Source organism: Streptomyces sp. NPDC017520 (genome assembly GCF_044329855.1).
GTDB lineage: Bacteria > Actinomycetota > Actinomycetes > Streptomycetales > Streptomycetaceae > Streptomyces.
Map to the genome: position 1 here is coordinate 1 of NZ_JBIRKB010000012.1, position 55,404 is coordinate 55,404.

A 55,404-nucleotide genomic window follows, 5' to 3' on the forward strand; every position below is an offset into this window, starting at 1 on the left:
GCCACGAACTGGAGGAGGTCGGCCGGGAGTACGCCGCCGACGCCATCGTCGTGGGGGGGGGGGGGCGGCCCCGGGCCCGGCGCGGGGGGGGGGGGGGGGGGGCGGCCCCCCCCCCCCCCCCCCCCCCCCCCCCCGCCCGCATTCCGGCTTCCTGCCCCGCTTCACGCCGTGGTGTCTACACCCACGTGTCCAGCCACATCCGGTCCCGCCACAGGTCCTCCGGGATCTGCGTCCCGGTGAACAGCGGCCAGAAGTAGATGAAGTTCCAGACGATCAGGAGCACCAGCACGCCCACCGTGATCGCCCCCAGCGTGCGGCGGCGTTCGCCGGTGGGGTCCTGGGTGGTGAGGCCGAGTTCGGCCCGGGTGCCCGTGCCCGCCGCCGGGCCCGCGATCGCGCCCAGCATCATCGTCACGGCCAGACACAGGAACGGGACGAAGACCACCGCGTAGAAGAGGAAGATCGTCCGCTCCTGGTAGAAGAACCAGGGCAGCCAGCCCGCCACCACACCGCAGGCGATCGCGCCCGCCCGCCAGTCGCGGCGGAAGAACCAGCGCCAGAGCACGTACGCGAGGGCGAAGCAGGCCAGCCACCACAGCAGCGGGGTGCCGATGGCGAGCACCTCGCCGGCGCACTTGCCGGTCGCCGATTCCTTGCAGCCCGCCTGCTCCTCGTAGTAGTACGACACGGGCCGGCCCAGCACGAGCCAGCTCCACGGGTTGGACTCGTAGGTGTGGCCCGAGGTCAGGCCGACGTGGAAGTCGTACACCTGGTTCTCGTAGTGCCACAGGCTGCGCAGCCAGTCCGGGAACAGCCAGCCCCAGGAGGAGTCCTTGCCCTCGGTGGCCGCCCAGTTCCGGTAGTAGCCCTTGTCCGTGACGATCCAGCCGGTCCACGACACGACGTACGTGACGATCGCCACCGGCACCGTGGAGAGGAACGCGGGAACCAGGTCGCGGCGCAGCACCGCCTGGTACGGGTGCACGGCCCCTGCCGTGCGGCGCGCCCCGACATCCCACAGGACCGTCATCAGGCCGAACGCGGCCAGGACGTACAGGCCGTTCCACTTCGTGGCGAAGGCCAGGCCCAGCATCACGCCCGCCGCCAGCCGCCACGGCCGCCATCCCAGGCGCAGGGTCTCCGCGATCCGGGCGTCCGGGCGCAGCACCCCCTCCTCGTCGACCGGCAGCGCGCCGGCCAGTCGGCGGCGGGCATGGTCGCGGTCGGCCACCAGGCAGCCGAACGCGGCCAGCACGAAGAACATGACGATCAGGTCGAGCAGCGCGGTCCGGCTCATCACGAAGTGCAGCCCGTCCACCGCGAGCAGCAGCCCCGCCAGGCAGCCCAGGAACGTGGAGCGGAACAGCCGCCGGCCGATCCGGCAGAGGAGGAGCACGGAGATCGTGCCGAGCACCGCCACCATGAAGCGCCAGCCGAACGGCGTGAAGCCGAACAGCTGCTCGCCCAGCCCGATGATCCACTTGCCGACCGGCGGATGCACCACATAGCCCGGGTCGGTCGGGATCGGGACGGAGGAGGGGTCCTTCAGGATCAGTTTGTCGACGTCCTTGGGCCAGGACCCCTCGTACCCCTGGTTGACCAGCGCCCACGCGTCCTTCGCGTAATACGTCTCGTCGAATATCACCGCGTGCGGCTGGTCCAGCCGCCAGAAGCGCAGCAGCCCGGCGACCAGCGTCACCAGCAGCGGGCCGCCCCAGCCGGCGCACCGCACCAGCCGGTCGGCCACGTGCGGCGGGATCGCGAGCACCGACCACACCTGCCGCCCGGGCCGGGTGTACGGCGGGTCCAGCCGGTCGCGGAGAGAGGTCTCCCGGCGGGGAACATGGCCGAAGCGGCGCAGCCGCCGTTGCCAGGAGGTCGGCTGTTCGCCGAGCGGCTCCCCGGCGTCTTGGCCCCGCCGGGTCTCGGGTGCGGTACTCGTCACCGCGCCATCGTAGGGAACGCATCTGTGCTCAGGGCGCTGCCCGTGCTGCGAGGATGGCTGTTGTGACTGGAACGACTGGAACGCTCGTGCTCGCAGGGACCCCCATCGGTGACGTGTCGGACGCCCCGCCACGCCTCGCCGCCGAACTGGAGCGGGCCGACGTCGTCGCCGCCGAGGACACCCGGCGGCTGCGCCGGCTCACCCAGGCGCTCGGCATCCACACCTCGGGGCGTGTCGTCTCCTACTTCGAGGGGAACGAGTCGGCCCGTACGCCGGAACTCGTCGAAGCCCTGACCGGCGGAGCGCGTGTCCTGCTCGTCACGGACGCGGGCATGCCGTCCGTCTCCGACCCCGGCTACCGGCTCGTCGCCGCCGCCGTGGAGAAGGACATCCGCGTCACCGCCGTCCCGGGGCCCAGCGCCGTACTCACCGCGCTCGCGCTCTCCGGGCTGCCCGTGGACCGGTTCTGCTTCGAGGGGTTTCTGCCCCGCAAGGCCGGTGAACGGCTCTCCAAGCTCCGGGAGGTCGGGGACGAGCGGCGCACCATGGTCTTCTTCGAGGCCCCGCACCGGCTCGACGACACGCTCGCCGCGATGGCGGAGGTCTTCGGCGACGGGCGCCGCGCCGCCGTGTGCCGGGAGCTGACCAAGACGTACGAGGAGGTCAAGCGCGGTCCGCTCGGCGAGCTGGCCGTGTGGGCCGCCGACGGCGTACGCGGGGAGATCACCGTCGTCGTGGAGGGCGCCACCGACTCGGGCGACGAGGGGCTGGACGCCGAGGAGCTGGTGCGGCGCGTGCGCGTGCGCGAGGAGGCGGGGGAGCGGCGCAAGGAGGCGATCGCCGCCGTCGCCGCCGCCGCGGGGCTGCCCAAGCGGGACGTCTTCGACGCGGTGGTGGCCGCCAAGAACGCCGAGAAGAGCGAGGGGAAGAGCGCCGAGAAGGGCGCTCCGCCGAAGCCGTAGCGCCTAGGGCGTCTCGGTCAGCAGGCCGTACGCCGTCGCGACGAACGTGTCCGCCCGGTGCACCCGCCGCGTCGCCGTCGCCGCCACCGCGAGACCCGTGTCCGGGCGGAAGCCCAGGAACGCCTGCTGGCCGAGGGTCGCTCCCGCGTGGAAGAGGACCGGGCCGTACGGGGACGGGTGGTGGAACCACGTGAGCGTGTGGGTGTGCGCGTGCCGCAGGCCCCGCCGCAGCAGGGGGCGGGACACGTCGGCGAGCGCGGCGCCCAGCGTCGGGTCCCGGAGGCCGGGCCCGCCCGGACGGTCCTCCAGGTGCGCCTCCAGGAACGTCAGCAGGTCCAGCGGGGTCGCCCGGACCGCGCCTGCCGCCGTGAAGCCCCCGGTGTCCAGCGCGGGCACCGGCGTCCCGTCGCGGCGGTGGCCGACCGCCTCCGCGCCCTCCGGCCCCGGGCGCAGCCGGGTCGCGTCCAGGCGCAGCGGGGCCAGCACCTGCTGGTGCAGCAGGACCTCCCACGGGGTGCCGGTGGCCGCCGCCAGGGTGTGGCCGAGGACCGAGACGGCGAAGTTCGAGTAGTGCCAGCGGGTCCCGGGCCGGCGGCGGGGGCGGGCCCGCAGGAAGGCCCGGACCACCCGGTCGGCCGGGTAGCCGCCGTACGGGTCGGTGGACCAGCGGGGCACCGCCTGCGGGTAGAAGTCGGCGGGCAGGCCCGGCAGCCCCGAGGTGTGGGTGAGCAGATGGCGCAGGGTGATCCGGCGCACCGCCGGGTGCACCGGGAGGCCCGGGGCCAGCAGGTCCGCCGCCCGGTCCGCGTACCGCACCCGGCCCTGCGCCACCAGCCGCGCCAGCAGCAGCCCCGCGTACGGCTTCGACGCCGAGCCCAGCTCGTAGCCCAGCAGCTCACGGGGGACCGGGCCGGGCTCCCCGCTGCCCCCGGTGTGGACGGTGCGCACCCCGTTCCGGCTGACCGCGAGCACCAGGTCGGGCGCGTCGATCGCACCGGCGGCCTCGGACAGGAGGCGTGCGGTGGCCGGGGAGCCGGGGGTGTCCACACGGACCGCCGTCGTGTCGGTCATGCCGGGGCCGGGGCGGCGGAGAGGTCGGACAGGGCCCGGGACATCGCGAGCGCCGAGGCGAACGCGGCGACCAGCGTCGGGTGGTAGACGAGGTCGAACACCGACTCCTCGTCGCCCTCCGGCATCCCGCCGACCACCGGCATCGCCCCGTCCGGCTGCTGGGCCTGCGCGAGCCCCTGCCAGGCCGCCGGGTCCAGCGTCGGTTCGGGGAGGCACGCGTCGACGACCAGCAGCTCGCCCAGCAGGTCCCAGCGCTTCAGGTCCAGCCAGTCGTCCAGCCAGACCGGCAGCCACAGCGCCAGGTACTCCGCGATGTCGGCGGGCAGCCCGGCCGGCTTCTCGCCCCAGTCGGTGAGGTGGAAGACCGTGTGCGTGATGTCGTAGCCGATGTGGCCCTCGACCGTCCACGGCTCCGCCCGCCGCGCCAGCCAGGTGTGGGCCAGCGCCGCCGTCTCCGGAATGCTCGGCTCCACCCCGAAGCGACGCTCGATCGCGCTCAGGCCGAGCCGCCGCACCGGCAGCACCTCCAGCGCCGCCCAGCTGGCCAGCCGGTGGTTGAGCCGGATCGCGGACTCCAGATCCGGCTGCCGGTAGCCCAGCTCCCGGAACGGTACGTAGACCTCCAGCGGCACCGGCGACAGCGGTTCGCGCCGCTGGCCCTCCAGCAGCCGCGCACCGGAGTCCAGCAGCTCGTGCCAGGCGTGGTCCAGGAGCTTGTGGGCCAGGGAGGACTGCTGCGCGCCGGCCACACCCTCGCGGAAGATGACCTTGCCGATCAGCGCCAGCTCGCCCAGCGGCTTGAAGCGGTCCAGCATCCCCGCCTCCGGCGGCGGGTCGGTCTCCAGCCGAAACCCCTCCCGGTGTTCGTACAGCCAGCCCAGGGCCTTCGCCCCGACGTCGTGGATCTGCTGGACGCCGCTGCTCATGCGGTCCGCCTTTCCCGGCCGGGCGCGGACCCGTCCGTCTGCCCCGGTGACCGCAGCGACCTCAGGGACAGGGCCGCGGCGAAGGCCGTGACGAGCGTGGAGTGGTAGCAGTCGATGAAGGGGTAGGGGTCCGGGGCCGTCGTGTCCCGTACCGGTGGGCCGGTCTCCGGGACGCAGCCGCTCCCGTGCTGTACGTCGGCGAGCACCGGCCACACCGCGTCCAGCAGCGGCCCCGGCGCCGGGCCCGGCAACGAGGCGGCCACCGCCAGCAGTTCGCCCGTCAGGTCCCACTGGCCGCTCTCCAGGCAGCCGTCGGCCCACGCGGGCAGCCAGGTCCGCAGATAGTCGTCGATCCCCGCGGGGACCCGGTCGGGCATCAGGCCCCAGTCCGTGAGGTGGAAGACGGTGTGGGTCAGCGCGTAGCCGGAGGGGCCCTCGAACATCCAGGGCTCGGACAGGCCGCCCAGCCAGGTCCGGGACAGGACCGCGCCCGCGTCGGTGTGGGTCACCACGCCGACCCGCCGCTCGGAGTTGACCAGGCCCAGCTGCCGGTTGGCGTGCTGCTCGGTGTGGGCCCAGGCGCGGGTCGCGGTGAGCGGGCGGGCCAGGGCCTCGAAGCCCTCGTGGCGCAGCCCGTACCCGGCGAAGGCGGCGTAGATCTCGTACGGGTACGCGGCGAACGGCTCGGCGCGCAGCAGCTCCAGCAGCAGCTCACCCGCCTCCACCTGCTCCCAGGCGTACGCGACGAGCTCCCCGGACAGCTCGTGCTCCGGGGAGCCGGGGGCGGTGGCGCGGCGGATCGTGGAGCCGAGCTGGGCCAGCTCGCCCAGGGGCTTCAGCGAGGCGTTGACCTGGGTGTGGGGTTCCAGGACGTCGTCGGGGAGCGCGAAGCGCGCCCGGTGCGCGTCGGTCCAGGCGAGGGCTCCGCGCAGGACGCCGGGGAGGACCGCGAGCGCGCCGCCGGGGACCGGGTGCTCCCGGTGGGCCCCGGGCCCCGGACCCGGCCCCGGGCGCCCCCGCGGGCCCTCGGCCGGACGGTCCTGGGAGGGGCCCTCGGTCGCGGTCGTGGTCACCGTGGCCTCGCTTCGGCCATCAGCCGGGCGGCCCGCACATGGAGGGCGACCCTGGGGTCGTGGCCGCCCATCAGCTCGACGAAGTCCAGGCCGCGCTCCAGGCCCAGCGTCGCCGGTTCGCCGCCGATCGCCGCGAGCCAGCGCCCCGCGCCCGCCGCCTGGAGCCAGTCGCGCCGCCGGACCGCGCGGACGAAGCCGCGCGACAGGTCGACGGCCCGGTCCGTCGCGGCCTGTCGCACGGCCGAGGGGGCGGCCGGGACGGCCAGCGGTGCGAGGACCGAGAGCTGGTGGGTGAACGCCTGCCAGGGCGCCCCCTCCAGCCAGGCGGCGTCGGGCTCCGCGTACGCCGCGGGGGCGGCCGCACCCGGGGGAGGCGGCGTCATCCGCTGGAGCGTGGAGATCATGTGCCAGTGGCTCCAGGCCGTCGCGGCCGGAGCGTCGGGCTTCGGCGGGAACTCCCGCACCGCCCGGTCGAGCACGGCGACGTCACCCGGATGCGGATGACGTCCGTAGAGAACACTGGGCAGCAGCAGGTCGGCCCCGATGACCCGTGCCGCCGCGATTCCGGTCCGATTCTCCTCGTCGATTCCCGCCGCGCCGCACACCGTGGCGAGGTGGTCCCCGCTCCGAAGAGCGAGGACCACCTCTGTTGCCAGGTCATGCACGGCGCCCGCGAGGGGCGACGAAGCATGTGTCTGGTCCATGTGCCGTCGACTAGCCCTTCTTCGGGCGCGGGGTCGGGGGCGAGAGCAGCAGCGCGCCGCCGCCCGCGAGAAGCGCGAGATAGGCGCATTCACGGGAGTCGCGGTACAGGCCTTCGACCTCGCCCGGGTTGAGGGCGGCGTCGAGGTCGAGCTCGACGTCGGTAGCAGTGGTGTCCGTGGTGAACATGGGTTGTTCCCCGTCCTGTGGGAAATGGGGTGGACGTAACGAGTGAAAAGGAGGAATGGGTGCGCCGCAAATCGGCGTCCGACATCCGGGGAAATCGCGCTTTCAATTGAATGGTGAATTCATGGGGCGCGGGCAGGGAAAAAGCCTGGGAATTCAGGGAAGCGAGGCGGGTGGACGGGGGTGGTGCGCCGGGCGCATTCAGGACGGGCGCACGGCGCGCTCGGGGGCGCTCGGTGGTCCGGCGGTCACGCGCCGCCCTCTCTTGGTCCACTCCACTGCCATGCGTCGGCAAAGGGCCTCCAAAGGAGGCCAAGAACGCACCAACATCGGCTCCGAGCTGGTGCGTCCGTACGGGTGCAGGTGTCCACTGGAAGGGAGACGGGCCACCCGCTCGAAACCTCGGGCGGGCCGCCCGTCCCCGGAGCGCGTGACCCGCGGCCAAGAGGAGCAGGCATGAGCGAGATCGCAGCCACCACTGTCCATGAGGCGTATGCCTTCGCCTGCATGAAGTGCGGGTACGGCTGGGAGCAGTCCTACGAGATAGAGCACCACGTCGACGTCCACGGTCACGCCTTCGTCGTCTACACGGCGGACGGCGAGCGCGTGCCCTCCCCGCTCTCCACGCCCACCTGCACGAACTGCGGCGGACACGTGGTGCGCATCATGCGGGCGGGGCGGGTCGCCGGCGTCCAGGAGCTGCTGCGGAGGCAGCGGATACCGCGCGCGGCATCCGAGGCCGCCGCGAAGGACCGGACGGTGTCGACCGCCGCCGCCCCGGCCCGCCACTGGCGCCTGGCCGACCTGCTCCACCCCTTCCACCGCAAGTGAGTCACCCCGCAGGTGAGGCACCGGGGGTGACAGCGGCCTGGCGCCCCGGGCGACACCGGCCGGCCACCGCAGCTGACATGACACGGACCAACCACTGCGGGTGACGTGATCCTTCCAGCGCGGACGGGGTGGGCCTTCCGTCGCGGATGACGTACCCGGGTGGCTTCCGCAGCCGACGGTCGTACGAGGGTGGGGCCCTCGTACGATCGTCGGCATGAGCCGTACCGAAGCCCCGCCGCTGCCCGAGCCCCTGCGGGTTCCGGTCGCCGACTCCCACACCCACCTGGACATGCAGGACGCCACCGTGGAGGAGGCCCTCGCCCGGGCCGCCGCGGTGAACGTGACGGCCGTCGTCCAGGTCGGCTGCGACGTGACCGGCTCCCGCTGGGCCGCCGACACCGCGGCCGCGCACCCCGCCGTACACGCCTCGGTCGCCCTGCACCCCAACGAGGCCCCGCGCATCGTCCACGGGCACGCCGAGGGCACCGCGCGGCAGGGTGCGAGGGAGCCCGGCGGCAGGGCAGCGCTGGAGGAGGCGCTGGCGGAGATCGACGCGCTGGCCGCACTCGACCACGTACGCGGGGTCGGCGAGACGGGCCTGGACTTCTTCCGCACCGGACCCGAGGGGGTCGCCGCCCAGGAGGAGTCCTTCCGGGCCCACATCGAGATCGCCAAGCGGCACGGCAAGGCCCTGGTCATCCACGACCGCGACGCGCACGAGGACGTCCTGCGGGTCCTGCTCGACGCGGGCGCGCCCGAGCGGACCGTGTTCCACTGCTACTCCGGCGACGCCGACATGGCCCGGATCTGCGCGCGGGCCGGGTACTTCATGTCCTTCGCGGGCAACGTGACCTTCAAGAACGCCCAGCCGCTGCGGGACGCCCTGGCCGTCGCCCCGACCGAGCTGGTCCTCGTCGAGACGGACGCCCCCTTCCTCACGCCCGCCCCGTACCGCGGGCGGCCCAACGCGCCCTACCTCATCCCGGTCACGCTCCGCGCCATGGCCGAGGTGAAGGGCCTGGACGAGGACGTGCTGGCCGCCGCGATCTACGACAACACAGCGCGCGCGTTCGATTTCTGACCGCCGGGCGGGCCCGGCTTCCGACCGTCGGGCGGGCCCGGTTTCCGACCGCCGGGGCCCCCGCGGGCACGCTTTGCGGCCGGGCCGCGCCGCGGCCGTAGGCTTACCGGGTGAGCAGCACAGAGCCCGACGCCCTCCTGGGCCCCGCAGACATCCGCGACCTGGCCGCGAAGCTGGGCGTACGCCCCACCAAGCAGCGCGGTCAGAACTTCGTCATCGACGCCAACACCGTCCGCCGCATCGTGCGCACGGCCGAGGTCCGCCCGGACGACACCGTCGTCGAGGTCGGCCCCGGGCTCGGCTCGCTGACCCTGGCGCTGCTGGAGGCGGCGGACCGCGTCGTCGCGGTGGAGATCGACGACGTGCTCGCCGCCGCGCTGCCCGCCACGGTCCGGGCCCGGATGCCGGAGCACGCCGACCGCTTCGCCCTGGTCCACTCCGACGCGATGCTGGTCACCGAACTGCCGGGCCCGGCCCCGACCGCGCTCGTGGCGAACCTCCCGTACAACGTGGCCGTGCCCGTCCTGCTGACCATGCTGGAGCGCTTCCCCAGCATCGAGCGGACCCTCGTCATGGTCCAGGCCGAGGTCGCCGACCGGCTGGCCGCCCGCCCCGGCAACAAGGTCTACGGCGTGCCGTCGGTGAAGGCCAACTGGTACGCCGAGGTGAAGCGCGCCGGGTCCATCGGCCGCACCGTCTTCTGGCCCGCCCCGAACGTCGACTCCGGGCTCGTCTCCCTGGTCCGGCGCACCGAGCCCATCGCCACGACCGCGAGCCGCGCCGAGGTCTTCGCCGTCGTGGACGCCGCCTTCGCCCAGCGCCGCAAGACCCTGCGCGCCGCGCTCTCCGGCTGGGCAGGCTCCGCGCCCGCCGCCGAGGCGGCGCTCGTCGCCGCCGGGATCTCCCCGCAGGCGCGCGGGGAGGCGCTGACGGTGGAGGAGTTCGCGGCGATCGCCGAGAACAAGCCGGAGCCGGCCGCATGAGTCGCTCGCACACCGGAGGCGGCCCGGTGAATCCCGTGGGTACGGCCGTCACCGTCCGCGTCCCCGCCAAGGTCAACGTCCAGCTGGCCGTGGGCGCCGCCCGCCCCGACGGCTTCCACGACCTGGCCAACGTCTTCCTCGCCGTCGGCCTGTACGACGAGGTCACCGCGGCCCCCGCCGACGGACTGCGCATCACCTGCTCGGGCCCGGACGCCGCCCAGGTCCCGCTGGACACCACCAACCTCGCCGCCCGCGCCGCCCTCGCGCTGGCCGAGCGGTACGGCGTCGAGCCCGCCGTCCACCTGCACATCGCCAAGGACATCCCGGTCGCCGGCGGCATGGCGGGCGGCAGCGCCGACGGGGCCGCCGCGCTCGTCGCCTGCGACGCCCTGTGGGGGACCGGCGCGAGCCGCGACGAGCTGCTGGCCATCTGCGCGGAGCTGGGCAGCGACGTGCCGTTCAGCCTGGTCGGCGGGGCGGCGCTCGGCACCGGACGCGGCGAGAAGCTGACCCCGATCGAGGTCGGCGGAACGTTCCACTGGGTGTTCGCGGTGGCGGACGGCGGCCTCTCCACGCCCGCCGTGTACGGGGAGTTCGACCGCCTCACGGCCGGTACCGAGGTCCCGGAGCCGACCGCTTCCCCCACCCTCCTCGCCGCCCTGCGCTCCGGCGACTCCGGCGCACTCGCGAAGGCCCTGGGCAACGACCTCCAGCCCGCCGCGCTCTCCCTGCGCCCCTCCCTCGCCGAGACCCTGGCCGCGGGCACCGAGGCGGGGGCCCTGGCCGCCCTGGTCTCCGGGTCCGGGCCGACGACGGCGTTCCTGGTCGAGGACGAGTCGGCGGCCCGCGAGGTGGCCGACGCGCTCATGGCCTCCGGGACGTGCCGCGAGGCGCGCACGGCGGTGTCGCCCGCACCGGGCGCCAAGGCGATCTGACCCCCACGCGTCTCCTTCCCCGGCCCTCCGCCCCTCCGCCCCTCCGCCCCTCCGCCCCTCGTACTCACCCGGGATCTGAGTACGGCCGCGCTGCCGCTTCCCGCCCGGCCCGCGCGACCGTACTCCCATGGGATCAAGTGTTCGTGAACTGGCCGGGGCGACGCCCGCCACCCGGGACCGCTACGTCGACCTCCTGCGGGTCGCCTCGCTCGGCGCGGTCGTGCTCGGCCACTGGCTGATGGCCGCCGTCACCCCGGACGGGGTGGGCAACCTGCTCGCCGTCGTCCCCGGGCTCCAGCCGCTGACCTGGCTGCTCCAGGTCATGCCGGTGTTCTTCTTCGTCGGCGGCTTCTCCCACGCGCTGTCCTACCGCTCCCTGCTCCGCAAGCGGTCCGAGGCCGCCTCCGGAGTCTCGACGGACTCCGTCTACTCCGCGTTCCTGCGCGCCCGCCTCCAGCGGCTGCTGCGCCCGACCATGATCTTCGTCCTGGTGTGGGGCGCGGCGGCGCTGCTGGTCCAACTCCTCGGCGGGGGCGGCGGACTGACCGGCGTCACCCTGCGCATGGTGACCCAGCCGCTCTGGTTCATCGGAATCTACCTGGCGATGGTCGCGTTCACCCCGCCGCTGCTGAAGCTGCACGAGCGGTACGGCTGGGGGGCCTTCGCCGGACTGGCCGGGGCGGCGCTCGCGGTGGACGTGCTGCGCTTCGCGGCCGGAGCCCCGTACGTCGAGTTCCTCAACTTCGCGTTCGTCTGGCTGGCCGTCCACCAGCTCGGCTTCCTGCGCGCCGACGGCCGCATCCGCCGCCCCGCACTCCTCGCCGGGGCGGGCCTGGTCACCGCCGGCGCGCTGGTGGCGTTCGGGCCGTACCCGCTGTCCATGGTCGGGATGCCCGGCGAGAAGGTCAGCAACATGGCCCCGCCCACCCTCGCCCTGCTCTGCCACGGCCTCTGGCTCGTCGGCGCGGTCGAACTCCTCCGCGCCCCGGCCGCCCGTCTGCTGGAGCGCCCCCGGGTCTGGCGCACGGTGGTGGCGGCCAACGGGGTGGCGATGACCGCGTTCCTCTGGCACCTCACGGCGATGTTCGGGGTGTACGGGGCGCTGCTCGCCCTCGGCGTCGAGCTGCCCGAGCCGGCGTCGGCCGCCTGGTGGGCCCAGGTCCCGCTGCGGCTCGCCCTCGCGGCGGCCCTCACCGCCGGGCTCGTCGCCGCCTTCCGCACCTTCGAACGCCCGGTCTCCGGGGCCTCCGGGGCCTCCACGACCCCCGGAGGGGCCGGGGGCGGCCCCCTCGCCGCCCTCGGCGCGACGCTCTGCCTGCTCGGCGTACTGGGCCTGTCGATGGTCGGCTTCGGCGGCCTGCTGGAGGGCCGTACCGCCCTGCTGATCGCGATCCCCGTCAGCGCCCCGGCCGCCGTCGCGATGACCCTGGGCGGCTGGCTGCTGGTGGAGCGGGCGGGGCGGGGGGCCGGTGTACGGGCCGGGAATCAGCGGCCGTAGTGGTACCGGCAGGCGGCGATACGGACCTCGTCGTCGACCACCTTGTAAATGAGCCGGTGCTCGTCGGTGATGCGGCGTGACCAGTACCCCTGGAAGCCGTGCTTCAGGGGCTCCGGCTTGCCCATTCCCTCGTTGCCGTTGCGGGCGATGTCCTGGAGCAGCGCGTTGATCCTCTTGAGGATCTTCCGATCCTGGTTCTGCCGCCAGACGTAGTCGTCCCAGGACGACTGGTCCCACACGAACTTCACTCCGCGAGCTCCCGCACCGTGCCGCCGCCGTTCTCCAGACGGTCGATCGAGGTGAGCAGCCGACGGGCGTTCTCCGGGCTCCGGAGCTGGTACGCGGTCTCCTTGAGGGACTCGTACTCATCGAGCGCCACTATCACCACGGGCTCATGCCCGGCGCGCGTGACCACGACTTCCTCGCGGTCGTCCACGACGGCGCTCAGGGTCTCGGCGTACTTCGCGCGGGACTCGGTGTAGGTCATCGTGCGCATGATCGCCTCCCGTGCTGTCTGTACAGCATCCTGTACGTACGGGAAAGTGTACGGCTCCCCGAGAGGCGGCGGCAAGGGAGGCCGGGCCACCACGGCCCTTCCCGCCCCTACGCCGCCCGGGGCGTCTCGCAGCCGTGGTTCTCCGCCGAGCGCTCGGCGAAGCGGCGGAGGGCGGCCCGCAGCCCCCGGTGGTCCACGACCGGCGCCGCGAGCTTCCGGTCGTCCGCGTCGCCGAGGGTGTCCACCTGGAACAGGGCGGTCCCGCCCGCGCCGGGGCACCGGGCGGCCAGCGCGTAGGTGCCGGTCGGCGCGTCCGGGCCCGTGCGGGCGGCGGCGTCGCCGTCCTGCCATTCGTCCAGCCGGACGCGGGCGTACCGGGCGGACGGCCCGTAGGACGCGGTGAATCCGTACAGGAACGCGCCGCGCAGACCGCCCAGGACGCAGTTCTCCAAAGGCGCCGGGGCCGCCGTGATCTCCTGCACCGTGCGTACGCCCCACCGGGCGGCCGTCTCCCCGTCCAGCAGGCCCGCACAGCTTCCCGTCGCCGCGGTGACGGGTTTGTAGTCCCTGCGGGTCGTCGTGACGCCGACCCGCTTCACCCGCCCGCCGACCGGAGCCGCGCAGCTGGTCCGCCGGGCGTACGCCGAGGCCGTCTCCGTGAGGACGGCGACGAGCCGCTCCCGGGCCACCGGGTCGTCGAAACCGCCCCGGCCGAGATCGGCCTCCGCCGTCATCAGCTGCCCGTAACCCGACTCCTTGCCGCAGCTCAGCATCAGGACGGCCCCCGCCTCGTCCGTGTCCTCGTCGTCCGGGTCGAACCGGAAGGACCCGGTCCAGCCATGCCCCAGGGGGGCGTCGAACCCGTCGGAGCCCTCCAGGTTCGTCATGCGTTCGGTCCTTCCGGCCCACAGCACCAGGCCGGCGTCCGTGTCGTCGTCGGACGCGCTGACCGTGCAGTGCCGCCGGTCGCCCCAGCGGGCCGACGAGGTCAGGGATATGCCGTCGAACAGCTCCCGCACCGCCCCGGCCGCGAGATCGCCCTCGCAGGCCGAGTCCAGCGCCCGGTCGTCGCGCCAGGAGTCGTAGCCGCCGGAGACCCAGAAGACTCCTCCCGCCAGCACCGCCGCGGTCGCTGTCCAGACCGCCGTACGGCGTACCCACCGTCTGCGCCGGAAACGGACGTCGCTCACTTCCACACCTTTCCGAGGACCTTCGCCGCACGGCAGCCGGACGAGGTCAGATACGCGTCGAGGATGCGGTCGGCCCGGTCGGCCGCGAGCGCGGCCGCGGCCGTTGTCACCGTCACCCGGCTCAGCGTCCGGGCCCCCGAGCACGAGGACTCGGCCCAGACGGCCAGCACGTAGGACTTCTCGCCGCTCCCCGGCTCCGGGTCCCGGGACAGGGCGGCCAGCTCGGCCCCGTACACCGTGCGCGCCTCGGACAGCAGCGGCCCCCGCCAGCTCGACGAACTCACCTCGGCGAAGTGGTCCAGCCGATTCGCCGGCTTCGCACGCGGCACCCTCAGGAAGCAGGCGTCCGCGTCGTCGGCCGTGACGCCGTCAGGTCCCCGGTCGTCGCGCCCCCAGGCCTTGCCGTCGAGCATCCCGGGCCGGAACCAACGGCAGGCGGGCGGGACCTCGTCGGACTCCCCGGCCCCGTCTCCCGCGGGCCTCGGCAGCGGCCTTACGTCCGAGGGCTCCACCGCCGCACCTCCGCAGCGGCCCCGGTCACGCACGTGGTTGGCTACCGCCGCCACCGCGCTGCCCAGCTCCTTCGCCGAACCCTCCGACCCGTCCGCGTCCAGCGAGGCGTGGACACGGAACCGGGTCACCGGCCGGGGATAACCGGGCAGACCGGCCGGGCAGGCGGCGGTGACCTGGGTGGTGGCGCGGAGGTACGCGGTGGCCCAGCGGGGCTCCTTCGCGGTGTGCGCGGAGATGATGTCCGCGGGCCGCACGCCGGACAGCGGAACGTCCAGCACCGGCACCGCCGCGAGATCCAGCGTCCCGTCCTCGCCCCAGTTCAGCGAGCACCGCAGCAGGGTGCGCGGCCCCCGCCCGGACGGCCCGGTCAGGTCCAGGTCGTCGCGCAGCTCCCAGGTCTCGTCCCCGGGCAGCAGACCGCGCACCGTCTCGCGCGGCAGAACACCACCGCAGGCCGTTTCCAGGACCTCGGCGTTGTGGGCGTCGCGCCGCTCGGACCGGACGAGGAGGAAGCCGGCCGACAGCACCGCGGCGAGCACCACCGCGGTCGCTTTCGGCAGCACCCGGTGACCGATGAACCGTTCCCACGCCGTTGCCGCCACGTCGCCCCCCCGGCCCGCCCTTGATCAGTGGGCGCACGGTATCGCACGCCGCCGGTCCTGCGGCGGGCACGGACACGGAGCGGGCGGTCAGCCCAGCTTCAGGGTCCTCTTCGCCAGTTCGAACGCCGGCAGCATCGCCGTGTGCTCCTCGGAGTCCATCCCGCCCAGGTGCACCACGACCGGACCCTCGGGCGTCGCGACGGCGAAGGCGCGCTCCTTCTTCTGCTCGTCCAGCAGTTCGCTGTGGCCGGTGTATCCGACCTCGGCGCCCGCGAGCGCACCGGCCTTCACCTGCGTGTAGACGGCATCGCTCGTGGTCTCGCCCGCGTTCGGGGAATCCGCCACGAACGCCTCCAGAACCGCGCGCGGGTCGTCCTCGGACGGCTCGCCCTGCCACACCCGGAGGAAGCCGATGTTGCCCGCCGGCTTGGCGTCGATCTCGCAGACCACCTTCACCGTGCCCTGCTCGGTGAGGTCGGCCAGTGCCTCGGCCAGCTCGGGGTCCAGCTCGGAGCCCGGATCCGTCGAGGTCCCCCGCGGTTTCCAGTGCGCGGCGATGTCGAAGGTCACCGGCAGGTCGCACGCCGAACCCGCGCCTCCGACCCGGCCGCCCTTCTCCGCCACCTTCGTGGCGTCGGCCCCGTTCTTGTCGGTTCCGGCCTTGTCGGTTCCGGTCCTGTCGGCCCCGGCCGTGCCCGCCCCGGTCTTCTCCGCCCCCGCCTCGGCCGCCGCCCTCGCGGGTGCGCTGCTCGCCGCCGGCCCGCCCGGGCTCCCGTCGCCCGCCCCGGTCGACGACGAACAGCCGACCAGCGTCACCGTCAGGACCGCCGGTATCAGGCCCCGTACCGTTCCACGCGCCATCGTCATGAAGTCCCCACCCCGCATCGTCTTCCGCACCACCCCGACCCGGGGCTGCTCCCCATGATCGATCGCGGCACGTTATCGCGCTCCGCGTGGCGACTACTCTGGTACGTCGAGCGGTCCTCACCCCAGGGACCCCCGGGACAGGAGTGAAATGGCCGTCAATCTGGTCAATGTCGAGCAGGTCAGCAAGGTGTACGGCACCCGTGCCCTGCTCGACGGTGTATCCCTCGGGGTCTCCGAGGGCGACCGGATCGGTGTCGTGGGCCGCAACGGCGACGGCAAGACCACCCTCATCCGGATGCTCGCCAAGCTGGAGGACGCGGACACCGGCCGCGTCACCCACAACGGCGGGCTGCGACTCGGCGTCCTCACCCAGCACGACTCCCTGGACCCGGAGAAGACCATCCGCCAGGAGGTCATCGGCGATCTCGCCGACCACGAGTGGGCGGGCAGCGCCAAGATCCGCGACGTGCTCACCGGGCTCTTCGGCGGCCTCGCCCTCCCCGGCTTCGAGCACGGGCTCGACACCGTCATCGCCCCGCTCTCCGGAGGCGAGCGCCGCCGCATCGCGCTGGCCAAGCTCCTCATCGACGAGCAGGACCTGATCGTCCTCGACGAGCCCACCAACCACCTCGACGTCGAGGGCATCTCCTGGCTGGCCGGCCACCTGCGGACCCGGCGCTCCGCCCTCGTCTGCGTCACCCACGACCGGTGGTTCCTCGACCAGGTCTGCACCCGCATGTGGGACGTCCAGCGCGGCACCGTCCACGAGTACGAGGGCGGCTACAGCGACTACGTCTTCGCCCGCGCCGAGCGGGAGCGCATCGCCGCCACCGAGGAGTCCAAGCGGCAGAACCTCATGCGCAAGGAGCTGGCCTGGCTGCGCCGCGGCGCCCCCGCCCGTACCTCCAAGCCGCGCTACCGCATCGAGGCCGCCAACGAACTCATCGCCGACGTGCCCCCGCCGCGCGACACCAGCGAGCTGATGAAGTTCGCCAACGCCCGCCTCGGCAAGACCGTCTTCGACCTGGAGGACGTGACCGTCCAGGCCGGCCCCAAGACCCTCCTCACCCACCTCACCTGGCAGCTCGGCCCCGGCGACCGCATCGGTCTGGTCGGCGTCAACGGCGCGGGCAAGACCTCGCTGCTGCGCGCGCTCGCCCAGGCCGCCCGCACCCAGGGCGACGAGCAGCCCGCCGCCGGGAAGGTCGTCGTCGGCAAGACCGTCAAGCTCGCCTACCTCTCCCAGGAGGTCACCGAGCTCAACCCGAACCTCCGGGTCCTGGAGGCCGTCCAGCAGGTGCGTGACCGGGTCGACCTCGGCAAGGGCCGCGAGATGACCGCCGGCCAGCTCTGCGAGCAGTTCGGCTTCACCAAGGAGAAGCAGTGGACGCCCGTCGGCGACCTCTCCGGCGGTGAGCGCCGCCGGCTCCAGATCCTGCGGCTGCTGATGGACGAGCCCAACGTCCTCTTCCTCGACGAGCCCACCAACGACCTCGACATCGAGACCCTGACGCAGTTGGAGGACCTCCTCGACAGCTGGCCCGGGTCGATGATCGTGATCTCCCACGACCGGTTCTTCATCGAGCGGACCACCGACCGGGTCATGGCGCTCCTCGGCGACCGCGCCCTGCGCATGCTGCCGCGCGGGATCGACGAGTACCTGGAGCGCCGGCAGCGGATGGAGGAGGAGTCCACCCCCTCCGCAGCCGCGCCCCGTACGTCCACCGCACCCGCCGCGGCCCCGGCCGTCTCGGCTCAGGAGGCACGCGCCGCGAAGAAGGAGCTCCAGAAGGTCGAGCGGCAGCTCGACAAGCTCTCCACCCGGGAGACCGCGCTGCACAAGCAGATCGCGGACAACGCGACCGACTTCGAGAAGGTCGCGGGCCTCGACGCCGAACTGCGCGAACTCGTCACCGAGCGGGACGAGTTGGAGATGCGCTGGCTGGAGCTGGCCGAGGACGCCTGACGGACGGCGGTGCGGCAGGTGGTAGAACGGGGCGGTAGGGGCCGTACGTTCGAGGGGGACCACGCCGATGTCGCAGCCGCCGCCGCAAGGCGGGCCGGGGGAGCAGGAGGGCTTCGGCGCTCCGTACGAACCGCGGCCCGGCGCGTACGGGAACCCCGTGCCGCCCCCTCACCAGCCGCAGTCCCGGCCCGGCCCGTACGGTCAGCCGCCCGCCGCGCCGTACGGCTACCCGCAGCCGCCCGCCGCGCCGTACGGTCACCCGGGGCCCCGGCCCTCGCCCCCGGGCGGGCGCTCGCGGGGCCGGGTCGCGGGTCTCGTCGCCGCCGTGCTCGCCGGCGTCCTCGTCATCGGGACCGGCGTCTGGTTCGCGGTGGGCGGCGATGACGGCGCCGACGACGGGAAGCCCGTCGCGAAGGAGAGCACCGCCCCGAAGCGGCCCGGCGCCGGGCCGGGCCCGAGGGCGACGCCCGCCCCGGGAGCCGCGGAGATCAACAAGGGACGCAAGAAGGGCGAGGCGAAGGCCCGCTGGGTCCAGCGCAACGGCGTGGACCTGCCGGGGGGTGGCGCCTCCGCCCTCGGCCCCTGGGTCGTCGGCGATGTCGTGGCCAAGGCCATGTACCGCACGGCGTCCGGCTATTCGCTCGACGACGGCGCGCGGAAGTGGAGCCTGCGGCTGCCCTCCGACGTCTGCGCGGCACCCACCCGGCCGACCGCGGACGGGAAGACCGTCATCGGGCTCCTGACCGACACCTCCACGGAGAACGCGGTCTGCGACAAGCTCCAGATGATCGATCTGGCCACCGGCGAGGCGGGCTGGTCCGCGACCTTCGAACGCGCGCCGACGCAGGACGGGCTCGCCAACATCGTCATGGCGATCAGCGGCGACGTCCTGACGATCGGGCGCGTCGGCCGAACCGATGCCTACCGGGTCAGTGACGGCAAGCACCTGTGGGACAGGCTGCCCGGCCCCTGCCAGTCGTACGGTCTCGCCGGCGGAGCCGTCCTGCTCGCCGCTGTCAGCTGCCGCGACCAGCCGGCAGGCGAGTCCGGGGCCGAGCCCGACGACGTCGTCGAGGAACTGCGGCGCATCGACCCGTCCACCGGCCGGACCCTGTGGACGTACGAGGCCGAGAAGGGCTGGCTGATCGATCAAGTCCACTCCGTCGACCCACCGGTGATCTCACTCCGCAAGGGCGGGGCGGTGGAGGGCGAGTGGGCGATCACCGTCCTCGACGCCGACGGAACCTTCCGCTCCCGGCCCATCGCCGGCGACGACGTCCCCGAGGCCCGGTGCACCGGCATGCGCCGGACCGTGGGCGCGAACCTCGACACCTGCGTCGGCGTGACCGCCGACGCCGACACGCTCTACACCGCCACGAAGCACCGGTTCGCGGACGGGGTGCTGACCAACGACGTCATCGCCTTCGACATGAGCACCGGCAAGAAGAAGTGGAAGGTCCCCGCACCCGTCGGCCAGACCCTGATGCCGCTGCGCGTCGAAGGCGGCAGGGCGCTGATCTACCTCAGCCCGCCCGGCGCGAAGAGCAAGGCCAAGGGCGTCGGCGGCGGCATCGTGGAGCTCGGGCCGGACGGCGGCGCACCGCGGCAGGTCCTGCGCCACCCGGCGTCGGCCGCGGTGACCGAGCGCACCTTCACCGATCCGCTCGTCCTCTACACCGGCGGCCGCTCGCTGCTCATGCTCACGTATGTCTCCGCGGCCACCGACGAGGAGGAGATGGAGCTGCCGGCGATGATCGCCTTCGGTGACTGACCATCACCTCCCGCCGGGGCGTAACGGAGGCATCACAAGGCGGTTCTCCCTTGGGAACAGGGGTTGGCCCGAACCGGTGCCCGGCGGCGGGCGGGTGGTAGAAAGAAGCCCCGCCCGACTGTCGTAACACCGCGGAAGCCATGCCCGATTCGCTCCTTTCCGAGGGGAATTGATCCTCTTGGGAATGCGGGGGAGACCGATTCGCGCACCGGGCCGCACGAAGGGGGACGTGCTGATATGAGCCAGCCGCCCAGCCAGCAACCGCCGCAGGGAGGCTTCGGGGCTCCGCAGGAGCCGCCGAACGGAGCTCCTCAGCAGCCCCAGGACCAGCCGAACCTGGCGAACCCGCAGCAGACGCCGCCCGGTCAGCCGCCCCAGGGGCCGCCCCCCGCGCAGCCGCCCGGACCCCCGGCCGGCCCGCCGCAGACGCCCCCGCCGGGCACCCCGGCGTACGGCTATCCGCAGCAGCAGCCCCCGGCCGGGCCCGGCTACGGCTACCCGCAGCAGCCCGGCCAGGCATCCGGTCCGTACGGCCAGCAGGCCCCCGGACCGTACGGCCAGCAGCCCCCCGGACCGTACGGCCAGCAGCCCGGCCCCTACGGTCAGCAGGCCCCCGGCCCGTACGGTCAGCAGGCCCCGGGCCCGTACGGTCAGCAGGCCCCGGGCCCGTACGGTCAGCAGCCCCAGCCCGGCTACGGCTACCCGACGCAGCAGCACCCCGGCGCCCCCGCCCCCGGCGGCCCGGGCTCCGGCCCCGGCGGGTTCCTCAAGAACAAGACCGGCATCGTGGTCGCGGCGGCGCTCGCCGTGGTCCTGGTCGCCGGGGCGGGCACCTGGTTCCTCGTGAGCGACGGCGGGGACGACCCCAAGAAGCCCGTCGCCGGCACGAGCACCGACCCCAAGCCCCCCAGCGAGTCGCCGACGGTCGACGAGGGCGACGGCACCGGTGACGGCCGCGAGGGCAACGACGACCTCAACGCCGGGCGCAAGCCGGGCGAGGCCAAGGTCGCCTGGCTCCAGAAGAACGACGTCGACCTGCCGCGCGGCGGCGCGTCCGTCGAAGGCCCCTGGTTCACCGGCGACCTGGTCGCCAAGGCCATGTACCGCGGCGTCTCCGGCTACTCCGTCGCCGACGGCAAGCAGAAGTGGACGCTGAAGCTCCCCGCCGATGTGTGCGCCACGCCGAACACCGCGACCGCCGACGGCAAGCTCGTCATCGGCGTGAAGGACGGCACCACCGACCGGGCCAAGTGTTCCGTCCTCCAGATGATCGACCTCAACACCGGCAAGGCCGGCTGGAAGAAGACGATCAAGAAGAACGGCACCTGGGACTTCCTGTCGGACATCGGTCTGGCGATCAGCGGAGACACCGTCACGGTGGGGCGCACCGGCAACTCCAACGCCTACCGCGTCAGCGACGGCAAGGAGCTGTTCGGCAACCCCGAGGGCAACTGCAAGCCCTTCGCCTTCGCCGGCGGCGCGAAGCTGATCGCCGCCGCCAGCTGCCGCACCGACGACGCCAAGAACCCGCAGCACCAGGTCCAGGAGCTGGACCCGGTCACCGGCAAGGCCAAGTGGACGTACCAGCCCGCGCGCGGCTGGGAGGTCAGCAAGGTCTACTCGGTCAGCCCGCTCGTCGTCAGGTTCGACAACGAGGCGAAGAAGCAGTACGGCATCGCGGCGCTCACCGAGAGCGGCAAGCTCCGTTCGCAGCTCGCACCCGCGCAGGGCGACAAGCTCACCGTCGACTGCGGGGGCAGCTTCGCGGTCTTCGGCGAGAAGCTCGAAGGGTGCAGCGGCGTCGCCGCCGACGCCAACACCTTCTACATCGCGACCGAGGACGACAGCAGCGGGACCTCGCGGACCAACAAGGTCATCGCGTTCAACCTGAACACCGGGAAGCCCAAGTGGGAGGCGCCCGCCCCGGCCGAGCGCGTTCTGAAGCCGCTGGGCATGGAGGGCGGCGACGTGCTGCTCTACATGCGGCCGAAGTACGACACCGCCGGCGCACTCGTGACCCTGCCGCCGACCGGCGGCACTCCCAAGACGCTGCTCCAGCACCCGGCGTCGGCCGGCCGGATCGAGAACGGCTTCTTCTCGTCCAAGGTCCTCTACCAGGACGGCCGCTCCTACATCTTCAGCAAGCGTGTGAGCGCGAGCAACGACAAGGAAGAGCTGGAGCAGTCGACGATGCTGGTGTTCACCAAGTGACGGTCCGCCACGGCATCCGACCGCGGTCGGCCCCTCCCGGCCCCACGCGCCCCCACACCCACTCGTCTCCCGAGGTACGCACGCCATGACCCAGCCGCCCCAGCCGCCGAACACGCCCCCGCCCGCCGGTCCGCCCTCCGGTGGGTTCGGCGCGCCGCAGGACCCACCGCCGGGAGGGTTCGGGCAGCCGGCCCCGCCGCCCGCGGACCCCTTCGGCAAGCAGCCGGAGCAGCCGCCGCAGCAGCCCGCCGCCCCGCAGGACGCGCCCGCCGGGGGCTACGGCACCCCGCCGCCGGCCGGCGGCTACCCCACCCCGCCCGCGCCGCAGCCCAACGGGTACGGCTACCCCCAGGCCCCGCAGCAGGGCTACGGCTACCCGCAGGGGCCCGCCGGGCATCCCGGACAGCCCGGGATGCCCCAGCAGGGCTACGGCTACCCGACCCAGCCGATGCAGCCGCAGTACGGGGCCCCGCAGCCGGCCGGCGACGGCGGCAAGAAGTTCTCCACCCAGATGCAGATCATCGTCGCCGCGGCCGTCGCCGTGGTGCTGATCATCGGCGGCGGGATCATCTACGCCTCCACCGGCGACGACAAGGGCGGCACGGACGAGGCCTCCTCGTCCGGCGCCACCGGCGGCGAGGCCAAGGGCGGCGAGGGCGGCCTGGCCGGCGGCGAGGAGAAGGCGCCCGCCAACACCAAGTCCACGGTCGCCTTCCAGTTCCCGGAGCCGGTGGTCACCGACATCACCACGGTCGCGGGCTCCTGGGTCACCGACAAGGCGTATGTCAAGTCCGGCATCGCCGAGGTCACCGGCTACGACCGCGACAAGGGCACCAAGCTCTGGTCCTTCCCGCTCGCCGGCGAGATCTGCACCGTGTCCCGGCACATGAGCAAGGACTACAAGGCGGCCATCGTCTTCCAGGAGACGAAGCCGACCAAGGAGAACAAGTACCCGTCGTGCAACCAGGTCGGCGTGATCGACCTGAGCGCCGGCAAGCTCCTGTGGAGCAAGAGCGTGACCTCCGCCACCGGCGGTGACCGGCCGATCCGCTTCGACGAGGTCACGCTCAGCGGGACCACCGTCGCCGCGGGCGGAACCTCCGGCGGGGCGGCCTTCAAGCTGGCCGACGGCGCCTCACTCTGGAAGCCGAAGGTCGGCGCGGACGGCTGCTACGACCGCGGCTACGCGGGGGGCGAAGCCCTCGCCGTGGTCCGCAGGTGCGGCACGTCCGACAGCCCGCAGCTCACCGTGCAGGCGCTGAACCCGACGACCGGCGCGCCGCTGTCCTCGTTCCAGATGCCCGCGGGCGTCGAGTACGCGAGCATCGTCTCCACCAAGCCGCTCGTGGTCGCGGCCGACGTCGGCGACACCGCCGGCGACGGCAGCAGCATCTCCGACTTCTTCTCGATCGACGCGGCCACCGGCAAGCTGATCGTCCGCATTCCCGCCGACGCGGACAAGTACGCGGCGGAGTGCGGCTCCACCGATGTCGAGCAGTGCCAGCACATGGCCGTCGGCAACAACCGGCTCTACCTGCCGACCGAGAGGCACGACGGCACCAGCGAGTACGGCGACACGAACGAGATCGTCGCCTTCGACCTGACCACCGGAAAGCTCCTCGGCGGCCGGGCGGACGCGGGCGACCGCCACACCCTGACACCGCTCCGGATGGACGGCACCAGCATCATCGCCTACAAGGAGGGCCCGTACGACAAGGGCGGCCAGGTCGTCTCCATCGACGGCGAAACCTTCAAGCAGACCCTGCTGATGGAGAACCCGAGCGACGAGACCGTCCGGGAGGCCGAGAAGCGGTTCAACATCGGCTCGGCCGAACTCCACTACACCGACGGCCGGTTCTACATGGCGAGCAAGTCGGTCCACAAGCCCAGCACCGTCAACCCCGACGAGAAGCGCTACCTCGTCGTCGCCTACCGCACCGACTGATCACCGCGCTCCCCCGGGGAGCGTCCCGCAGTGCCAGGCCCCGCCGGTCGATCACCTCACCGGCGGGGCCGGTCGTTTCACCGGCGGGGCCGGTCGTTCTCCGTCCGTGAAGTGATCGCGAAGTCCCGGTCAACGAGCCGTGAACGCAGGCCGACGAGGCCCGGATGGCGCAGGATTCGGCATTCCGGGGGGCTTCTCCCACGTAAGGGCCGCATGGCGTCGAACAAGCGTGTAGCTTGCCGGGGCAGGAGTCCGGGGGCCGGGCGTACAGGGGCTTTGAGGGGTGAGGACCGTGGGTGTGCGGCTCATGGTGGTCGACGATCACCGGCTGCTCGCCGAGGCACTCGCCTCGGCGCTGAAACTGCGCGGGCACCGGGTGCTCGCGGCGGCGGCACCGACGTCCGGGGCGGCGGAACTGGTCGTCAGCAGGGCCCCGGAGGTCTGTCTGTTCGGTACGGCCTCGCCTGCGGCCCCCGGCGTCTTCGACCCGATCACGCGCATCGGCCAGGAGCGCCCGCAGGTGGCGGTGGTGGTCCTCGGACCGGTGCCCAGCCCGCGCGGGATCGCCGCGGCGTTCGCCGCCGGGGCCGCGGGATACGTCCGGCACGACGAGCGCATCGAGGGCGTCGAGCGGGCCATGCTCAAGGCGCGGGCGGGGGAGAGCGCCGTCGCCCCGCAGCTGCTGCGGGGGGCCTTCGCCGAACTCCTCAACCCGACGGCCCAGCCCGACGACGAGGGGCGGCGGCTGCTGCGGATGCTGACCCCGCGCGAGGCGGAGGTGCTGGTGCGGGTCGCCGAGGGCGAGGGCACCCGGCTGATCGCGGCCGGCATGGACATCGCCCCGAGCACCGCACGCACCCACGTCCAGCGGGTCCTGATGAAGCTCGGCGTCGGCTCCCGCCTGGAGGCGGCCGCCCTCGCGGCCCGTACGGGACTGCTGGAGAGGGCCGCGGACGACGGCGGCACGCCGCGGGGGCCGTACCTCCCCGGACAGCGCGGGTGACGTACGGCCCCTGCGGGCACGGCGGACGAGCGGTGGGGCGGGTCAGCCCGCGTCGGACTCCGGCTTCGGGCCCGGGGCCGGGTCCGCTTCCGGGGCCGCCGGGGCCTCGGCAGGGCGCAGCTTCATCCAGACGAGGAAGAACAGGCCGAGCGCCAGCATGGCGAGACCCGTCCACAGGTTGATGTGGACGCCCTCGGCCTTCTTCAGGTCGGCCTCGGACGGGCTGACGCCGGCGATGGTGACGATCACTCCGTAGACCACGAACAGGCCGCCGATGATCCGCCGGATGTCGAAGAGACGGGCGGCGGTGGCGGACTTGCGCTCCAGCTCGGAGACTTCCTTGTGCAGGTCGGACATGGTGAGTTCCTCCGATCAGAACGAGTAGGGGATGTAGCAGGCGGCGGCGAGGACGATCGCGCCCCAGCCGAGCAGCGCGGGCTTGCGGTACCAGGCGCTGTCGGCCTCGTCGAGCGCCTCGTCGGGGTCCGGCGATTCGGTCCCGTACACCAGACCGGCCAGCTCCGCGTCGGGCTTCGGCGCGGTGAAGAGGGTGACGGCGACCATGACGACGGCTCCGGCGACGAATCCGACGATCGCGGAGACGAAGTTGGCGCCCTGGTCGGACGGGATGTCGATGACCCCGCCCTTGTAGATCCAGAAGTAGTTGACCATCGCGGCCCCGGTGCCCGCGACCAGCCCCCAGACACCGGACTTCATCGAGGCCCGCTTCCAGAACATGCCGATGATGAAGACGACGAACATCGGGACGTTGAAGAACGAGAACAGCGTCTGGAGGTAGCTCATGATGTTCGAGAAGCTGGCGGCGATGAACGCCGTGCCGATCGAGGCCAGGACACCGATCGCCGTGATCAGCCGCCCGAAGCGCAGGTAGTAGGCGTCCGGCTTGTCCTTCACCACGTACCGCTGCCAGATGTCGGTGGTGAACACCGTGTTGAACGAGGACACGTTGGCCGCCATGCCCGCCATGAACGCGGCGAGCAGACCGGTCACCGCGATGCCGAGCACGCCGTTGGGCAGCAGCTCCTGCATCAGCAGGGGTATCGCGTCGTTGTAGGTGAGGTCGGAGTCCGGGGTGCCGATCTTGGGCACGATCACGGCGGCGACCAGGCCCGGGATCATCACCGCGAAGACGATGAAGATCTTCGGGAAGGCGGCGATCAGCGGGGTGCGCTTGGCGGCGGAGAGGTTCTTCGCGGACAGGGCGCGCTGCACCTCGGCGAAGTTCGTCGTCCAGTAGCCGAAGGACAGCACGAAGCCGAGGCCGAGGATGATCGTCAGCCAGTTGGCGCCCAGCGGGTTGGCGTCACCGATGCCGGTGCCGCCCCAGGCGGTCATGAAGTCCCCGCCGTGCTGCTTCGTCAGCGAGTCGCTCATCGCGTCCCAGCCACCGACCCGCTTCAGGCCGAGGACGGTGAGGGGGATCAGCGCGGCGAGGATGACGAAGAACTGGAGCACCTCGTTGTAGATCGCCGAGGAGAGTCCGCCGATCGTGATGTAGACCAGCACGAACAGGCCCGCGACGACGATCGCGACCCACTGGGGCCAGCCGAGGAGCGCCTCCACGACGATGGACAGGGCGTAGAGGTTGACGCCCGCGATGAGGATGGCCGCGAAGGCGAAGAGCACGGAGCTGAGCAGGTGCGCGGACCTGTCGAACCGCTGGAGCAGGAACTCCGGCACGGAGCGCACCTTGGAGCGGTAGTAGAACGGCATCATCACCAGGCCGAGGAAGACCATGGCCGGGATCGCGCCGATCCAGTACCAGTGCACCACGGCGACGCCGTACTGCGCGCCGGTGGCCGCCATGCCGAGGATCTCGGTGGCGCCGAGGTTCGCCGCGACGAAGGCGAGCCCGGTCACCCAGGCGGGCAGCGACCGTCCGGAGAGGAAGAAGTCGAGGCTCGTCCTCACACTGGCACGGGCCGCGAAGCCGATGCCGAGCACGACGACGAAGTAGATCGCCAGGATGGCGTAGTCGAGCCCGTTCGTGGGGAGCCGGAGCCCTTCGGCAAGTGTGTGCATGGGGGTACTCGCTTCGTTGCGCGAACTGAACCCGTCGGAACCTACGCCTCTGTGTTCGAGAAATGAACAGTCTCCTTGGGGTTCTTTGTTCGATCGTGATCGAGTGCGGGTGAATGTCCGGGTATGCCGTAGAGAAAGTCCGGTGGGCCGTACGGAATCGAGAGTCGGAATCGAGAGTCACGCGCGGCCATTGACGCGTGTGTTTGCTTGTGATTTATTATGTGCGTTTATGTTGGGAGGATCTGGTGGAGGACCCTGGTGAAGAAGACGGTTACGACCCTCGCCGACGGCCGTGAGCTGATCTACTACGACTCCGCCGACGACACCGTCCGCGACGCCGTCGACCACCGCCCGCTGGATCCCGTATCGACCTCGTCCGAGATCCGCCGCGACCCGCTGCTCGGTGACGCGGTCGCCGTCGCCTCGCACCGCCAGGCGCGCACCTATCACCCGCCGGCCGACGCCTGTCCGCTCTGCCCCACGCGCGACGGACGGGCCGGCGAGATCCCCGACAGCGACTACGACGTCGCCGTCTTCGAGAACCGTTTCCCCTCCCTCGCCGGCGACTCCGGCCGCTGCGAGGTCGTCTGCTTCACCGCCGACCACGACGCGTCCTTCGCCGACCTCACCGAGGAACAGGCCGCCCTCGTCCTCGCCGCCTGGACCGACCGCACCGCCGAACTCGCCGCACTCGACCAGGTCACCCAGGTCTTCTGCTTCGAGAACCGGGGCGCCGAGATCGGCGTCACCCTCGGCCACCCGCACGGCCAGATCTACGGCTACCCCTTCGTCACCCCGCGCACCGAGCTGATGCTCCGCTCGGCCGCCCGCCACCGCGAGGAGACCGGCCGCAACCTCTTCGACGACGTGGTCGCCCGCGAGGAGAAGGACGGCTCGCGCGTCGTCCTCGCCACCGACCACTGGACCGCCTTCGTCCCGTACGCGGCCCACTGGCCCTACGAGGTCCACCTCCACCCCCGCCGCCGCGTCCCCGACCTGCGGCAGCTGGACGAGCGGGCGCGGACAGAGTTCCCACAGGTCTATCTGGAACTCTTGAGGCGCTTCGACCGGATCTTCGGACCCGGCGAGCCGCCGACCCCGTACATCTCCGCCTGGCACCAGGCGCCGTTCGGGGTCCCCGGACGGGACGACTTCGCCCTGCACCTGGAGCTTTTCACCATTCGCCGGACCTCCGGCAAGCTGAAGTTCCTCGCGGGGTCCGAGTCCGGCATGAGCGTGTTCATCAACGACGTGCCGCCGGAGGCCGCGGCCGAGCGACTGCGAGAGGTAGCGAGCAAGTGAGCGATTCCCCGAAGGCCGGCAAGCTCCCGAAGAAGTACCTGGTCACCGGCGGCGCCGGCTACGTCGGAAGCGTCGTCGCCCAGCACCTGCTGGAGGCCGGGCACACGGTGACCGTCCTGGACGACCTCTCCACCGGCTTCCGCGCGGGCGTCCCGGCCGGAGCCGCGTTCATCGAGGGCCGTATCCAGGACGCCGCCCGCCACCTCGACCCCTCCTACGACGGCGTCCTGCACTTCGCCGCCTTCTCCCAGGTCGGCGAATCCGTCGTCGACCCGGAGAAGTACTGGGTCAACAACGTCGGCGGCACCACCGCCCTGCTCGCCGCGATGCGCGAGCACGGCGTGCGCACCCTCGTCTTCTCCTCCACCGCCGCCACCTACGGCGAACCGGTCTCCAGCCCCATCACCGAGACCGACCCCACCGCCCCCACCAGCCCCTACGGCGCGTCCAAACTCGCCGTCGACCACATGATCAGCGGCGAGGCCACCGCCCACGGCCTGGCCGCCGTCTCGCTGCGCTACTTCAACGTGGCCGGGGCCTACGGCAGCTGCGGCGAACGCCACACGCCCGAGTCCCACCTCATCCCGCTGGTCCTCCAAGTGGCCCTGGGGCAGCGCGAGTCGATCTCCGTGTACGGCGACGACTACCCCACCCCCGACGGCACCTGCGTCCGCGACTACATCCACGTCGCCGACCTCGCCGACGCCCACCTGCTGGCCCTTCGGGCCGCAGCCCCCGGCGAGCACCTCATCTGCAACCTGGGCAACGGCAACGGCTTCTCCGTCCGCGAGGTCATCGAGACCGTCCGCAAGGTCACCGGCCACCCCGTCCCCGAGACCGCCGCCCCCCGCCGCGGCGGCGACCCGGCCGTCCTCGTCGCCTCCGCCGCCACCGCCGTCGAGCGCCTCGGCTGGCAGCCCTCCCGCGCCGACCTGGCCGGAATCATCGCCGACGCCTGGCAGTTCGCCCGCCGAGAGGACACGACCACCCCATGACCGAGACCACCGCCCCGTCCACGCCCCTCGCGGAGCCGGACGGGACCGACCCCGCCGTCACCTTCGCGGAGCCGGACGGGACCGACCCCGCCGTCACCTTCTCCGAGCTGTACGGGGGCGAGCCCGACGGCGTCTGGGCGGCACCCGGACGAGTGAACCTGATCGGCGAGTACACCGACTTCAACGACGGCTTCGTCATGCCGCTCGCCCTCCCGCACACCGCCGTCGCGGCCGTCTCCCGCCGCGACGACGGCGTCCTGCGCCTGTACTCGTCCGACGTCCCCGGCGGCGTCGTCTCCCTGCGCGTCGACGAACTCGCCCCGCACTCCGGCCACGGCTGGGCCGCCTACCCCGCCGGGGTGCTCTGGGCGCTGCGCGAGGCGGGGCACCCGGTCACCGGGGCGGACATCGCCCTGACCTCCACGGTGCCCACGGGCGCCGGGCTCTCCTCCTCCGCCGCCCTCGAAGTCGTCACCGCGCTGGCCCTGAACGACCTCTTCCACCTCGGCCTCACCGGACCCGAACTCGCCGTCGTCGGCCGTCGCGCCGAGAACGACTTCGTCGGCGTGCCCTGCGGGATCATGGATCAGATGGCCTCGGCCTGCTGCGTCGAGGGCCACGCCCTCCACCTGGACACCCGCGACCTCTCCCTGCGCCAGGTCCCCTTCGACCTGGCCGCCCAGGGCCTGACGCTGCTGGTCGTCGACACCCGGGTCAAGCACGCGCTCGGCGACGGGGCGTACGCGGAGCGCCGGGCCGGCTGCGAGGAGGGCGCCCGGCTGCTCGGCATACCGACGCTGCGCGACCTGCCGTACGCCGGTCTCGACGCGGCGCTCGCCGCCCTCGCCGACGCCGGGGCGGACGAGTCCGTCGTCCGCTACGTGCGCCATGTCGTCGGTGACAACCGCCGGGTCGAGCAGGTCATCGCGCTGCTCGACGCGGGCGACGTCCGCGCCGCGGGCCCCGTCCTGAACGAGGGCCACCGCTCGCTCCGCGACGATCTGCGGGTCTCCTGCCCCGAACTGGATCTGGTGGTCGAGGCGGCGAACGAGGCCGGGGCGCTCGGCGCCCGGATGACCGGCGGCGGCTTCGGCGGCTCGGCGGTCGTCCTGGTGGAGGAGACAGCGGCCCACGCCGTGGCCAAGGCCGTCAGCGGGGCGTTCGCGGCGGCCGGACACACGGCCCCGGGGATCTTCGACGCCATCCCGTCGGCCGGGGCGCGCCGACTGCGCTGACCCGGCCGACTGGGCTGAGCCCCTCGCGGAGCGCCGCGTTCACAGGTCCTTGACCAGGATGAACTCGGTGACGCCCGGCGGGTAGTCCGCGACCCGGCCGATCTCCTCGTACCCCTGTCCGCGGTAGAAGCCGGGGGCCTGGAAGTCCCAGGTCTCCAACCGCGACCGGGTGCAGGCGCGTTCGGTGCGGGCGGTCCGTTCGGCCTCGGCGAGCAGACGCGCGCCGAGGCCGGAGCCCCGGTGCGGGGCGTCGACCCAGAGCAGATCGACATGCAGCCAGTACGCCCAGGTCCGCCCGGTCAGCCCACCGGCCAGGTCCCCGTGCTCGTCCAACGCCCAGACCTCCAGCGGAACCTCGTTCTCGGCGGGGGTGGAGAGCAGTGCACGCAGGCCGGCCGCGGCCGCGATGTTGTCCTCGTGCAGACGCCCGCTCAGCAGAGTACGACGTTCTTTGTCTACTTCTGTCTCAAGACGGAACATGAATCACACCCTAAACACCCTGGGCGACCAGTTCGGCGAATCGCCTTCCCCCCGTGGCCCTCACCCGTACGCTGATGCTCAGCACCGGTGGGGGCCGGTGCTCATTCAGGGGAGCGAGAGAGCCGGGTACGGCGCCCGGGGGCGGGGCGGCAGGCGGTGCGAAGGCGGCGGCCGGAGCACAGCGGGCCGCGCCGATGCCTCCGGGCGCCGTACCCGCAGCTGTCCGCCCCCACCGATGGGGGTTCTGTGGCGCGTATCCGGGTTCTGGTGGTCGACGACCACCGCATCTTCGCCGAGTCGCTCGCGGCGGCTCTCGCGGCCGAGCCCGACGTGGACGTGTCCGCGGCGGGCAGCGGCCCGGCCGCGCTGCGCGCCCTGGAGCGCGCCGCCGCCGAGGGGCGCGGTTACGACGTGCTGCTGGTGGACGCCGAGTTGGGCGCCGAGACGGCCGGCAACGCACCCGCCGTCCCCGCGCCCCGGCAGGAGGAGACGGGTGTCGTCGACGGCATCTCCCTGGTCGCCGGGGTCAGTTCGGGCCGGCCCGCCGTCCGGTCCGTGGTGCTCGCCGAGAAGGACGATCCACGGGCCGCCGCACGGGCGCTCCAGGCGGGCGCCTCGGGCTGGGTGGCCAAGGACTGCTCGTTGCAGCGGCTGCTGGCGGTGATACGGGGCGTGCTGCGCGACGAGACGCATCTGCCGCCCGCGCTGCTCACCGGCGTACTGCGGGAGCTGACCGCCGCCCGCAAGCACCGCACCGAGAGCGAGCGGCTGGTGGAATCGCTGACGCCCCGGGAGCGGGAGGTGCTGCGCTGCATGGTGGCGGGGCTCGGCCGCAAGGCGGTCGCCGAGCGCCTGTTCCTCTCCCCGCACACGGTGCGCACCCATATGCAGAACGTGCTGGGCAAGCTCGGGGTGCACTCGACGCTGGCCGCGGTGGCGCTGGCCCGCCGGGCGGGGGTCGGCCCCGCCGAACCGCCCCCGGGGGGTCTCCGGCTAAGTGGGAATGTTGTCGAACGGGGCAGTCAACTGGCGCAGTAGCCCGGCCAGTTCGCCGCGCTGATGGCGGGAGAGCTCGCCGAGGATGGCGCGTTCCTGGTCGAGCAGTCCGGCCAGCGACTGGTCGGCCTTGTCGCGCCCCTCGGCCGTGAGCCGGACGAGGACGCCGCGCCGGTCGCTCGGGTCGGGCAGCCGCTCGACGAGGTTCTTCTTGGTCAGCCGGTCGATGCGGTTGGTCATGGTGCCGGAGGTGACCAGGGTCTGGGTGAGCAGTTGCCCGGGGGAGAGCTGGTACGGGGCGCCGGCCCGGCGCAACGACGTCAGCACGTCGAACTCCCACGGCTCCAGGTTGTGCTCGGAGAAGGCGATGCGGCGGGCCCGGTCGAGGTGGCGTGCCAGGCGGGAGACGCGGCTGAGCACCTCGAGTGGTTCCACGTCGAGGTCGGGGCGCTCGCGGCGCCATGCAGCGACCAGTCGGTCGACCTCGTCCTCCATAGCGATCAGTGTAGAGGGTCCCTCGACATGAAGTCTCTTGAATTCAAGTGTCTTGACATCAAGAGATTTTCGGCGTGATCCTGTTCCCCATGACCGCACCCGCCCAGCCCTCCTGGGACCCACAGCAGTACCTGCGCCACGCCGGCCACCGCACCCGCCCCTTCCACGACCTCCTGTCCCGCATCGGCGACCTCCCCGGCCACCCCGCACCCCGCATCGCCGACCTCGGCTGCGGCGCGGGCAACGTCACCGCCCTCCTCGCGGACCGCTGGCCGCACGCTCGGATCACCGGCTACGACACCTCGCACGAGATGCTCGCCGAAGCCGCCGCCCACGCCCGGCCGCCCCTGCTCGACTTCGCCGAGGCCGACGCCGCGACCTGGACGCCCACCGAGACGTACGGCCTGATCGTCTCCACCTCCGCACTCCAGTGGATCCCCGGCCACGCCGACCACTTCCCCCGCTGGCTCGACGCCCTCGCCCCCGGCGGAACCCTCGCCTTCCAGCTCCCCGGCAACTTCGCCGCCCCCAGCCACACCCTCCTGGCCGCCCTCCGCGCATCCGACCGCTGGCGCCCCCTGCTCCACGGCATCGGCGACCGCACCGCCTCCGCCCTGGACCCCGTCGACTACCTCACCCGCCTCCGCGACCTGGGCTGCACGGCCGACGTCTGGGAGACCACCTACCTCCAGACCCTCCACGGCGACGACGCCGTCCTCGACTGGGTCAAGGGCACCGCACTGCGCCCCGTCCTCACCGCCCTCGCCGACGACCCGACGGCCCGCGACGCCTTCCTCACCGAATACCGCGACCTGCTCCGCGAGGCCTACCCGCCCGGCCCGTACGGCACGGTCTTCCCGTTCCGCCGCATCTTCGCGGTCGCCCGGAAGGAGCCGGACGCGTAACCGGCGCTCTACAGCTCCTTGAGCGCGTCCGCCGAGACGTCGATGTCCACCGGGAACGGCACACCCGTCTTCAGCCGGTCGTGATGGATCCCGGTCAGCGCGTACGCCTTCGTCACCGGGTCCAGCTCGTAGACCCGCACGACGGGGTGCTGGTCGGTGCCGGTCATCTCGACGAGCCAGAAGTGCGGGATGCCCGCCGTGGCGTACTTGTGCGGCTTGGCCTCGCGGTCGCGGGCCTCGGAGTCGGGGGAGACGACCTCCACGGCGAGGAGGACGTCGGCGGCTTTGAAATGCGTCTGCTCAAGGCCTGTAGTGGCGGAAGTCTTCACGATGGACACATCGGGTTCTGGACCGTTGCGTTGGTCCAGCACCACCGTCATCTCACGTTCCACCTTCACATCGGCCGGAGCGATACTGCGCAGGCCATTCACCAGCAGGTCGATCGTCTTTTGGTGAAAGCGTCGCTGCGGACTCACGAAAACCAGGCTCCCGTCGATCAGCTCTGTGTGCGGCGGGAGATCGGGCAGCGTGAACAGATCGTCCACGGTGTATCCGTCCTGCGGGGGCACCGGCCAGCGGGAGCTGTGCGCGGTGGTCGGCTCGGCGGTCATGGTTCCTCCCATGGACGAATCCTCTGCCCTCCCGACCACACTACGGCGGGAAATCCGCACCCGTCATCACAACGGGTGACGACGTACGGAAGGGTCGCGCGGTCAGCTCTTCCGGTGCCCTATCAGCCGCGGCTTCGCCTCCAGGTTCTCCAGCCCGTGCCAGCACAGATTCACCAGATGGGCGGCCACCTCGGCCTTCTTCGGCTTGCGCACGTCCAGCCACCACTGGCCCGTCAGCGCCACCATCCCCACCAGCGCCTGCGCGTACAGCGGGGCCAGCTTCGGATCGAAGCCCCGGGCCTTGAACTCCAGGCCCAGGATGTCCTCCACCTGCGTGGCGATATCACTGATCAGCGACGCGAACGTGCCCGTCGACTGCGCCACCGGCGAATCCCGCACCAGGATCCGGAAACCGTCCGTGTACGACTCGATGTAGTCCAGCAGCGCGAACGCCGCCTGCTCCAGCAGCTCACGCGGATGGCCCGCCGTCAGCGCCCCGTTGACCATGTCCAGCAGCCGACGCATCTCGCGGTCGACCACCACCGCGTACAGGCCCTCCTTGCCGCCGAAGTGCTCGTACACCACCGGCTTGGACACCCCGGCACGCGCCGCGATCTCCTCCACCGACGTTCCCTCGAAACCCTTGTCGGCGAAGAGGGCGCGCCCGATGTCCAGCAGCTGCTCGCGGCGCTCCTTGCCCGTCATCCGGACCCGCCGGGCCCGGCGGGAGGGGGAGGGCCTGCTCTTCTCGCTGCTCGTGCTGCCTTCGGTCGCCACGTCGTCAATCATGCCGCGTCAGCCGGAACAGACGTCCGCCGGGAGTCGATACGCGCGGCGTCCGGCCACCGCACATCCGTGGCCCAGCCCAGCATCTCGAACCAGCGGATCAGCCGGGCACTGGAATCGATCTGCCCCCGCATCACCCCGTGACGGGCGCTCGTCGGATCCGCGTGGTGCAGGTTGTGCCACGACTCGCCGCACGACAGCACCGCCAGCCACCACACGTTCCCCGACCGGTCACGGGACTTGAAGGGCCGCTTGCCCACCGCGTGGCAGATCGAGTTGATCGACCAGGTCACATGGTGCAGCAGCGCCACCCGCACCAGCGAACCCCAGAAGAACGCCGTCGCCGCACCCCACCACGACATCGTCACGAGGCCCCCGACCAGCGGCGGAATCGACAGCGAGAGAATCGTGAAGGAGAGGAAGTGGCGCGAGATCCCCCGGATCGCCGGGTCCCTGATCAGGTCAGGGGCGTACTTCTGCTGCGGCGTCCGCTCCTCGTCGAACATCCACCCGATATGCGCCCACCACAGCCCCTTCATCAGGGCCGGCAGGCTCTCCCCGAACCGCCACGGCGAATGCGGATCACCCTCCGCGTCCGAGAACCGGTGGTGCTTGCGGTGATCGGCCACCCACCGCACCAGGGGCCCCTCCACCGCCAGCGAACCCATCACGGCCAGCGCGATCCGCAACGGCCGCTTCGCCTTGAACGAACCGTGCGTGAAATACCGGTGGAAGCCGATCGTGATCCCGTGACAGCCGATGAAATACATCGCCACCAGCAACCCCAGGTCCAGCCAGCTCACCCCCCGGCCCCACGCCAACGGCACCGCCGCGACCAGCGCCACGAACGGCACCACGATGAACGCCAGCAGCGCGAACTGCTCGATCGACCGCTTCCTGTCGCCGCCCAGCGTGGCAGGGGGCAACGGGGTCCCGGCCGCCCCGGGGGGCTCGGCCTCGTCGATCACATGGGGGGTGCTCTGCATGGGGGGACACCTCTGAGGGTGAGGGAGAAGGCTCGGACGGCCGTGGCTACGGTTCCGTAACCTACGGCTTGGTAAGTATGGCAGTGACCGGTACCACAACACGAGAGGACGCTCCCACCCGTCCCGCGCGATACCCCGCCCGCCCGCTGGGTAAGGGGATAGAGGCCCGGGTGCCCGGGCGGCGACCGCGACCCCGTCGGGGCAACGGACACGCCGCCTGCGACGACACCTATCCTGGGAGCGTCGGACAGCGCGGTCCGCACCCGCTCGTCGGGGCGTGGCGACAGCACCGCTGCCAGCCGCAGGGCCCCGGACCCCGCCAGCCGCCCCCACCACCACGCAACGGGGGACGGCGAAGCGAACGCACCTCCTCATTCACTGCAAGGAGCCGCACACTGTGAGCAGTGCCGACCAGACCCCTGCCGCCAGCCCCGCGCTGCGCGCCGACATCCGCCGCCTCGGCGACCTCCTCGGCGAGACCCTCGTCCGCCAGGAGGGCCAGGAGCTCCTCGACCTCGTCGAGCGGGTCCGCGCCCTGACCCGCACCGACGGCGAAGCCGCCGCCGAACTCCTCGGCGACACGGATCTGGAGACCGCCGCACAGCTCGTGCGCGCCTTCTCCACCTACTTCCACCTCGCCAACGTCACCGAGCAGGTCCACCGCGCCCACGAGATGCGCGACCGCCGCGCGGCCGAGGGCGGCCTGCTCGCCCGCACCGCCGACCGGCTCAAGGACGCCGACCCCGAGCACCTCCGCGAAACGGTCAAGAACCTCAACGTCCGGCCCGTCTTCACCGCACACCCCACCGAGGCCGCCCGCCGCTCGGTCCTCAACAAGCTCCGCCGCATCGGGGCCCTCCTGGAGACCCCGGTCATCGAGGCCGACCGCCGACGCCTGGACCTCCGCCTCGCCGAGAACATCGACCTCATCTGGCAGACCGACGAACTCCGCGTCGTCCGCCCGGAGCCCGCCGACGAGGCCCGCAACGCCATCTACTACCTCGACGAACTCCACGCGGGCGCCGTCGGAGACGTCCTGGAGGACCTCGCCGCCGAGCTGGAGCGCGTCGGCGTCGAACTGCCCGCCGGCACCCGCCCCCTCACCTTCGGCACCTGGATCGGCGGCGACCGCGACGGCAACCCCAACGTGACCCCCGCCGTCACCTGGGACGTCCTGATCCTCCAGCACGAGCACGGCATCACCGACGCCCTGGAGATGATCGACCACCTCCGCGGCCTCCTCTCCAACTCCATCCGCTACGCCGGAGCCACCGAGGAACTCCTCACCTCCCTCCAGACCGACCTGGAGAACCTCCCCGGCATCAGCCCCCGCTACAAGCGGCTGAACGCCGAAGAGCCCTACCGCCTCAAGGCCACCTGCATCCGCCAGAAGCTCGTCAACACCCGCGAGCGCCTCGCCGAAGGCACCCCCCACCGCCCCGGCTGCGACTACCTCGGCACCGCCGAACTCATCGCCGACCTGGAACTCATCCAGACCTCCCTGCGCGAACACAAGGGCGGCCTCTTCGCCGACGGCCGGATGGACCGCACCATCCGCACCCTCGGCGCGTTCGGCCTCCAGCTCGCCACCATGGACGTACGCGAACACGCCGACGCCCACCACCACGCCCTCGGCCAGCTCTTCGACCGGCTCGGCGAGGAGTCCTGGCGCTACACCGACATGCCCCGCGACTACCGGCAGAAGCTCCTCGCCAAGGAACTGCGCTCCCGCCGGCCGCTCGCCCCCACCCCCGCCCCGCTCGACGCGGCCGGCGAGAAGACCCTCGGTGTCTTCCACACCATCAAGCAGGCCTTCGAACGCTTCGGCCCCGAAGTCATCGAGTCCTACATCATCTCCATGTGCCAGGGAGCCGACGACGTCTTCGCCGCCGCCGTCCTCGCCCGCGAGGCCGGACTCCTCGACCTCCACGCCGGCTGGGCCAAGATCGGCATCGTCCCGCTCCTGGAGACCACCGACGAGCTCAAGGCCGCCGACGTCATCCTCGACGCCATGCTCGCCGACCCCTCCTACCGCCGCCTCGTCTCCCTGCGCGGCGACGTCCAGGAGGTCATGCTCGGCTACAGCGACTCCTCCAAGTTCGGCGGCATCACCACCTCCCAGTGGGAGATCCACCGAGCCCAGCGCCGCCTCCGCGACGTCGCCCACCGCTACGGCGTACGCCTGCGCCTCTTCCACGGCCGCGGCGGCACCGTCGGCCGGGGAGGCGGCCCCTCCCACGACGCCATCCTCGCCCAGCCCTGGGGCACCCTGGAGGGCGAGATCAAGGTGACCGAACAGGGCGAGGTCATCTCCGACAAGTACCTCATCCCCGCCCTCGCCCGCGAGAACCTGGAACTGACCGTCGCGGCCACCCTCCAGGCCTCCGCCCTGCACACCGCGCCCCGCCAGTCCGACGAGGCCCTCGCCCGCTGGGACGCGGCGATGGACACCGTCTCCGACGCGGCCCACGACGCCTACCGCAAGCTCGTCGAGGACCCCGACCTCCCCGCGTACTTCCTCGCCTCCACCCCGGTGGACCAGCTCGCCGACCTGCACCTGGGCTCGCGGCCCTCCCGCCGCCCCGGCTCGGGCGTCTCCCTCGACGGCCTGCGGGCCATCCCGTGGGTCTTCGGCTGGACCCAGTCACGGCAGATCGTGCCCGGCTGGTACGGCGTCGGCTCCGGCCTCAAGGCCCTGCGCGAAGCCGGACTCGACACCGTCCTCGACGAGATGCACGAGCACTGGCACTTCTTCCGGAACTTCCTCTCCAACGTGGAGATGACGCTCGCCAAGACCGACCTGCGCATCGCCCGGCACTACGTCGACACACTCGTCCCCGACGAACTGAAGCACGTCTTCGACGCCATCGAGGCCGAGCACGCCCTGACCGTACGGGAAGTCCTCAAGGTCACCGGCTCCACCGAACTGCTCGGCACCAGCCCGGTACTCCAGCAGACCTTCGCCATCCGCGACGCCTACCTGGACCCGATCTCCTACCTCCAGGTATCGCTGCTGGCCCGCCAGCGCGAGGCGGCGGCACGCGGCGAGGAAGCCGACCCGCTGCTCGCCCGCGCCCTGCTGCTCACCGTCAACGGTGTCGCGGCAGGACTCCGCAACACCGGCTGAGCCCCCCCGGAACGCGAAGTGCCCCCGTCGGCCGAGCCGGCGGGGGCACTTCGCTCTTCAGCCCGTCCCGTGCCACCGTCGACAGGGATGAGCCGACGGAGAGCGGTTCAAGATTGTCTCCGGTGGGGCCTTCGGGCGCCTCGCGGTCGGTGCGGTGCGGTGCGGTCCTCGGCCCCGGACGTCAGCGCTGGGCGGCCGACTGCTGTGCCTTGCGGCGGCGGGTCACCAGGAAGGCGCCGACACCAGCGAGGGCGACGGCGGCGGCGGCCATCATGCCCACCGGGGCGCTGGAACCGGTCTCGGCCAGATCGCCCGTGCCCGTGCCCGTGCCCTTGTCCGTGCCGGTGCCCGCGTCGCTGCCCGTGCCCGTGCCGGTGCCCGTGCTCTCCGAGGCGGACGGAGCCACACTCGGGGACTCCGGCATGGTCGTGGCCGGAGCGGTGGCCGACGGGGTCGAGCCCGGCTCGTCGGTCGGCGTGCCCGTGGGGGTGTCCGTCGGAGTGCCGGACGGGGTGTCAGTCGGGGTGCCGGTCGGAGTGCCGGTCGGAGTGCCCGACGGCGTCGGGGTCACCGAGGCCGGGCAGGTGTGCGACAGGTTGAACTTGTTGTGCTTGACCGTGCCCGTGATCTCCGCCTTGATCGCGGTCAGCTCGGCACCCGGCTCGGAAACGGCGTAGGCGTGGTCGTCCTTCGGCGGCCCGAAGACCGTGATCTCCTGCTCGCCGCCCGGCTCGAAGGTGACCGTCAACTTGGTGAAGGTCGCGGTGTTACCAGGGAGTATGAAGTGCCAGCCGTCCTTGTCGGCCGGAACGCCCGGGCATTCCTCAGCGGCCTTTCCGTCGGCGAACTCGGCTGCTGTCACCGGGAGTTCCTGGCGGAGAGTAGGGTGGCTCGAACTGCCGCCGGTGGCTGCGGCGGCCGGGGCCAGCACGAGACAGCTCGTCACGGCGGCGACCAGCGCGCCGAACGGGGTCAGGAAACGTTGCATGGGGACTCGTCCATCTGAGAGGCGAAGGTTGCCGTGGAGGGCGGCGGGGGCAGCGTAGCCCCACCACCGAGTCGCCTCTGACGCGCCAGATCACCACCATGGCGACCGTCCCTCGGGCCCCCGGTCACACCACGAGGAAGATCGCCACCACGAGCGCCCCGCCGCACCCCGCCAGCGACCACGCCGTCCGCTTCGCCCGCAGCCCGCCCGCGGCCAGCGGGGCCGCCAACAGCATCGCCCCGCCCAGTGGCAACCAGGCGTGCAGACCACCACCCCACCCGGTCCGGATCGCCACATCGGCCCCCGGCTTCACCACCACAGGCAGCCCCCGGCCGGTGCGGACCGCCACCGACCGCTCGATCGTCACCGTGGCGCGCGGCGCACCTCCGCCGTCCGGAACATAACGGCCGCTACACGTCTGCTCACCGCACGCGGCCACCGTGAGCACGCCGTGGTCACGCCCCTCGGGCAACAGGACGTGGTGCGCCGACTCCCACGAGGTCCAGACTCCCGCGGCAAGGAGGAGCATGATGATCAGGACCACGGCGACGCTACGGACGTAAGTCATGAGCCGCGATCGTACAGTCGCACCCATCCGGGCGGCCGGTCAGGAGTTGTACGCGCTCTGCGCCCGCTCCAGCCCCTCCGCCAGCAGACACTCCACCGCGTCCGCCGACCGGTCCACCAGGAACGCCAGCTCCTTGCGCTCGGTCGACGAGAAGTCCTTCAACACGAAATCCGCCACCTGCATCCGCCCCGGCGGCCGCCCGATCCCGAACCGCACCCGGTGATAGTCCGGACCCATCGCCTTCGTCATCGACTTCAGCCCGTTGTGCCCGTTGTCGCCGCCACCCAGCTTCAACCGCAGCATCCCGTAATCGACGTCCAACTCGTCATGGACCGCCACGACATGATCCGTCGGCACCTTGTAGAAGTCCCGCAACGCCGTCACCGGCCCGCCCGACAGATTCATGTACGACATCGGCTTCACCAGGACCACCCGACGGCTCCCCGGACCCGGCGGACCCATCCGCCCCTCCACGACCTGCGCCTGCGCCTTCTGCGCCCGCTTGAACTTCCCGCCGATCCGCGTCGCCAGCAGATCGGCGACCATGAACCCGACGTTGTGCCGGTTCGCCGCGTAGTCGGGACCCGGATTGCCCAGGCCCACGATGAGCCAGGGTTCGGTGGCGTCGGACATCAGCGCTCGGTCTCCTCGCACGCAGGGACAACAGGGACGGCAGGGACAACAGGGACGGCCCGTACGGCAGGTACGGAACGTAGGGCCGGGACGGCAGGCAAACGGGGCGGCGGCTCCCGAAAGGGAACCACCACCCCGTCAGTCAAGCAGGTGGAACGGTGAGCGGTGCGGCTCAGGCCTCGGTGGTCTCGCCGGCCTCGCCCGCGGACGGCTCCTCGGCCTGCGCGGCGACGACCTGGATCACGACGGCGTCCTCGTCACCGGCGAGCACGGAGCCCTTCGGCAGCGCGATGTCCTTGGCGAGGATCGAGTCACCGGCGTCCAGGCCCGCGACGGAGACCGTCACGGACTCGGGGATGTGGGTGGCCTCGGCCTCGACGAGCAGCGTGTTCAGCACGAACTCGAGAAGGTTGGCGCCCGGCGCCAGGTCGCCCTCGGCGTGCACCGCGATCTCGACGTTGACCTTCTCGCCGCGCTTCACGGTCAGCAGGTCGACATGCTCGATGGTGCTCCGGAGGGGGTGACGCTGCACAGCCTTCGGGATGACCAGCATGTCCTTGCCGTCGATCTCCAGACCGATGAGGACGTTGGCCGTACGCAGCGCCAGCAGCAGCTCGTGGCCCGGCAGCGTGACGTGGACCGGCTCGGCGCCGTGGCCGTAGACGACCGCGGGAACACGGTTGGCACGACGCACACGGCGGGCGGAGCCCTTGCCGAACTCGGTACGGACCTCGGTGGCGAGCTTGATCTCAGCCATGGTTGCACTCCTCGTCAGGTGGGTGAGCCGTCGGGAGACGGAACACGAACGGTCACCCGGCCCACGACAGGCCTGCTACGAAGAGCGCGTCGATAACGGACCGCCGTACACACAGGTACGGCCTCCCTCGCCGAGCAACTCGCTGAGTCTACCCGGCGGGGAGGCCGCACCCCAAAGTGGATCACCCGAGGGTGATCGTCACCGCTGTCAGCCCTGCTCCTCGAAGAGGCTCGTCACCGAACCGTCCTCGAACACCTCACGCACCGCACGCGCGATCGTCGGCGCGATCGACAGCACCGTGATCTTGTCCAGCTCCAGCTCACCCGGGGTCGGCAGCGTGTCCGTGAACACGAACTCGCTCACCTTCGAGTTCTTCAGCCGGTCCGCCGCCGGACCCGACAGCACCCCGTGCGTCGCCGTCACGATGACGTCCTCCGCACCGTGCGCGAACAGCGCGTCCGCCGCGGCACAGATCGTGCCACCGGTGTCGATCATGTCGTCGACCAGCACACAGACCCGGCCCTCGACGTTGCCCACGACCTCGTGCACCGAGACCTGGTTCGGCACGTCCTTGTCACGACGCTTGTGCACGATCGCCAGCGGCGCGTCCAGCCGGTCGCACCAACGGTCGGCGACCCGCACCCGACCCGCGTCCGGCGACACGATCGTCAGCTTGGAACGGTCGACCTTCGCACCCACGTAGTCCGCCAGGATCGGCAGCGCGAACAGGTGGTCCACCGGGCCGTCGAAGAAGCCCTGGATCTGGTCCGTGTGCAGGTCGACGGTGAGGATCCGGTCCGCACCCGCCGTCGCCATCAGATCCGCCACCATGCGCGCCGAGATCGGCTCACGGCCACGGTGCTTCTTGTCCTGACGGGCATAGCCGTAGAACGGCACGATCACCGTGATGGAGCGGGCCGAAGCGCGCTTCAGCGCGTCCAGCATGATCAACTGCTCCATGATCCACTTGTTGATCGGAGCCGTGTGGCTCTGGATCAGGAAGCAGTCCGCGCCACGTGCCGACTCCTGGAACCGCACATAGATCTCACCGTTGGCGAAATCGAAGGCCTTCGTCGGCACGAGACCGACTCCCAGCTGATGGGCGACCTCCTCGGCAAGCTCGGGGTGGGCGCGGCCGGAGAAGAGCATCAGTTTCTTCTCGCCGGTCGTCTTGATCCCGGTCACAGCACAGTCTCCTCAGACGTGTATCTGGCGCTGCACGCATAGGTCCCGATGTGCAACGAGCCAGCCGAAATGGGTGAGCATCTATCACGGTACGCCGTCACCGGCGCACCTGTTTCCGGTCAGCTTTGCCCGTCGGTCTCCTGCGACGACGCCTGAGCCGCCTGCGCGGCCGCGCTGCCCGGCCGCTTCCGGGCCACCCAACCCTCGATATTCCGCTGCTGGCCCCGCGCCACGGCCAGCGAACCGGCGGGCACGTCCTTCGTGATGACCGACCCGGCGGCGGTGTAGACCCCGTCCCCCACCGTGACCGGTGCCACAAACATATTGTCCGAACCAGTACGGCAGTGAGAGCCGATCGTCGTGTGGTGCTTCGCGACACCGTCGTAGTTCACGAAGACGCTCGCCGCACCGATGTTGGTGTGATCACCGATCGTCGCGTCCCCGACGTAACTCAGGTGCGGGACCTTGGTCCCTTCCCCGATCGTCGCGTTCTTCATCTCCACGTACGTACCGGCCTTGGCCTTCGTCCCCAGCCGGGTGCCCGGCCGCAGGTAGGCGTACGGGCCCACCAGCGCCCCCGCCCCGATCTCGGCCGAGTCCGTCACGGAGTTGTCCACCCGGGCGCCGGCCCCGACGACGGTGCTCTCGATCCGCGAGTTCGGCCCCACCTCGCTGTCCTCCGCGAGGTGCGTGGTCCCCAGCAGCTGGGTCCCCGGGTGCACGACAGCGTCCCGCTCGTACGTCACCGTCGCGTCGATCAGCGTGGACGACGGGTCCACCACGGTCACGCCCGCGAGCATCGCCCGCTCCAGCAGCCGCTCGTTGAGCAGCCGGCGAGCCTGCGCCAACTGGAGCCGGTTGTTGATGCCGAGGATCTCCCGGTGGTCGCCCGCCACGGAGGCCCCGACCCGGTGCCCGGCCTCGCGCAGGATGGACAGCACGTCGGTGAGGTACTCCTCGCCCTGGCTGTTGTCGGTGCGCACCTTGCCCAGCGCCTCGCCCAGCAGCCGCCCGTCGAACGCGAACACCCCGGAGTTGATCTCCCGGATCGCCCGCTGCTCGTCGGTGGCGTCCTTGTGCTCGACGATCTCGGTGACCGCACCGGTGGCGGGGTCGCGCACGATGCGCCCGTACCCGGTGGAGTCGGGGACCTCGGCGCTCAGGACGGTGACCGCGTTGGCGTCGGCGGCGTGGGTGGCGGCGAGCGCGCCGAGCGTCTCGCCGGACAGCAGGGGGGTGTCGCCGCACACGACGATCACGGTCCCGTCGACGGCCCCGCCCAGCTCCTCAAGACCCATGCGGACGGCGTGACCGGTCCCGTTCTGCTCGGCCTGGAACGCGGTGCGCACGGGGGCGTCGCCGGCGTTCAGGTGCGCGGTGACCTGCTCGCTGGCGTGGCCGACGACCACGACGAGGTGCTGGGGGTCCAGCTCACGGGCGGCAGCGACGACATGTCCGACGAGCGAGCGCCCGGAGATCTCGTGCAGGACCTTGGGGGTCTTCGACTTCATGCGGGTGCCCTCACCCGCTGCGAGGACGACGACGGCTGCCGGGCTGGTTGCGCTCACGGATGTGCCCTTCGGCTTCGGGTGGTGGTCATCCGCAGGATACCGGGGGTGTTTCCGGTGGAAACGGGGGCGGGCCCCGACCGGTGTGGTCGGGGCCCGCGAAGCCGCTCCGCCGCTAGGACTCGAACCTAGACCGAACACCTCCAAAGGGTGCCGTGCTGCCAATTACACTACGGCGGAACATGCGTCAGCCGGGCAAGGTGAGACCCTGCCCGAGAACGCTGCCGTCTACTATGCCGCACCACCACCCTTCGATGCGACGGTAGAGGTCAGCGCTTTGTCGGACCTGGATCACCAGACAGCCGCGATAGTCCGTGCCGACGTTCTTGCGGTTGGTCTTCGGGTTGTGCTTCTTGAGTGTGGTCTTGCCGAACGATGCGACGTCGGTCCCAGCGAGATCTGCCCAGTAGTCCAGGGCTGAGGGCACATCGGCCGATTCGTGGATCATCACGTGGAAGCGAAGCCGGTCGTGGTCGACCTTGAGAAGGGTGAGCCAGGCCAGGAAGACCTGGATCATGTCGGGGTCGCTGTTCACGAAGGCCACGCGTTCCCGGCGCGCATGAGGCTTGTCCTTGGTGCCCTCGGCCCAATACAGCCCGACGCCCAAGAGAAACAGTTCACGTTCCGACAAGGCGCCGATCTCACGCTCTGCTGCTCCCTTGGCCGCCTGGCGCTCTGTCTCGCGTCGTTGCAGGGTCGCTTCCCATCCCCGCCTCGCGATCGCTGACGCTTCTTCCTTTGTGCGTGGCTCCGGCTTCGGCAGATCCCGCACCCACAGTGAGATGGACCCCTTGGAGCACCCCAGCTCCACCTGGATCTGGTCGTAGGTCATGCCCTGGAGCCGCAGCTCCCGGGCTTTCGCCCGTACGTCGTCCTTGGCGTTCGGGCGCTTCGTCCACTCGGGGGCGGGCTCGCCCTGGAGCAGCCGGTTGAGGATGTCGTTGTTGTCGACGTGGAGCCGGTCGCGGATCTGGCGGCGGCTGAGCCCCTCCCGGCGCAGCGCCACCGCGCGCTCGCGCAGGCCCTCGAAGTCGGCGTACTTGCCTGTGGTTTCCGTCATACGGGGATCGTCGTCCGGAATGCGGACGTCCGGGTCGAAAGTGCTGTCGATTCGCCATTTCAGGCGATCGGCATGCGTTTCGTGCTTGTTCGAACGCGGAACGTGCTGTTGCCGGTCACCCGAAATTGGGATGCGTCCGCCCGTAGGCTGGATGCCATGACCGCAACGGGGGCAGACCGGGAAGCGGCGGGATCGACCACCCGCGGCTACTGGTGGTGGGAGCGGCGACGTGGTGTCGCCCTGGACGTGGGACTGGCGCTGGTGTCGGCGCTGGAGTGTGGCCTGGAGGGGGTGGAGTTCGCCGGGAACACCGGGATGCCGGTGCCGGTGGGCGTGGTGTTCGGGCTGTTGGCGGGTTCGGTGCTGCTGGTGCGCCGGCGGTGGCCGATCGCGGTGGTGCTCGTGACGATCGCGATGACGCCCGCCGAGATGGGCTTCCTGATGGCCCTCGTGGGCCTCTACACGCTGGCCGCGTCCGAGGTGCCGCGCCGGATCACCGTCGTGCTGGCGGGGATGGCGCTGGTGGGGACGTTCATCGTCACCTGGGTGCGGCTGCGGCAGAGCGTGGCGGAGCAGGCCGACTTTGGGCCGGGGGACTGGTACGTCCCGCTGATGTCCGGCTTCATGGCGGTGGGGCTCACGGCCCCGTCCGTGCTGTTCGGCCTCTACATAGGGGCCAGACGCCGTCTGATGGAGAGCCTGCGGGAGCGGGCCGATTCGCTGGAGCGGGAGCTGTCGCTGCTCGCGGACCGGGCCGAGGAGCGGGCCGAGTGGGCGCGTACGGAGGAGCGGACGCGGATCGCCCGGGAGATGCACGACGTGGTGGCGCACCGGGTGAGCCTGATGGTGGTCCATGCCGCGGCTCTCCAGGCGGTCGCGCCGAAGGATCCGGCGAAGGCCGTGCGTAACGCGGCGCTGGTCGGGGACATGGGCCGGCAGGCGCTGACGGAGTTGCGCGAGATGTTGGGGGTGTTGCGCACGGGGGACGCGTTGACCGCGCCGGCCGCCGCGGGGGCGGTTCCGCTGGCGTCGGTGCGGAAGGCGGCTGTCGCGGCGGCTGCCGCTGCCGCGTCCGAGGACGGGCCCCGGCTGCATGAGCTGGAGGCGTTGGTGGCGCAGTCGCGGCAGGCGGGGATGGTCGTGGAGTTGTCGGTGGACGGTGATGCGCGGCCGTATCCGCCGGAGGTCGAGCAGACGGCGTTCCGGGTGGTGCAGGAGGCGCTGACGAACGTGCACAAGCATGCGGCGGGCGCGAAGACGTGGGTACGGCTCGCGCATCGGGAGGCCGAGGTCGCGATGCAGGTGGAGAACGGTCCTTCGGACTCGGCGGCGGCGGATGCGGGGCTGCCGAGCGGGGGGAACGGGCTGGTGGGGATGCGGGAGCGGGTGTTGGGGCTGGGGGGTGTGTTCGTGTCCGGTCCCACGGACGCGGGGGGCTTCCGGGTTTCGGCGGTGCTCCCGGACGCGTTGGGCGACGCCTGAGGCCGAGGTGTGTGGGCCGTACCGTTCAGCCTGCCCGGCGTGGGCTGCCTACTTCGGCCCGCTTGCGTGGAGGGCCGCCCGTTTCAGCCCGTCCGGCGTTGGCCACCCGCTTCGCCCCGCTTGCGTGGGGCCGCACCTTCCAGCCCGTCCGGCGTTTGAGGACGGAACCCTGGGCGTGGGGAGCGGCGGCCCTTCCGTGTCCGGGAAGCGATGGTGCCCCTCCATGTCCGGGAAGCGATGGTGCCCGTTCGTCCCGAGCGACGGTTCCGTCCTCAAACGCCGGACGGGCTGGAGTGGGCGGCGGCCGGGGTTGTCGTCGAGCGTCCGACGGGCTGGAGGGGGCGGCCGAGGCCGTCCTCGTACGTCGGCCCGGCCCGGTACGTGGGGGTCAGGGTGACGAGGTCAGGCGGGCCGGCTGGGTGCCGGTCACCAGGGTGGCCAGGGCCTCGTCGATGTCCTGGCCCAGGAACCAGTCCCCCGTGTGGTCGATGCTGTACACCCGGCCCTCCGCGTCGATCGCCAGGACCGCCTGCTCCTCGCCCTCCGCCCCGAGCGGGCTGACCTCCGTCTCCAGGGCGCGGCCGAGGTCCGCGAGGGTCCGCGCCAGGTGGAGGCCGCTGAGCGGGTCGATGCGCACTGCGGCGGGCGCGATCTGGCGGCCGGGTGCGGACGCGGTGATGTGGAGGCCGCCGAACTCCGCCCAGGCCTCGACCGCGGCCGGGAAGACCGCGTGCTGGTGGCCGGCCGGGGAGGCGTGGGAGCGCAGGGTGTCGGCCCATTCCTCGGCCTGGCGGATGTCCCAGCGTCCGGGCTGCCAGCCCGCTTCGCGCAGGGCGGCGTCGACGGCGACGGGGAAGCGGGTGGAGGAGTGCTGCTGGCGGTCGTGCATCGGTGGGCGGTCAGCCCTTCTCGGCGGTGGTCGCGGCGCCGGTGGAGGTCAGGTCGACGGGGCGTACGCCGAAGTGGGACAGGAGTGCGGAGCAGGACCGGCAGGGTGGTGCGTAGCTGCCGTGGAGGGGGTCGCCGTCCTCGCGGATGCGGCGGGTGGTGAGCCGGGAGTGTTTGAGCGCGCGGCGCGCTTCCCCGTTGGTCAGGGGTTTTCGTTGGGCGCGTTTGGAGCGTCCGCTCTCGGCGGCGGTGAGCTGGCGGGAGAGCAGTATGGCTTCGGGGCAGCGGCCGGTGAAGCGTTCGCGCTGGCCGCTGGTGAGGGTGTCGAGGAAGTCCTGGACGAGTGGGTGCAGCACCGGTGGCTGGTCCCCCTTGCCGGCGGTGCAGGTCAGCGTCTCGCCGCGTACGGACAGCGCGGCGGCCACGGCGGGGAGAATCCCGTCGCGGCGGTGGATCAGTCGGGGTGTACGGCTGGTCTCGGTGCTGCTCCAGCTGAGGCGCGGATCCCCTGTTGTGACGGTTTGTGTGGAATGCATCGTGTTGGCGTCCCTCCCTGCAATCCCCCGAGTTGCGGGGACAGCCTGCCAAATGTGCCAGGTGGTGGGGAAGCTGGGTCGGGGAAACGTGTCTGCGTGTCGCCCGAAGGTGCGGGTCTGTCGCCTCACCGTCACGCGAATGTGACCGTTCGTGATGGATTCGGCGGGACGGGATCCCCTGTCGCCCCACCGCTTAGGCTGTGCGGAACACCGGACGCAGCAGGGGGCAACAGCCATGACGACAGGTCGGCTCGGGCAGCAAGCCGCGCCACCGAACGCCGCCTACGCCGGGCAGGTCGTGAACTTCCCGGACCCGGTCCGGGCGTCCCGTCACCCCAGAGGGGTGCGGATGGACGGGAGCGGCTACCCGGTTCTTTCGCCGTACGCGCGTGCCGCCGCCGAGATCGCCGATCCGCCTCCGGGCTTCGGTATCGATGAGCTGCGCCTCACCGACTATGTGTCGGCGAACGCGGCGTTGGCGGCGAGCGGTCATGACCTGTGGGACACGATTCCCGCGGTGGCGACCCCGCACGGCTGGACCTGGCATCACGTGCCGGGTGGCCGGCGGATGGAGTTGGTGCCGGTCGAGGTGAAGGCGCTGCTGCGTCATCACGGCGGTCTGGCGGGTACGGGCGTGGATCAGAACCGGCGTGGTACCCGCCCGTTGCAGGAGACCCGCCCGGTGCACTTCCGGCTGCCCAGGGGGGCGGCCGCGGTGAGCGAGCAGCAGGTCCAGGGCGTCGAGGAGGATCTCGGCTACCGGTTGCCGGGTGCGTACCGCTCGTTCCTGAAGGCGGCGGGTGGTTCGGCCCCGGTGGGCGCGGCGTTGGACGCGGAGCTGGGGCTGCTGGTGGACCAGCCGTTCTTCACGGTGCGTGACGAGGCCGCGGTGAACGATCTGGTGTATGTGAACAAGTGTCTGCGGGATCATTTCACCAAGGATTTCCTGGGCGTTGCGTTCGTCCAGGGCGGGATTCTCGCCGTGAAGGTGCGCGGCCAGGACCTTGGTTCGGTGTGGTTCTGCCCGTACGACGATGCCCGGGACCAGGACGGCTGGAGTGTCCAGGAGCGTGTGGAGCGGCTGTTGCTGCCCTGCGGTGCGGACTTCGACGCCTTTCTCCAGCGGTTGGCGGGCAATCCGCCGGAGCTGGAGACCGTGGCGAACCTGATGGTGGACGGTGGCTTCGCGCGCGCCGTCCCGGTGGAGGGGTGAGCGCGGTGGTGACTTTCGCGCAGGCGCAGGAGCGGGCGGACGAGTGGGTCAACGGTGACGTGCCCGCGTATCAGCACCGTGAGGTGCGGGTACGTGAGTTCGAGCTGGGTTTCGTGGTGTGGGCCGAGGACCGGGCGGAGGGCCCCGTGTCGGACGGGGGCCGTCAGCGGTTGGTGATCGCGCGGGACAGCGGTGAGGCGACGTTGTGGCCGGGGTTGCCGGTGGGTGAGGTGATCCGGCGGTACGAGGAGGAGTACGGGACTCCGGCCGGTGCGCCGGTCGCGGCTCCCGAGCCGCCGCAGCGGGTGGATCTGAATCAGACGTCGTTCCTGTTGACGCCGCCGGAGTGGCTCCAGGAGGCGGCGGACAAGCTGGGGATTCCGGATCATCGTGCGGAGCGGCGGGAGTCGGCGGAGGCTGCCGCGGCTGCCTCCGGTGCGCCCGTTGCCCCTGCCGCTTCCGTTCCCGAGCCCGGCCCCGGCTCCGTGTCCTCCGGTGTCGCGGACGCGTCGCCGCCGCTTTCCTCGCCCGCTTCGGGCGGGGGTTCCGCCGCTTCGTGGCCGGCTGCCGGTGGTGGCGACGCCCACGAGCCCACGGCCTCCGACGGTGTGCCTGCGGGGGCGACCCCCTGGGCGGGTACGGACACCAACTCGGACTCCGACGACGGGGCGGTTCCGCTGCCGGCGACGGTGTTCGCGCCGCCGCTGTCGGGCACGGACGACGAGGAGGCTCCGCCGCCGGTCGTTCCGGCGGAGGCGCCCACGGCCCTGATGTCCGGGGGCAGTCAGCTGCCACGTACGCAGGTGGCGCAGGCGCTCCGCCCGGACCAGGGCCCCCCGGGTGGGGCCGGTGACATCGCGGACGCGGCCACCAGCAAGGCGGTCGTGCCGCCGCGCGGGGCTCGGGGGGCCGGTTCGTCGACGCCGCCGCCGCCCGGTGCCCCGGGGGTTCCCGGGATGCCGCCCGGTGCGACGCCGCCGCCTTCGGGTCCGGGTGCGCCCGGTGCTCCGGCGGGCGGGTACCTCCCGACGCAGCTCGTGTCCCAGCTCGGTCCGCCCGGCCCGCCCGGTGCCACCCCGCCGCCGGGTCCCACCCCGCCGCCCGGCCCTCCTGGGCCTCCGGGGCCTCCCGGTCCTCCTGGTTCCACGCCGCCTCCGGGCGGGGGGATGCACCATGCCGCGACGATGTTCGCGGACGGGAGCAGCATCGGTGCGGGCGTCGCGGGTGCGCCCAGGCCGCCGGGTCCGCCCGGTGCCCCGGGGGTCCCGCAGCCTCCTGGCCCGCCCGGTGTTCCGGGTGCGCCGCAGCCTCCCGGTCCGCCGGGTCCGCCGCCCGGATCCACGCCGCCTCCCGGTGGTGGGGTGCACCACGCGGAGACGATGTTCGCGGCTCCGGGGCAGGTCGGGCCGCCCGGTCCTCCCAACCCTCCCGGCCCTCCCGGTCCTCCCGGGGCTCCTGGCGCTTCGCCGGCCGGGGCCCCCGGTCCCGTACCGCAGCCGCCGGGTCCGCCCGGTCCGCCGCCCGGTGGGCACACACCGCCGCCGGGGCCGCACACCCCGCCGCCCCCGGCGTACGGCTATCCGCAGCAGCCCAACGGTCAGCCGACCGTGGGCCCCGGCTACCAGGCCGTGCTGCGGTTCCGGGCTCCGGACGGCAGCGAGCAGCAGCTGATCCGCCGTTCGGCGCCGGGCACCCCGCACCCCGAGTGGCAGATGCTGCACGAGCTGCGGGCGATGAACGTGCCGCCGCAGCAGGTCATCGAGCTGCACACCGAGCTGGAGTCCTGTGAGCTGCCGGGCGGGTACTGCGCCCGGATGATCCGGGAGACCTGGCCGCAGGTGCGGATCACCAGCGTCGCCCCGTACGGCACGGATCACGCCAGTCGTCAGCAGGGCATGCAGCATCTGCTGACGCACCAGGGCGAGCTGCACCAGGTCGCGGACGGTCCGGCGCGGCCCGCGCCGGTGCGGGCGCCGCTGCCGCAGATGCCGCCCGCGCCCGCGCTGCCGCCGGAGGCGGTGGCCGAGGAGCTGGCTCAGGCGTTCGGGCCGCAGGGCATCCTGCGGTTCGACCAGCGGGCGGTGTCCCGTCAGGGGGTGCCGGAGGTCGTCGCGCGCACCCTGGTGTGGGCGGGGCTGCCCGCCGATTTCGGGCCGTTCTTCTGGGCGCAGCCCGGGCAGCCGGTGGTGCCGACGCTGGGCGAGCTGGCGGCGCAGCGTCAGGTGCAGGCCGCGCCGGACGCGGGGTCGTATCTGGTGATGGGCACGGACTTCGGCCGGGCGATCTGTGTGCAGTACGGGACGGCGAACATCGTGGCCGTGCCGGTGGAGGCGGGGCCCGGCGGTCAGTCGGTGCCGCCGCAGTTCGTGAACACCGGGCTGCCGGAATTCGTGCGGTCGATGGCGTTGCTGGGCCGGATGTGGCGGCTGCGGTTCGGCCTGAACCCGGAGCAGGCGGGCCGCTGGACCGTCGATTTCCAGGCACAGCTGGTGGCGCTGGACCCGGCGGCGCTGGCGTCGCCGGAGAGCTGGTGGTCGGTGCTGCTGGAGCAGATGTGGGACGGCCTGATCTGAGCCGTACGCGGAGTTGAGCGGCGAGTGCGTACGAAGCGCCCGGACCCGGAAGGGCCCGGGCGCCTCGCGTGTTCCGGGGCGTCTGGCCGATCATCACCGGTTCGCCCGGGTCTGTGATGCCGGTCGCTTCCGGCCTGAATGCGGCTGATCGATTCCGACTTCCGGCACCAATTGCCGCATCCTTGACGTGTTACGGGTGTCGGAGCGTGGCAGGGCGTGTCGGCGGGTCGGAGAGAGGTTTCAGGATGAGTGCTGGACCGGGGTCCGCGTACGACGTCGTCGGGGTGCGGGGGCGTGGCTACCGCCCGGAGCAGGTGGACCGGGTGACGGCCGCCCTGATCGCCGAGCGGGACGGGGCGCTCGACGAGCTCGCGCGGCTGACGGGCCGGGTGGAGGAGCTGCTCGCCGAGTCCGCCCGGCTGGCGGAGGCCGTCGCGACGCTGCCCGTGCAGGACTACGCGGAACTGGGGGAGCGGGCTCAGCGGATCCTGGCGTTGGCCGTGAGCGAGGCGGAGGCGCTGGACGCCGAGGCGGTCGCGGCGGGGCAGGCGCTGCGGGACGCGGCCGAGGCGGCGGGCCGGACGGCCGGGGACGCGGCGCGCGAGGCGGCCGGCGAGGTGCGTGCGGCGGCGGACCGGGCGGCCGAGGAGCGGGTGGCCGCGGCGGTCCGGGAGGCGGAGGGCCTGCTCGCCGAGGCCAGGCAGGACGCCGAGGAGGTGCGGGCGGCGGCCGCTTCCGCGATGGCGGCGACCCGTGACCGTACGGCGAGCGTGCTGGCCCACCAGGAGCAGGAGCACGCGGAGCGCCGCAAGGCGGCCGAGGCCGAACTGGCTGCCGAGGAGGCGGCGTTGGAGGCCCGGTATGCGGAGCTGACCGAGCGGGCCGAGGCGTTGCTCGCGGAGGCGGGCCGGGACCTCGCCGCCGCGCAGGAGGCGGCCCGGCACGGCCAGGAGGACGCGGAGGCGCGGGCGGCGGAGCTGCTGGCCGAGGCGCGGGTCCGCGAGGAGCGGGTGGTGCGGGAGACGGAGCGGATCCTGCGGGAGCACGAGGAGGGCCGCGAGGAGGCCCAGGCGCACATGGCGCATGTGCGCAGCTCGCTGGCGGCGCTGACGGGGCGGGTGGCGTCGGAGGACTGAACGGGGCCCGGCGGGTCGCAACGGGTGGCAACTCTTGACGAACGCGTGTTCTCAGGAGGTGATGGAAGCGTTCAGTTCCCACGTTTCCGTTCCCCGTTCAGCAGGGAGTGTGCATGTCGGTCCCAGCGCCGGACATTTTGTCACCGGAGTTCGAGAAAGATCCGTATCGGGCGTATCGCCTGATGCGTCAGGACACGCCTCTGATGTGGCACGAGGCCACCAGGAGTTACATCGTCTCGCGTTACGAGGACGTCGAGCGCGTCTTCAAGGACAAAGAAGGCGAATTCACCACCCAGAACTATGACTGGCAGATCGAGCCCGTGCACGGGCGGACGATTCTCCAGCTCAGCGGGCGCGAGCACGCGGTGCGCCGGGCCCTGGTCGCGCCGGCCTTCCGGGGCAGCGACCTGCGCGAGAAGTTTTTACCGGTCATCGAGCGCAATTCGCGCGAATTGATCGACAAGTTCCGCGATGCGGGTTCCGTCGATCTGGTCACCGACTATGCCACCCGTTTTCCCGTCAACGTCATTGCCGACATGCTCGGACTGGACAAGTCGGACTATGGGCGATTTCACGGCTGGTACACGGCTGTCATCGCGTTCCTCGGCAATCTCTCCGGTGATCCGGAGGTGACCCGGGCCGGTGAGCGTACGCGCGTCGAGTTCGCCGAGTACATGCTGCCGATCATCCGGAAGCGGCGGGAGGAGCCGGGCGACGATCTGTTGTCGACCCTGTGCACCGCGGAGGTCGACGGCGTCCGGATGGGCGACGAGGACATCAAGGCGTTCTGCAGTCTGCTGCTGGCCGCCGGGGGAGAGACCACCGACAAGGCCATCGCCGGCATTTTCGCCAATCTGCTGAACCACCCGGAGCAGTTGGAAGCGGTCCGCGCCGATCGCACCCTGATACCCCGCGCTTTCGCCGAGACGCTGCGCTACACACCGCCGGTCCACATGATCATGCGGCAGTCGGCGACGGAGGTGGAGCTGAGCGGTGGCACCGTACCGGCGGGTTCCACCGTCACCTGCCTGATAGGCGCCGCCAACCGTGACGGGGACCGCTACCGGAACCCCGACGACTTCGACATCTTCCGCGAGGACCTGACCGCCACGAACGCCTTCTCGGCGGCGGCCGATCATCTGGCCTTCGCGCTCGGTCGGCACTTCTGCGTCGGTGCTCTGCTGGCCAAGGCCGAGGTCGAGATCGGTGTGGGCCAGTTGCTGGACGCGATGCCGGATCTGCGGCTGGCCGACGGCTTCGACCCGGTCGAGCGGGGCGTCTTCACCCGAGGGCCGCAGAGCCTGCCGGTCCGCTTCACGCCGGTGTCCGGCTGACCGGAACGCCGACTGTCCGACTGTCCGGCTGACCGGAACGTCGACGTCGACCCGAGCGGCCGGACCCGCCACGGACTCCGGCCGCTCGCGCCGCGACGGACTGCGACCCCGCTCGCACCGCGACGGACCCGCCACGGACTCCGGCCGCTCGCGCCGCGAGGGACTGCGACCCCGCTCGCACCGCGACGGACCCGCCACGGACTCCGGCCGCTCGCACCGCGACGGGCCCGTTTCTGCGCCCCACTCGCACCGCGACGGGGCCGCCGCTAGTGCGCCATCGGACTGAACTGGACCGGCAGCGTCGACAGCCCGCGCATCCAGATCGAGGGACGCCAGGAGAGCTCCGTCGGCTCGACCGCCAGCATCAGGTCCGGCAGCTGTTCCAGCAGCGTCTCCACCGCCGTACGGGCCATCACGTCGGCCAGCAGCGGCGCGGGGTAGGGGCAGCGGTGTTCACCACCGCTGAACGACAGGTGCGCGGAGTTCTCGGCGCCGACGTAACTCTCCGGCCAGATCTCCGGGTCGGTGTTGGCCGCGGCGAGCCCGAGGACCAGGCAGTCGCCCGCCCGGATGTGCCGGCCGCCGAGCTGGGTGTCCCGTACGGCCCAGCGGCCGATGAAGTTCTGCGTCGGGGTGTCGAGCCACAGCACCTCGTTGAGCGCCTCGCCGACGCTGAGCCGCCCGCCGGAGACGTTCAGCGCGAAGCGTTCGTCCGTCAGGAGCAACCGCAGTGTGTTGCAGATCCAGTTCGCGGTGGGCTGCTGG

Annotated in this window: 50 protein-coding genes and 1 tRNA gene (1 of these 51 only partly in view); 22 read left to right on the forward strand and 29 right to left on the reverse strand. The window is 72.0% G+C overall.

What is annotated here, in order from left to right; translation table 11 throughout:
* Positions 1 to 175 precede the first annotated feature (175 nt).
* Positions 176 to 1,945 carry a dolichyl-phosphate-mannose--protein mannosyltransferase gene (locus ACH4KB_RS26265; protein WP_398068360.1) on the reverse strand — a complete coding sequence of 590 codons (1,770 nt, stop codon included), beginning with the start codon at positions 1,943 to 1,945 and terminating at the stop codon, positions 176 to 178.
* 53 nt (positions 1,946 to 1,998) lie between these two features.
* On the opposite strand from ACH4KB_RS26265, the gene rsmI reads away from it, so the two are divergent.
* Entirely contained in the window at positions 1,999 to 2,907 is a 909-nt protein-coding gene (gene rsmI, locus ACH4KB_RS26270) for a 16S rRNA (cytidine(1402)-2'-O)-methyltransferase (protein WP_398068361.1), read from the forward strand.
* Positions 2,908 to 2,910: 3 nt separating this feature from the next.
* On the opposite strand, the gene ACH4KB_RS26275 is transcribed toward rsmI, so the two are convergent.
* From ACH4KB_RS26275 to ACH4KB_RS26295, 5 genes are read right to left on the reverse strand one after another with little or no spacing between them, the layout of a single operon-like run.
* Positions 2,911 to 3,978, reverse strand: a complete 1,068-nt coding sequence (locus ACH4KB_RS26275) for a serine hydrolase domain-containing protein (RefSeq protein WP_398068362.1) — start codon at positions 3,976 to 3,978, stop codon at positions 2,911 to 2,913.
* Positions 3,975 to 4,904, reverse strand: coding sequence for a DUF6895 family protein (locus ACH4KB_RS26280; RefSeq protein ID WP_398068363.1), 930 nt, complete (start codon positions 4,902 to 4,904; stop codon positions 3,975 to 3,977). The genes ACH4KB_RS26275 and ACH4KB_RS26280 overlap by 4 nt, the downstream gene beginning before the upstream one ends.
* On the reverse strand, positions 4,901 to 5,977 hold the full coding sequence (locus ACH4KB_RS26285; RefSeq protein ID WP_398068364.1) for a DUF6895 family protein: 1,077 nt from the start codon (positions 5,975 to 5,977) through the stop codon (positions 4,901 to 4,903). Before ACH4KB_RS26285 ends, ACH4KB_RS26280 begins: the two co-directional genes overlap by 4 nt.
* Positions 5,974 to 6,681: a hypothetical protein gene (locus ACH4KB_RS26290; RefSeq protein WP_398068365.1), complete on the reverse strand. Its 708-nt coding sequence runs from the start codon at positions 6,679 to 6,681 to the stop codon at positions 5,974 to 5,976. Before ACH4KB_RS26290 ends, ACH4KB_RS26285 begins: the two co-directional genes overlap by 4 nt.
* Before the next feature lie 10 nt (positions 6,682 to 6,691).
* On the reverse strand, positions 6,692 to 6,868 hold the full coding sequence (locus tag ACH4KB_RS26295; RefSeq protein ID WP_098892314.1) for a hypothetical protein: 177 nt from the start codon (positions 6,866 to 6,868) through the stop codon (positions 6,692 to 6,694).
* Between the two features lie 453 nt (positions 6,869 to 7,321).
* Here ACH4KB_RS26295 and ACH4KB_RS26300 point away from each other — a divergent pair, with 453 nt between their 5' ends.
* From ACH4KB_RS26300 to ACH4KB_RS26320, 5 genes are all read left to right on the forward strand, one after another.
* Positions 7,322 to 7,696, forward strand: a complete 375-nt coding sequence (locus ACH4KB_RS26300) for a hypothetical protein (protein ID WP_398068366.1) — start codon at positions 7,322 to 7,324, stop codon at positions 7,694 to 7,696.
* 214 nt (positions 7,697 to 7,910) lie between these two features.
* The gene (locus ACH4KB_RS26305) at positions 7,911 to 8,777 is read left to right on the forward strand and encodes a TatD family hydrolase (RefSeq protein WP_398068367.1); all 867 of its coding nucleotides are present in this window, start codon (positions 7,911 to 7,913) and stop codon (positions 8,775 to 8,777) included.
* Between the two features lie 110 nt (positions 8,778 to 8,887).
* On the forward strand, positions 8,888 to 9,760 hold the full coding sequence (gene rsmA / locus ACH4KB_RS26310; RefSeq protein WP_398068368.1) for a 16S rRNA (adenine(1518)-N(6)/adenine(1519)-N(6))-dimethyltransferase RsmA: 873 nt from the start codon (positions 8,888 to 8,890) through the stop codon (positions 9,758 to 9,760).
* Complete coding sequence (locus ACH4KB_RS26315; RefSeq protein ID WP_398068369.1) at positions 9,757 to 10,695, forward strand: 4-(cytidine 5'-diphospho)-2-C-methyl-D-erythritol kinase; 939 nt, start codon at positions 9,757 to 9,759, stop codon at positions 10,693 to 10,695. Before rsmA ends, ACH4KB_RS26315 begins: the two co-directional genes overlap by 4 nt.
* Positions 10,696 to 10,822: 127 nt before the next feature.
* Entirely contained in the window at positions 10,823 to 12,193 is a 1,371-nt protein-coding gene (locus tag ACH4KB_RS26320) for an acyltransferase (RefSeq protein ID WP_398068370.1), read from the forward strand.
* Here ACH4KB_RS26320 and ACH4KB_RS26325 read toward each other — a convergent pair.
* From ACH4KB_RS26325 to ACH4KB_RS26345, 5 genes are all read right to left on the reverse strand, one after another.
* Complete coding sequence (locus ACH4KB_RS26325) at positions 12,181 to 12,441, reverse strand: Txe/YoeB family addiction module toxin (RefSeq protein ID WP_398068371.1); 261 nt, start codon at positions 12,439 to 12,441, stop codon at positions 12,181 to 12,183. The genes ACH4KB_RS26320 and ACH4KB_RS26325 overlap by 13 nt on opposite strands.
* On the reverse strand, positions 12,438 to 12,689 hold the full coding sequence (locus ACH4KB_RS26330) for a type II toxin-antitoxin system prevent-host-death family antitoxin (RefSeq protein ID WP_391068703.1): 252 nt from the start codon (positions 12,687 to 12,689) through the stop codon (positions 12,438 to 12,440). The genes ACH4KB_RS26325 and ACH4KB_RS26330 overlap by 4 nt, the downstream gene beginning before the upstream one ends.
* 107 nt (positions 12,690 to 12,796) lie before the next feature.
* Complete coding sequence (locus tag ACH4KB_RS26335) at positions 12,797 to 13,879, reverse strand: hypothetical protein (protein WP_398068372.1); 1,083 nt, start codon at positions 13,877 to 13,879, stop codon at positions 12,797 to 12,799.
* A complete protein-coding gene (locus ACH4KB_RS26340; protein WP_398068373.1) occupies positions 13,876 to 14,994 on the reverse strand; it encodes a hypothetical protein in 1,119 nt (372 codons plus the stop codon). Before ACH4KB_RS26340 ends, ACH4KB_RS26335 begins: the two co-directional genes overlap by 4 nt.
* A gap of 87 nt (positions 14,995 to 15,081) precedes the next feature.
* Positions 15,082 to 15,861, reverse strand: coding sequence for a lipoprotein (locus tag ACH4KB_RS26345; RefSeq protein ID WP_398068374.1), 780 nt, complete (start codon positions 15,859 to 15,861; stop codon positions 15,082 to 15,084).
* A gap of 148 nt (positions 15,862 to 16,009) precedes the next feature.
* On the opposite strand from ACH4KB_RS26345, the gene ACH4KB_RS26350 reads away from it, so the two are divergent.
* The 5 genes from ACH4KB_RS26350 (at position 16,010) to ACH4KB_RS26370 (ending at position 24,757) form a co-directional block, all read left to right on the forward strand.
* Complete coding sequence (locus ACH4KB_RS26350; protein WP_398068375.1) at positions 16,010 to 17,827, forward strand: ABC-F family ATP-binding cassette domain-containing protein; 1,818 nt, start codon at positions 16,010 to 16,012, stop codon at positions 17,825 to 17,827.
* A 67-nt stretch (positions 17,828 to 17,894) separates the two neighbouring features.
* Positions 17,895 to 19,598, forward strand: a complete 1,704-nt coding sequence (locus tag ACH4KB_RS26355; protein WP_398068376.1) for a PQQ-binding-like beta-propeller repeat protein — start codon at positions 17,895 to 17,897, stop codon at positions 19,596 to 19,598.
* 237 nt (positions 19,599 to 19,835) lie between these two features.
* Complete coding sequence (locus ACH4KB_RS26360; protein WP_398068377.1) at positions 19,836 to 21,809, forward strand: PQQ-binding-like beta-propeller repeat protein; 1,974 nt, start codon at positions 19,836 to 19,838, stop codon at positions 21,807 to 21,809.
* An 85-nt stretch (positions 21,810 to 21,894) separates the two neighbouring features.
* Complete coding sequence (locus ACH4KB_RS26365) at positions 21,895 to 23,754, forward strand: PQQ-binding-like beta-propeller repeat protein (protein ID WP_398068378.1); 1,860 nt, start codon at positions 21,895 to 21,897, stop codon at positions 23,752 to 23,754.
* 292 nt (positions 23,755 to 24,046) lie between these two features.
* A complete protein-coding gene (locus tag ACH4KB_RS26370; protein WP_398068379.1) occupies positions 24,047 to 24,757 on the forward strand; it encodes a LuxR C-terminal-related transcriptional regulator in 711 nt (236 codons plus the stop codon).
* Between the two features lie 42 nt (positions 24,758 to 24,799).
* On the opposite strand, the gene ACH4KB_RS26375 is transcribed toward ACH4KB_RS26370, so the two are convergent.
* Together ACH4KB_RS26375 and ACH4KB_RS26380 are read right to left on the reverse strand one after the other, a co-directional pair.
* Positions 24,800 to 25,114, reverse strand: a complete 315-nt coding sequence (locus ACH4KB_RS26375) for a hypothetical protein (RefSeq protein WP_398068380.1) — start codon at positions 25,112 to 25,114, stop codon at positions 24,800 to 24,802.
* 15 nt (positions 25,115 to 25,129) lie between these two features.
* A complete protein-coding gene (locus ACH4KB_RS26380) occupies positions 25,130 to 26,800 on the reverse strand; it encodes a sodium:solute symporter family protein (RefSeq protein WP_398068381.1) in 1,671 nt (556 codons plus the stop codon).
* A 258-nt stretch (positions 26,801 to 27,058) separates the two neighbouring features.
* On the opposite strand from ACH4KB_RS26380, the gene galT reads away from it, so the two are divergent.
* From galT to galK, 3 genes are read left to right on the forward strand one after another with little or no spacing between them, the layout of a single operon-like run.
* On the forward strand, positions 27,059 to 28,102 hold the full coding sequence (gene galT / locus ACH4KB_RS26385) for a galactose-1-phosphate uridylyltransferase (RefSeq protein ID WP_398068382.1): 1,044 nt from the start codon (positions 27,059 to 27,061) through the stop codon (positions 28,100 to 28,102).
* The gene (galE, locus tag ACH4KB_RS26390) at positions 28,099 to 29,097 is read left to right on the forward strand and encodes a UDP-glucose 4-epimerase GalE (RefSeq protein WP_398068383.1); all 999 of its coding nucleotides are present in this window, start codon (positions 28,099 to 28,101) and stop codon (positions 29,095 to 29,097) included. The genes galT and galE overlap by 4 nt, the downstream gene beginning before the upstream one ends.
* Positions 29,094 to 30,332 (forward strand): galactokinase, encoded by a 1,239-nt coding sequence (galK, locus tag ACH4KB_RS26395; RefSeq protein ID WP_398068384.1) that lies wholly within the window; start codon positions 29,094 to 29,096, stop codon positions 30,330 to 30,332. Before galE ends, galK begins: the two co-directional genes overlap by 4 nt.
* Positions 30,333 to 30,371: 39 nt before the next feature.
* On the opposite strand, the gene ACH4KB_RS26400 is transcribed toward galK, so the two are convergent.
* The gene (locus ACH4KB_RS26400) at positions 30,372 to 30,812 is read right to left on the reverse strand and encodes a GNAT family N-acetyltransferase (RefSeq protein WP_398068385.1); all 441 of its coding nucleotides are present in this window, start codon (positions 30,810 to 30,812) and stop codon (positions 30,372 to 30,374) included.
* 246 nt (positions 30,813 to 31,058) lie between these two features.
* Here ACH4KB_RS26400 and ACH4KB_RS26405 point away from each other — a divergent pair, with 246 nt between their 5' ends.
* Positions 31,059 to 31,850, forward strand: coding sequence for a LuxR C-terminal-related transcriptional regulator (locus tag ACH4KB_RS26405; protein ID WP_398068386.1), 792 nt, complete (start codon positions 31,059 to 31,061; stop codon positions 31,848 to 31,850).
* Here ACH4KB_RS26405 and ACH4KB_RS26410 read toward each other — a convergent pair.
* The gene (locus tag ACH4KB_RS26410; RefSeq protein WP_274344888.1) at positions 31,806 to 32,303 is read right to left on the reverse strand and encodes a MarR family winged helix-turn-helix transcriptional regulator; all 498 of its coding nucleotides are present in this window, start codon (positions 32,301 to 32,303) and stop codon (positions 31,806 to 31,808) included. The two genes, ACH4KB_RS26405 and ACH4KB_RS26410, sit on opposite strands and share 45 nt — an antisense overlap.
* 89 nt (positions 32,304 to 32,392) lie before the next feature.
* Between ACH4KB_RS26410 and ACH4KB_RS26415 the strand changes: the two genes are divergently transcribed.
* Positions 32,393 to 33,208: a trans-aconitate 2-methyltransferase gene (locus ACH4KB_RS26415; protein ID WP_398068387.1), complete on the forward strand. Its 816-nt coding sequence runs from the start codon at positions 32,393 to 32,395 to the stop codon at positions 33,206 to 33,208.
* An 8-nt stretch (positions 33,209 to 33,216) separates the two neighbouring features.
* On the opposite strand, the gene ACH4KB_RS26420 is transcribed toward ACH4KB_RS26415, so the two are convergent.
* From ACH4KB_RS26420 to ACH4KB_RS26430, 3 genes are all read right to left on the reverse strand, one after another.
* On the reverse strand, positions 33,217 to 33,819 hold the full coding sequence (locus tag ACH4KB_RS26420) for a Uma2 family endonuclease (protein WP_398068508.1): 603 nt from the start codon (positions 33,817 to 33,819) through the stop codon (positions 33,217 to 33,219).
* A gap of 102 nt (positions 33,820 to 33,921) precedes the next feature.
* Positions 33,922 to 34,608 (reverse strand): TetR family transcriptional regulator, encoded by a 687-nt coding sequence (locus ACH4KB_RS26425; RefSeq protein WP_398068388.1) that lies wholly within the window; start codon positions 34,606 to 34,608, stop codon positions 33,922 to 33,924.
* Positions 34,605 to 35,591 carry an acyl-CoA desaturase gene (locus tag ACH4KB_RS26430; RefSeq protein ID WP_398068389.1) on the reverse strand — a complete coding sequence of 329 codons (987 nt, stop codon included), beginning with the start codon at positions 35,589 to 35,591 and terminating at the stop codon, positions 34,605 to 34,607. Before ACH4KB_RS26430 ends, ACH4KB_RS26425 begins: the two co-directional genes overlap by 4 nt.
* Positions 35,592 to 35,988: 397 nt before the next feature.
* Between ACH4KB_RS26430 and ppc the strand changes: the two genes are divergently transcribed.
* Complete coding sequence (gene ppc / locus ACH4KB_RS26435; RefSeq protein WP_398068390.1) at positions 35,989 to 38,718, forward strand: phosphoenolpyruvate carboxylase; 2,730 nt, start codon at positions 35,989 to 35,991, stop codon at positions 38,716 to 38,718.
* Between the two features lie 181 nt (positions 38,719 to 38,899).
* On the opposite strand, the gene ACH4KB_RS26440 is transcribed toward ppc, so the two are convergent.
* From ACH4KB_RS26440 to ACH4KB_RS26475, 8 genes are all read right to left on the reverse strand, one after another.
* The gene (locus tag ACH4KB_RS26440) at positions 38,900 to 39,706 is read right to left on the reverse strand and encodes an LPXTG cell wall anchor domain-containing protein (RefSeq protein WP_398068391.1); all 807 of its coding nucleotides are present in this window, start codon (positions 39,704 to 39,706) and stop codon (positions 38,900 to 38,902) included.
* A 124-nt stretch (positions 39,707 to 39,830) separates the two neighbouring features.
* Positions 39,831 to 40,274 (reverse strand): hypothetical protein, encoded by a 444-nt coding sequence (locus tag ACH4KB_RS26445; protein ID WP_398068392.1) that lies wholly within the window; start codon positions 40,272 to 40,274, stop codon positions 39,831 to 39,833.
* Positions 40,275 to 40,313: 39 nt separating this feature from the next.
* Positions 40,314 to 40,907, reverse strand: coding sequence for an aminoacyl-tRNA hydrolase (gene pth / locus ACH4KB_RS26450; protein WP_398068393.1), 594 nt, complete (start codon positions 40,905 to 40,907; stop codon positions 40,314 to 40,316).
* A 172-nt stretch (positions 40,908 to 41,079) separates the two neighbouring features.
* Positions 41,080 to 41,664: a 50S ribosomal protein L25/general stress protein Ctc gene (locus ACH4KB_RS26455; RefSeq protein WP_398068394.1), complete on the reverse strand. Its 585-nt coding sequence runs from the start codon at positions 41,662 to 41,664 to the stop codon at positions 41,080 to 41,082.
* Between the two features lie 207 nt (positions 41,665 to 41,871).
* Entirely contained in the window at positions 41,872 to 42,849 is a 978-nt protein-coding gene (locus ACH4KB_RS26460) for a ribose-phosphate diphosphokinase (protein WP_015609053.1), read from the reverse strand.
* 119 nt (positions 42,850 to 42,968) lie between these two features.
* On the reverse strand, positions 42,969 to 44,417 hold the full coding sequence (gene glmU, locus ACH4KB_RS26465) for a bifunctional UDP-N-acetylglucosamine diphosphorylase/glucosamine-1-phosphate N-acetyltransferase GlmU (protein ID WP_398068395.1): 1,449 nt from the start codon (positions 44,415 to 44,417) through the stop codon (positions 42,969 to 42,971).
* Positions 44,418 to 44,524: 107 nt separating this feature from the next.
* A tRNA-Gln gene (locus tag ACH4KB_RS26470) sits at positions 44,525 to 44,597 on the reverse strand.
* Between the two features lie 7 nt (positions 44,598 to 44,604).
* Entirely contained in the window at positions 44,605 to 45,477 is an 873-nt protein-coding gene (locus ACH4KB_RS26475; protein ID WP_398068396.1) for a hypothetical protein, read from the reverse strand.
* Between the two features lie 156 nt (positions 45,478 to 45,633).
* On the opposite strand from ACH4KB_RS26475, the gene ACH4KB_RS26480 reads away from it, so the two are divergent.
* Entirely contained in the window at positions 45,634 to 46,959 is a 1,326-nt protein-coding gene (locus ACH4KB_RS26480; RefSeq protein WP_398068397.1) for a sensor histidine kinase, read from the forward strand.
* A 388-nt stretch (positions 46,960 to 47,347) separates the two neighbouring features.
* Here ACH4KB_RS26480 and ACH4KB_RS26485 read toward each other — a convergent pair whose 3' ends face one another.
* Positions 47,348 to 47,848 (reverse strand): SUKH-3 domain-containing protein, encoded by a 501-nt coding sequence (locus tag ACH4KB_RS26485; RefSeq protein ID WP_398068398.1) that lies wholly within the window; start codon positions 47,846 to 47,848, stop codon positions 47,348 to 47,350.
* A gap of 10 nt (positions 47,849 to 47,858) precedes the next feature.
* A complete protein-coding gene (locus ACH4KB_RS26490) occupies positions 47,859 to 48,383 on the reverse strand; it encodes a YwqJ-related putative deaminase (RefSeq protein WP_398068399.1) in 525 nt (174 codons plus the stop codon).
* Between the two features lie 235 nt (positions 48,384 to 48,618).
* On the opposite strand from ACH4KB_RS26490, the gene ACH4KB_RS26495 reads away from it, so the two are divergent.
* The 4 genes from ACH4KB_RS26495 to ACH4KB_RS26510 all read left to right on the forward strand — a co-directional run bounded on the left by ACH4KB_RS26495 (position 48,619) and on the right by ACH4KB_RS26510 (position 54,639).
* Complete coding sequence (locus tag ACH4KB_RS26495) at positions 48,619 to 49,596, forward strand: SMI1/KNR4 family protein (protein ID WP_398068400.1); 978 nt, start codon at positions 48,619 to 48,621, stop codon at positions 49,594 to 49,596.
* 5 nt (positions 49,597 to 49,601) lie between these two features.
* Entirely contained in the window at positions 49,602 to 52,169 is a 2,568-nt protein-coding gene (locus ACH4KB_RS26500) for an SUKH-4 family immunity protein (RefSeq protein ID WP_398068401.1), read from the forward strand.
* A gap of 245 nt (positions 52,170 to 52,414) precedes the next feature.
* On the forward strand, positions 52,415 to 53,305 hold the full coding sequence (locus ACH4KB_RS26505) for a cellulose-binding protein (RefSeq protein ID WP_398068402.1): 891 nt from the start codon (positions 52,415 to 52,417) through the stop codon (positions 53,303 to 53,305).
* Positions 53,306 to 53,487: 182 nt separating this feature from the next.
* Positions 53,488 to 54,639 (forward strand): cytochrome P450, encoded by a 1,152-nt coding sequence (locus ACH4KB_RS26510; protein ID WP_398068509.1) that lies wholly within the window; start codon positions 53,488 to 53,490, stop codon positions 54,637 to 54,639.
* Positions 54,640 to 54,905: 266 nt separating this feature from the next.
* On the opposite strand, the gene ACH4KB_RS26515 is transcribed toward ACH4KB_RS26510, so the two are convergent.
* Positions 54,906 to 55,404, reverse strand: partial view of a cytochrome P450 gene (locus tag ACH4KB_RS26515; protein ID WP_398068403.1) — the 3' end only. 830 nt of this gene lie beyond the right edge of the window; only the last 499 of its 1,329 coding nucleotides appear in the window; its start codon lies off the right edge, out of view; the stop codon is at positions 54,906 to 54,908.

What these genes read in the sequence shown, in the direction of transcription:
- ACH4KB_RS26440 (WP_398068391.1), bottom strand. Translation starts at nt 39,706, where the DNA reads ATGCAACGTTTCCTGACCCCGTTCGGCGCGCTGGTCGCCGCCGTGACG.
- ACH4KB_RS26410 (WP_274344888.1), bottom strand. Translation starts at nt 32,303, where the DNA reads ATGGAGGACGAGGTCGACCGACTGGTCGCTGCATGGCGCCGCGAGCGC.
- ACH4KB_RS26305 (WP_398068367.1), top strand. Translation starts at nt 7,911, where the DNA reads ATGAGCCGTACCGAAGCCCCGCCGCTGCCCGAGCCCCTGCGGGTTCCG.
- galK (WP_398068384.1), top strand. Translation starts at nt 29,094, where the DNA reads ATGACCGAGACCACCGCCCCGTCCACGCCCCTCGCGGAGCCGGACGGG.
- ACH4KB_RS26350 (WP_398068375.1), top strand. Translation starts at nt 16,010, where the DNA reads ATGGCCGTCAATCTGGTCAATGTCGAGCAGGTCAGCAAGGTGTACGGC.
- ACH4KB_RS26510 (WP_398068509.1), top strand. Translation starts at nt 53,488, where the DNA reads ATGCGTCAGGACACGCCTCTGATGTGGCACGAGGCCACCAGGAGTTAC.
- ACH4KB_RS26480 (WP_398068397.1), top strand. Translation starts at nt 45,634, where the DNA reads ATGACCGCAACGGGGGCAGACCGGGAAGCGGCGGGATCGACCACCCGC.
- ACH4KB_RS26430 (WP_398068389.1), bottom strand. Translation starts at nt 35,591, where the DNA reads ATGCAGAGCACCCCCCATGTGATCGACGAGGCCGAGCCCCCCGGGGCG.
- ACH4KB_RS26425 (WP_398068388.1), bottom strand. Translation starts at nt 34,608, where the DNA reads ATGATTGACGACGTGGCGACCGAAGGCAGCACGAGCAGCGAGAAGAGC.
- ACH4KB_RS26475 (WP_398068396.1), bottom strand. Translation starts at nt 45,477, where the DNA reads ATGACGGAAACCACAGGCAAGTACGCCGACTTCGAGGGCCTGCGCGAG.
- ACH4KB_RS26315 (WP_398068369.1), top strand. Translation starts at nt 9,757, where the DNA reads ATGAGTCGCTCGCACACCGGAGGCGGCCCGGTGAATCCCGTGGGTACG.
- ACH4KB_RS26360 (WP_398068377.1), top strand. Translation starts at nt 19,836, where the DNA reads ATGAGCCAGCCGCCCAGCCAGCAACCGCCGCAGGGAGGCTTCGGGGCT.
- ACH4KB_RS26420 (WP_398068508.1), bottom strand. Translation starts at nt 33,819, where the DNA reads ATGACCGCCGAGCCGACCACCGCGCACAGCTCCCGCTGGCCGGTGCCC.
- ACH4KB_RS26355 (WP_398068376.1), top strand. Translation starts at nt 17,895, where the DNA reads ATGTCGCAGCCGCCGCCGCAAGGCGGGCCGGGGGAGCAGGAGGGCTTC.
- ACH4KB_RS26375 (WP_398068380.1), bottom strand. Translation starts at nt 25,114, where the DNA reads ATGTCCGACCTGCACAAGGAAGTCTCCGAGCTGGAGCGCAAGTCCGCC.
- ACH4KB_RS26505 (WP_398068402.1), top strand. Translation starts at nt 52,415, where the DNA reads ATGAGTGCTGGACCGGGGTCCGCGTACGACGTCGTCGGGGTGCGGGGG.
- ACH4KB_RS26445 (WP_398068392.1), bottom strand. Translation starts at nt 40,274, where the DNA reads ATGACTTACGTCCGTAGCGTCGCCGTGGTCCTGATCATCATGCTCCTC.
- ACH4KB_RS26320 (WP_398068370.1), top strand. Translation starts at nt 10,823, where the DNA reads ATGGGATCAAGTGTTCGTGAACTGGCCGGGGCGACGCCCGCCACCCGG.
- ACH4KB_RS26415 (WP_398068387.1), top strand. Translation starts at nt 32,393, where the DNA reads ATGACCGCACCCGCCCAGCCCTCCTGGGACCCACAGCAGTACCTGCGC.
- ACH4KB_RS26290 (WP_398068365.1), bottom strand. Translation starts at nt 6,681, where the DNA reads ATGGACCAGACACATGCTTCGTCGCCCCTCGCGGGCGCCGTGCATGAC.
- ACH4KB_RS26275 (WP_398068362.1), bottom strand. Translation starts at nt 3,978, where the DNA reads ATGACCGACACGACGGCGGTCCGTGTGGACACCCCCGGCTCCCCGGCC.
- pth (WP_398068393.1), bottom strand. Translation starts at nt 40,907, where the DNA reads ATGTCCGACGCCACCGAACCCTGGCTCATCGTGGGCCTGGGCAATCCG.
- ACH4KB_RS26495 (WP_398068400.1), top strand. Translation starts at nt 48,619, where the DNA reads ATGACGACAGGTCGGCTCGGGCAGCAAGCCGCGCCACCGAACGCCGCC.
- ACH4KB_RS26365 (WP_398068378.1), top strand. Translation starts at nt 21,895, where the DNA reads ATGACCCAGCCGCCCCAGCCGCCGAACACGCCCCCGCCCGCCGGTCCG.
- rsmI (WP_398068361.1), top strand. Translation starts at nt 1,999, where the DNA reads ATGGCTGTTGTGACTGGAACGACTGGAACGCTCGTGCTCGCAGGGACC.
- ACH4KB_RS26380 (WP_398068381.1), bottom strand. Translation starts at nt 26,800, where the DNA reads ATGCACACACTTGCCGAAGGGCTCCGGCTCCCCACGAACGGGCTCGAC.
- ACH4KB_RS26400 (WP_398068385.1), bottom strand. Translation starts at nt 30,812, where the DNA reads ATGTTCCGTCTTGAGACAGAAGTAGACAAAGAACGTCGTACTCTGCTG.
- ACH4KB_RS26330 (WP_391068703.1), bottom strand. Translation starts at nt 12,689, where the DNA reads ATGCGCACGATGACCTACACCGAGTCCCGCGCGAAGTACGCCGAGACC.
- ACH4KB_RS26280 (WP_398068363.1), bottom strand. Translation starts at nt 4,904, where the DNA reads ATGAGCAGCGGCGTCCAGCAGATCCACGACGTCGGGGCGAAGGCCCTG.
- ACH4KB_RS26455 (WP_398068394.1), bottom strand. Translation starts at nt 41,664, where the DNA reads ATGGCTGAGATCAAGCTCGCCACCGAGGTCCGTACCGAGTTCGGCAAG.
- ACH4KB_RS26345 (WP_398068374.1), bottom strand. Translation starts at nt 15,861, where the DNA reads ATGACGATGGCGCGTGGAACGGTACGGGGCCTGATACCGGCGGTCCTG.
- ACH4KB_RS26295 (WP_098892314.1), bottom strand. Translation starts at nt 6,868, where the DNA reads ATGTTCACCACGGACACCACTGCTACCGACGTCGAGCTCGACCTCGAC.
- ACH4KB_RS26490 (WP_398068399.1), bottom strand. Translation starts at nt 48,383, where the DNA reads ATGCATTCCACACAAACCGTCACAACAGGGGATCCGCGCCTCAGCTGG.
- ACH4KB_RS26485 (WP_398068398.1), bottom strand. Translation starts at nt 47,848, where the DNA reads ATGCACGACCGCCAGCAGCACTCCTCCACCCGCTTCCCCGTCGCCGTC.
- ACH4KB_RS26300 (WP_398068366.1), top strand. Translation starts at nt 7,322, where the DNA reads ATGAGCGAGATCGCAGCCACCACTGTCCATGAGGCGTATGCCTTCGCC.